Source organism: Citrobacter sp. L55 (assembly GCF_002850715.1).
GTDB lineage: Bacteria > Pseudomonadota > Gammaproteobacteria > Enterobacterales > Enterobacteriaceae > Citrobacter > Citrobacter braakii.
Map to the genome: position 1 here is coordinate 1 of NZ_KZ559406.1, position 57,671 is coordinate 57,671.

At 51.6% G+C, this 57,671-nt stretch carries 48 protein-coding genes and 6 pseudogenes (1 of these 54 running past the window's edge); 25 read left to right on the forward strand and 29 right to left on the reverse strand.

Annotated features, from left to right (window positions below; genetic code table 11):
- Positions 1–192 precede the first annotated feature (192 nt).
- Both B9P82_RS16575 and mddA read right to left on the reverse strand, forming a co-directional pair.
- Positions 193–642, reverse strand: a complete 450-nt coding sequence (locus B9P82_RS16575) for a DMT family transporter (RefSeq protein WP_016156572.1) — start codon at positions 640–642, stop codon at positions 193–195.
- The gene (gene mddA, locus B9P82_RS16580; protein WP_101700641.1) at positions 639–1,157 is read right to left on the reverse strand and encodes a GNAT family N-acetyltransferase; all 519 of its coding nucleotides are present in this window, start codon (positions 1,155–1,157) and stop codon (positions 639–641) included. Before mddA ends, B9P82_RS16575 begins: the two co-directional genes overlap by 4 nt.
- A gap of 37 nt (positions 1,158–1,194) precedes the next feature.
- Between mddA and B9P82_RS16585 the strand changes: the two genes are divergently transcribed.
- Positions 1,195–1,770, forward strand: a complete 576-nt coding sequence (locus B9P82_RS16585) for a helix-turn-helix domain-containing protein (RefSeq protein ID WP_046275593.1) — start codon at positions 1,195–1,197, stop codon at positions 1,768–1,770.
- 58 nt (positions 1,771–1,828) lie between these two features.
- A complete protein-coding gene (locus tag B9P82_RS16590; RefSeq protein ID WP_101700642.1) occupies positions 1,829–2,866 on the forward strand; it encodes an NADP-dependent oxidoreductase in 1,038 nt (345 codons plus the stop codon).
- A 30-nt stretch (positions 2,867–2,896) separates the two neighbouring features.
- Here B9P82_RS16590 and pqqU read toward each other — a convergent pair whose 3' ends face one another.
- Positions 2,897–5,017 carry a TonB-dependent receptor PqqU gene (pqqU, locus tag B9P82_RS16595; protein WP_101700643.1) on the reverse strand — a complete coding sequence of 707 codons (2,121 nt, stop codon included), beginning with the start codon at positions 5,015–5,017 and terminating at the stop codon, positions 2,897–2,899.
- 261 nt (positions 5,018–5,278) lie between these two features.
- Here pqqU and B9P82_RS16600 point away from each other — a divergent pair, with 261 nt between their 5' ends.
- Together B9P82_RS16600 and B9P82_RS16605 are read left to right on the forward strand one after the other, a co-directional pair.
- Entirely contained in the window at positions 5,279–6,340 is a 1,062-nt protein-coding gene (locus B9P82_RS16600; RefSeq protein ID WP_101700644.1) for a 7-bladed beta-propeller protein YncE, read from the forward strand.
- Positions 6,341–6,476: 136 nt separating this feature from the next.
- Positions 6,477–6,698, forward strand: a complete 222-nt coding sequence (locus B9P82_RS16605; protein ID WP_101700645.1) for a YgdI/YgdR family lipoprotein — start codon at positions 6,477–6,479, stop codon at positions 6,696–6,698.
- A 41-nt stretch (positions 6,699–6,739) separates the two neighbouring features.
- Here B9P82_RS16605 and ansP read toward each other — a convergent pair whose 3' ends face one another.
- Together ansP and B9P82_RS16615 are read right to left on the reverse strand one after the other, a co-directional pair.
- Positions 6,740–8,182 carry an L-asparagine permease gene (gene ansP / locus B9P82_RS16610; protein WP_101700646.1) on the reverse strand — a complete coding sequence of 481 codons (1,443 nt, stop codon included), beginning with the start codon at positions 8,180–8,182 and terminating at the stop codon, positions 6,740–6,742.
- Positions 8,183–8,406: 224 nt separating this feature from the next.
- Positions 8,407–9,041 (reverse strand): annotated as a pseudogene (locus B9P82_RS16615) (Tn3 family transposase); the annotation flags it as partial.
- Between the two features lie 69 nt (positions 9,042–9,110).
- Between B9P82_RS16615 and B9P82_RS16620 the strand changes: the two are divergent.
- From B9P82_RS16620 to B9P82_RS16635, 3 genes are all read left to right on the forward strand, one after another.
- On the forward strand, positions 9,111–9,803 hold the full coding sequence (locus B9P82_RS16620) for a hypothetical protein (RefSeq protein ID WP_101700647.1): 693 nt from the start codon (positions 9,111–9,113) through the stop codon (positions 9,801–9,803).
- A 239-nt stretch (positions 9,804–10,042) separates the two neighbouring features.
- Complete coding sequence (locus tag B9P82_RS16630; protein WP_101700648.1) at positions 10,043–10,522, forward strand: Hcp family type VI secretion system effector; 480 nt, start codon at positions 10,043–10,045, stop codon at positions 10,520–10,522.
- Positions 10,523–10,551: 29 nt separating this feature from the next.
- Entirely contained in the window at positions 10,552–10,785 is a 234-nt protein-coding gene (locus B9P82_RS16635; RefSeq protein WP_029139542.1) for a hypothetical protein, read from the forward strand.
- Positions 10,786–10,878: 93 nt separating this feature from the next.
- Here B9P82_RS16635 and B9P82_RS16640 read toward each other — a convergent pair whose 3' ends face one another.
- The gene (locus B9P82_RS16640; protein WP_053389793.1) at positions 10,879–12,420 is read right to left on the reverse strand and encodes a methyl-accepting chemotaxis protein; all 1,542 of its coding nucleotides are present in this window, start codon (positions 12,418–12,420) and stop codon (positions 10,879–10,881) included.
- Between the two features lie 516 nt (positions 12,421–12,936).
- On the opposite strand from B9P82_RS16640, the gene B9P82_RS16645 reads away from it, so the two are divergent.
- The 7 genes and pseudogenes from B9P82_RS16645 (at position 12,937) to B9P82_RS16680 (ending at position 20,254) form a co-directional block, all read left to right on the forward strand.
- Positions 12,937–13,935 carry an MsnO8 family LLM class oxidoreductase gene (locus B9P82_RS16645; protein ID WP_101700649.1) on the forward strand — a complete coding sequence of 333 codons (999 nt, stop codon included), beginning with the start codon at positions 12,937–12,939 and terminating at the stop codon, positions 13,933–13,935.
- Positions 13,935–15,056, forward strand: a complete 1,122-nt coding sequence (locus B9P82_RS16650) for an amidohydrolase (protein ID WP_047358136.1) — start codon at positions 13,935–13,937, stop codon at positions 15,054–15,056. Before B9P82_RS16645 ends, B9P82_RS16650 begins: the two co-directional genes overlap by 1 nt.
- Before the next feature lie 25 nt (positions 15,057–15,081).
- Positions 15,082–17,340 (forward strand): annotated as a pseudogene (locus B9P82_RS29025) (NtaA/DmoA family FMN-dependent monooxygenase).
- 10 nt (positions 17,341–17,350) lie between these two features.
- A complete protein-coding gene (locus B9P82_RS16665) occupies positions 17,351–17,860 on the forward strand; it encodes a GNAT family N-acetyltransferase (protein WP_016153131.1) in 510 nt (169 codons plus the stop codon).
- 9 nt (positions 17,861–17,869) lie between these two features.
- The gene (locus tag B9P82_RS16670; protein ID WP_016153130.1) at positions 17,870–18,796 is read left to right on the forward strand and encodes an amino acid ABC transporter permease; all 927 of its coding nucleotides are present in this window, start codon (positions 17,870–17,872) and stop codon (positions 18,794–18,796) included.
- Positions 18,780–19,553 carry an amino acid ABC transporter ATP-binding protein gene (locus tag B9P82_RS16675; RefSeq protein ID WP_016153129.1) on the forward strand — a complete coding sequence of 258 codons (774 nt, stop codon included), beginning with the start codon at positions 18,780–18,782 and terminating at the stop codon, positions 19,551–19,553. The genes B9P82_RS16670 and B9P82_RS16675 overlap by 17 nt, the downstream gene beginning before the upstream one ends.
- 83 nt (positions 19,554–19,636) lie before the next feature.
- A complete protein-coding gene (locus B9P82_RS16680) occupies positions 19,637–20,254 on the forward strand; it encodes a glutathione S-transferase family protein (protein ID WP_016153128.1) in 618 nt (205 codons plus the stop codon).
- 69 nt (positions 20,255–20,323) lie between these two features.
- On the opposite strand, the gene B9P82_RS16685 is transcribed toward B9P82_RS16680, so the two are convergent.
- Entirely contained in the window at positions 20,324–21,634 is a 1,311-nt protein-coding gene (locus B9P82_RS16685) for an MFS transporter (RefSeq protein WP_101700650.1), read from the reverse strand.
- A 73-nt stretch (positions 21,635–21,707) separates the two neighbouring features.
- On the reverse strand, positions 21,708–22,904 hold the full coding sequence (locus tag B9P82_RS16690; RefSeq protein WP_016153126.1) for an L-talarate/galactarate dehydratase: 1,197 nt from the start codon (positions 22,902–22,904) through the stop codon (positions 21,708–21,710).
- A gap of 271 nt (positions 22,905–23,175) precedes the next feature.
- Here B9P82_RS16690 and B9P82_RS16695 point away from each other — a divergent pair, with 271 nt between their 5' ends.
- Together B9P82_RS16695 and pptA are read left to right on the forward strand one after the other, a co-directional pair.
- Positions 23,176–24,228, forward strand: a complete 1,053-nt coding sequence (locus B9P82_RS16695; protein ID WP_233628821.1) for a LacI family DNA-binding transcriptional regulator — start codon at positions 23,176–23,178, stop codon at positions 24,226–24,228.
- Between the two features lie 34 nt (positions 24,229–24,262).
- Positions 24,263–24,490, forward strand: a complete 228-nt coding sequence (pptA, locus tag B9P82_RS16700; RefSeq protein ID WP_016156554.1) for a tautomerase PptA — start codon at positions 24,263–24,265, stop codon at positions 24,488–24,490.
- A 39-nt stretch (positions 24,491–24,529) separates the two neighbouring features.
- Here the strand turns inward: pptA and B9P82_RS16705 are convergent, their stop codons facing one another.
- Entirely contained in the window at positions 24,530–25,102 is a 573-nt protein-coding gene (locus B9P82_RS16705) for a flavin reductase family protein (protein WP_016156553.1), read from the reverse strand.
- A gap of 157 nt (positions 25,103–25,259) precedes the next feature.
- Here B9P82_RS16705 and nhoA point away from each other — a divergent pair, with 157 nt between their 5' ends.
- From nhoA to B9P82_RS16720, 3 genes and pseudogenes are all read left to right on the forward strand, one after another.
- Positions 25,260–26,105, forward strand: coding sequence for an N-hydroxyarylamine O-acetyltransferase (gene nhoA, locus B9P82_RS16710; RefSeq protein WP_016156552.1), 846 nt, complete (start codon positions 25,260–25,262; stop codon positions 26,103–26,105).
- 35 nt (positions 26,106–26,140) lie between these two features.
- A pseudogene (gene murP, locus B9P82_RS29030) lies at positions 26,141–26,308 on the forward strand (PTS N-acetylmuramic acid transporter subunit IIBC); the annotation flags it as partial.
- 79 nt (positions 26,309–26,387) lie between these two features.
- Positions 26,388–26,594 (forward strand): annotated as a pseudogene (locus tag B9P82_RS16720) (penicillin binding protein PBP4B); the annotation flags it as partial.
- Positions 26,595–26,628: 34 nt separating this feature from the next.
- On the opposite strand, the gene B9P82_RS16725 reads toward B9P82_RS16720, so the two are convergent.
- The 11 genes and pseudogenes from B9P82_RS16725 to B9P82_RS16775 form a co-directional block, all read right to left on the reverse strand.
- Entirely contained in the window at positions 26,629–27,033 is a 405-nt protein-coding gene (locus tag B9P82_RS16725) for a hypothetical protein (RefSeq protein ID WP_046275321.1), read from the reverse strand.
- Positions 27,008–28,483 (reverse strand): PAAR domain-containing protein, encoded by a 1,476-nt coding sequence (locus B9P82_RS16730; RefSeq protein ID WP_101700652.1) that lies wholly within the window; start codon positions 28,481–28,483, stop codon positions 27,008–27,010. Before B9P82_RS16730 ends, B9P82_RS16725 begins: the two co-directional genes overlap by 26 nt.
- 7 nt (positions 28,484–28,490) lie before the next feature.
- On the reverse strand, positions 28,491–29,183 hold the full coding sequence (locus B9P82_RS16735) for a hypothetical protein (RefSeq protein WP_101700653.1): 693 nt from the start codon (positions 29,181–29,183) through the stop codon (positions 28,491–28,493).
- A gap of 158 nt (positions 29,184–29,341) precedes the next feature.
- Entirely contained in the window at positions 29,342–29,584 is a 243-nt protein-coding gene (locus B9P82_RS16740; RefSeq protein ID WP_101700654.1) for a site-specific integrase, read from the reverse strand.
- 359 nt (positions 29,585–29,943) lie between these two features.
- A complete protein-coding gene (locus tag B9P82_RS16745; RefSeq protein ID WP_101700655.1) occupies positions 29,944–30,837 on the reverse strand; it encodes a PhzF family isomerase in 894 nt (297 codons plus the stop codon).
- Positions 30,838–30,972: 135 nt separating this feature from the next.
- Positions 30,973–31,653 carry a respiratory nitrate reductase subunit gamma gene (gene narI / locus B9P82_RS16750; protein ID WP_003833047.1) on the reverse strand — a complete coding sequence of 227 codons (681 nt, stop codon included), beginning with the start codon at positions 31,651–31,653 and terminating at the stop codon, positions 30,973–30,975.
- Positions 31,650–32,345: a nitrate reductase molybdenum cofactor assembly chaperone gene (gene narW / locus B9P82_RS16755; RefSeq protein ID WP_016153117.1), complete on the reverse strand. Its 696-nt coding sequence runs from the start codon at positions 32,343–32,345 to the stop codon at positions 31,650–31,652. Before narW ends, narI begins: the two co-directional genes overlap by 4 nt.
- Positions 32,345–33,888 (reverse strand): annotated as a pseudogene (narH, locus tag B9P82_RS16760) (nitrate reductase subunit beta). The gene narW and the pseudogene narH overlap by 1 nt, the downstream one beginning before the upstream one ends.
- Positions 33,885–37,625, reverse strand: a complete 3,741-nt coding sequence (locus tag B9P82_RS16765) for a nitrate reductase subunit alpha (protein ID WP_047358145.1) — start codon at positions 37,623–37,625, stop codon at positions 33,885–33,887. Before B9P82_RS16765 ends, narH begins: the two are co-directional and overlap by 4 nt.
- Before the next feature lie 113 nt (positions 37,626–37,738).
- Positions 37,739–39,124, reverse strand: a complete 1,386-nt coding sequence (locus B9P82_RS16770) for a NarK family nitrate/nitrite MFS transporter (protein WP_047358146.1) — start codon at positions 39,122–39,124, stop codon at positions 37,739–37,741.
- A 212-nt stretch (positions 39,125–39,336) separates the two neighbouring features.
- Complete coding sequence (locus B9P82_RS16775; protein WP_047358147.1) at positions 39,337–39,915, reverse strand: TetR family transcriptional regulator; 579 nt, start codon at positions 39,913–39,915, stop codon at positions 39,337–39,339.
- 117 nt (positions 39,916–40,032) lie between these two features.
- On the opposite strand from B9P82_RS16775, the gene B9P82_RS16780 reads away from it, so the two are divergent.
- Positions 40,033–41,520 (forward strand): MFS transporter, encoded by a 1,488-nt coding sequence (locus B9P82_RS16780; RefSeq protein WP_101700656.1) that lies wholly within the window; start codon positions 40,033–40,035, stop codon positions 41,518–41,520.
- On the opposite strand, the gene B9P82_RS16785 is transcribed toward B9P82_RS16780, so the two are convergent.
- The 3 genes from B9P82_RS16785 to yddG form a co-directional block, all read right to left on the reverse strand.
- The gene (locus B9P82_RS16785) at positions 41,521–41,901 is read right to left on the reverse strand and encodes a GFA family protein (RefSeq protein WP_087121860.1); all 381 of its coding nucleotides are present in this window, start codon (positions 41,899–41,901) and stop codon (positions 41,521–41,523) included.
- 143 nt (positions 41,902–42,044) lie between these two features.
- A complete protein-coding gene (gene ompD, locus B9P82_RS16790; protein ID WP_019076795.1) occupies positions 42,045–43,139 on the reverse strand; it encodes a porin OmpD in 1,095 nt (364 codons plus the stop codon).
- Positions 43,140–43,598: 459 nt separating this feature from the next.
- Positions 43,599–44,480 (reverse strand): aromatic amino acid efflux DMT transporter YddG, encoded by an 882-nt coding sequence (gene yddG / locus B9P82_RS16795; RefSeq protein ID WP_016156546.1) that lies wholly within the window; start codon positions 44,478–44,480, stop codon positions 43,599–43,601.
- A gap of 287 nt (positions 44,481–44,767) precedes the next feature.
- On the opposite strand from yddG, the gene fdnG reads away from it, so the two are divergent.
- The 4 genes and pseudogenes from fdnG to B9P82_RS16820 form a co-directional block, all read left to right on the forward strand.
- Positions 44,768–47,815 carry a formate dehydrogenase-N subunit alpha gene (gene fdnG, locus B9P82_RS16805; RefSeq protein WP_085951054.1) on the forward strand — a complete coding sequence of 1,016 codons (3,048 nt, stop codon included), beginning with the start codon at positions 44,768–44,770 and terminating at the stop codon, positions 47,813–47,815.
- 13 nt (positions 47,816–47,828) lie between these two features.
- On the forward strand, positions 47,829–48,713 hold the full coding sequence (gene fdnH, locus B9P82_RS16810) for a formate dehydrogenase N subunit beta (protein WP_016156544.1): 885 nt from the start codon (positions 47,829–47,831) through the stop codon (positions 48,711–48,713).
- Positions 48,706–49,362: a formate dehydrogenase-N subunit gamma gene (fdnI, locus tag B9P82_RS16815; protein WP_016153106.1), complete on the forward strand. Its 657-nt coding sequence runs from the start codon at positions 48,706–48,708 to the stop codon at positions 49,360–49,362. The genes fdnH and fdnI overlap by 8 nt, the downstream gene beginning before the upstream one ends.
- A 129-nt stretch (positions 49,363–49,491) precedes the next feature.
- Positions 49,492–50,092, forward strand: a pseudogene (locus B9P82_RS16820) (inorganic diphosphatase); the annotation flags it as partial.
- A gap of 69 nt (positions 50,093–50,161) precedes the next feature.
- Here the strand turns inward: B9P82_RS16820 and B9P82_RS16825 are convergent.
- The 3 genes from B9P82_RS16825 to sra form a co-directional block, all read right to left on the reverse strand.
- Complete coding sequence (locus B9P82_RS16825; protein WP_101700658.1) at positions 50,162–51,877, reverse strand: ABC-F family ATP-binding cassette domain-containing protein; 1,716 nt, start codon at positions 51,875–51,877, stop codon at positions 50,162–50,164.
- A gap of 309 nt (positions 51,878–52,186) precedes the next feature.
- Positions 52,187–53,884 carry a malate dehydrogenase gene (gene maeA / locus B9P82_RS16830; protein WP_016153104.1) on the reverse strand — a complete coding sequence of 566 codons (1,698 nt, stop codon included), beginning with the start codon at positions 53,882–53,884 and terminating at the stop codon, positions 52,187–52,189.
- A gap of 179 nt (positions 53,885–54,063) precedes the next feature.
- Entirely contained in the window at positions 54,064–54,204 is a 141-nt protein-coding gene (gene sra / locus B9P82_RS16835) for a stationary-phase-induced ribosome-associated protein (protein ID WP_016153103.1), read from the reverse strand.
- Between the two features lie 227 nt (positions 54,205–54,431).
- On the opposite strand from sra, the gene B9P82_RS16840 reads away from it, so the two are divergent.
- Positions 54,432–54,863, forward strand: a complete 432-nt coding sequence (locus tag B9P82_RS16840; RefSeq protein WP_019076792.1) for an OsmC family protein — start codon at positions 54,432–54,434, stop codon at positions 54,861–54,863.
- Positions 54,864–54,910: 47 nt separating this feature from the next.
- Here B9P82_RS16840 and B9P82_RS16845 read toward each other — a convergent pair whose 3' ends face one another.
- The 3 genes in view from B9P82_RS16845 to B9P82_RS16855 are tightly spaced (at most 44 nt apart) and all read right to left on the reverse strand, a layout consistent with a single transcriptional unit that may run on beyond the window.
- Complete coding sequence (locus B9P82_RS16845) at positions 54,911–55,681, reverse strand: 3-hydroxybutyrate dehydrogenase (protein WP_101700659.1); 771 nt, start codon at positions 55,679–55,681, stop codon at positions 54,911–54,913.
- Between the two features lie 11 nt (positions 55,682–55,692).
- Entirely contained in the window at positions 55,693–57,087 is a 1,395-nt protein-coding gene (locus B9P82_RS16850; RefSeq protein WP_196615732.1) for a GntP family permease, read from the reverse strand.
- 44 nt (positions 57,088–57,131) lie between these two features.
- Positions 57,132–57,671, reverse strand: the 3' portion of a protein-coding gene (locus B9P82_RS16855) for a 3-hydroxyacyl-CoA dehydrogenase family protein (protein ID WP_016153099.1). Its footprint extends 384 nt past the window's final position; only the last 540 of its 924 coding nucleotides appear in the window; its start codon lies off the right edge, out of view; its stop codon occupies positions 57,132–57,134.

Consider the following 57,671-nt stretch of genomic DNA (forward strand, 5'->3'; position numbering starts at 1 on the left):
CTCCGGTTTATCCGAAGGCTCCCTGCGAAAGCAAAGCCGGCAGGCCGAATGGAACCAGGTGTGCAGATAACATCATGGCCGGGTACGACGGTACCGAAAGAGAGGCCGGATATACGACAGCATCTTACCCCCGTCACACAAAATGCAGAATGGCTTGCATAACGGGAGGTGTCCATATACGGATAAGCGCAATTAAAACGAACGTCTCGCCACCAGCCAGGCCCCAACGACCAGCAGCACCGCGCCGCAGACCGGCCCCACCAACGCCCGCAGCGGCACGCCATGACTGCGCAGAATATCCAGCACCAGTCCGCCGATTAACTGGCTGGCCACCAGCACCGCGATAGTGGTTGCTGCACCCACATTTTGGTATCCACTGATGCTGGCAAAAACAAAGAACGATCCCAGCAAGCCAGGGATTAGCGTCCACCAGCGCACGCTGGAAACCAGTTCCCCAAACCCCGCCATACCTTGCTTAAACCACAGTATGCTGACAAACAGCACGATCCCGACCAGCGAGTTAAGTAACATGGCGATGAGGATCGTCGAGGACGTCTGCGTGATGCGTACCATCAAGGTATTTTGCACCACCAGACCAATACCTGCGGCAATCAGAAAGGAGAGGGTTAGCGTCTGGTTCATCTGCTGGTATCCGGTTCGCGGCGATCGTCTAACTGCAACTGCATAAAAGTCAGATCCAGCCAGCGCCCAAATTTCGTGCCAACCTGTGGCATTTGCGCGGTGGTTTTAAAACCCAGCGTGCTGTGCAGATGCAGCGACGCCTGATTCTGAGACTCAATGCCCGCAACCATCACATGCTTGCCGCACGCGCGGGCTTCTTCTATTAACCTGCTGAGCAGCGATCGTCCCAGGCCTTTACCCTGATGAGCAGGATGGACATATACCGAATGTTCAACGGTATGACGGAATCCATCAAAGTTACGCCAGTCGCCAAAGGAGGCGTACCCTGTAATCACGCCATTCTCTTCACTCACCAGCACCGGATAGCCCATCAACTGGCGGGCTTGATACCATGAGATACGGTTTTCGGCATCGACCGTTTGATCGTTCCAGATAGCCGCCGTATGCAGTACCGCGTGGTTGTAGATTTCTGCAATGGCGGCACAATCTTCTTTGCTGGCAAATCGAATGGACATGTTGAACCTCAGGGATTGTTCACTATAGTATTACAATATGAATACTATTGAAGACAGCATAAATCAACGGATCGGTGCAAGAATTCGCATTGAGCGGGAGTCTCGCGGCTGGTCTCTGACGGAACTCGCTGAACGCGCAGGCGTGTCGCGGGCGATGATCCATAAAATAGAGCGCGGTGAGAGCAGCCCAACGGCCACGCTGCTGGGCAGGCTCTCCGGTGCCTTTGGTATCAGCATGTCTATGCTGATGGCGCGGGCCGAAATGCAGGAGGGCAAGCTGCTGCGCTTCGCTGATCAGCCGGTCTGGCACGACCCGCAAAGCCACTATCTGCGCCGCCACGTTTCACCGCGCAGCGATCTGCCTATTGATCTGGTGCAGATAGAATTGCCCGCCGGAAGCGACATCCCGATGCCAGCCTCTTCCTATGTGCAGGCAAGACAACTTATCTGGCTACAGCAGGGGGAATTGGTCTTTGTGGAAGGGGACGTGCGTCATGAAATGCGGGCTGGCGATTGCCTGGAGCTTGGCCCGCCGAATGATTGTCGGTTTATCAATGAAACCGCACACCCCTGCGTTTACCTGGTTGTGCGGTTAAATCATGTCGTCAGCTAACTGGCGGACACAGGCTGCTACTATTGATGGAATCATGCCAAAAGCAGAGGAGCACATCATGGGTCAACAGACTAATCGCAATCGCCGCTGGGTACTGGCTTCCCGCCCGCATGGCGCGCCGGTCCCGGAAAACTTCCGTCTTGAAGACGATGAGGTGGCAACGCCGGGTGAAGGCCAGGTTTTGCTACGCACCATTTTTCTTTCCCTCGATCCCTACATGCGTGGACGCATGAGCGATGAGCCGTCTTACTCCCCGCCGGTAGAGATTGGCGGCGTGATGGTTGGCGGGACCGTGAGTCGCGTGGTGTCATCCAACCATCCTGATTACCAGCCAGGCGAGTGGGTGCTGAGCTACAGCGGCTGGCAGGACTATGACATCTCCGACGGTAACGGGCTGGTGAAGCTTGGCGATAATCCTGAACATCCCTCCTGGGCGCTGGGAGTGATGGGGATGCCAGGGTTTACTGCTTATATGGGGCTGCTGGATATTGGTCAGCCAAAAGCAGGGGAAACGCTGGTTGTGGCCGCCGCCACCGGCCCGGTTGGCGCAACGGTAGGGCAGATTGGTAAGCTCAAAGGCTGCCGGGTGATCGGGGTTGCAGGCGGGGCAGAGAAATGCCGACATGCCACCGAGGTATTAGGCTTTGATGTCTGCCTCGATCACCATGCACAAGATTTTGCGCAACAGCTGGCAAAAGCCTGTCCGCAGGGGATCGATATTTACTACGAAAACGTCGGCGGTAAGGTATTTGACGCCGTTCTGCCATTACTCAATACCTCTGCGCGCATTCCGCTGTGCGGACTGGTCAGCGGTTACAACGCCACATCGCTTCCAGGCGGACCCGATAGATTACCTTTGCTGATGGCAACGCTGCTGAAAAAGCGAATCCGGATGCAGGGCTTTATCATTGGTCAGGATTATGGTCACCGCATTCAGGAGTTTCAGCGGGAGATGGGGCGCTGGGTTAAAGAGGGCAAAATCCATTACCGCGAGCAAATCACCGACGGTCTGGAAAATGCGCCGCAGGCCTTTATCGGCCTGCTGACCGGCAAAAACTTCGGTAAAGTGGTGATTCGTCTTGCAGACGATGCGTAAAACGGATGGCGGGAGTCATTCCCGCCAGTGTTACTCAAAACGCCAGGCCAGATTAATTCCTACGCCATAGTTTCGTCCTGGCGCCGGTTCGTAATATCGACCATTTGCCTCATTCACTATCACCGAACCGACGTAGGACTTATCAAACAGATTATCCACCCGACCGAACAGGTCGAACATCAGACTGCGGTAATAAAATTTATAGCCGGTATTTAAACCCACTACGGTATAGGACGGGGCTTGCGCCGTATTTTCATCATTGGCCATAATGTTGCTCATATAACGAACATCAGTTCCCGCATACCAACCTTCATGAGGCACGTAGCCCAGCGAAGCAAATCCCATGTTTTGCGCAATGCCAGGCAGGCGGTTGCCGTTGCAGTTTTGATCGCCACAGACGTTGCTGCGGTAGGTCGCATCCAGCCAGGTCCATGCAGCTTTTACGCGCCAGCTTGCGGCAAAGCGTTGGTCCCAGGATAACTCACCTCCCTGACGGCGGGTTTTTCCAGCGTTTTTGTAGGTTGTCCGCCCGCCGCTACTGCTGTCAACCACGATCTCGTCATCGGTATCGGTCTGGAATAGCGCTGCGGTAAACAGCCCATCGCCGATACGCGTTTTACTGCCGATTTCCACGGTATCGTTTGTGGAAGGCTGTAGGTCAAAATTCATCCCACTTTGGCCGTCGGAGCGGTAAGACAACTCGTTGATGGTGGGCGTTTCGAACCCGCGTCCCGCGGCCAGGTAGACGTTCCAGGCATCGGTGATGGCGTATTTTAACGATCCGGCAGGTAACCACTGGTGATAGCTGGCGTCACCGCTGTCATCTGCGTTACCAGGCGTAATATAGCGATCGTTAGAATCAAACCACACCGAACTGTAGCGAACGCCGGCATCCAGCGAGAGTTTCTGCGTTAATTGCCACTGGGTTTGCAGATAGGGATCGACATTCCACATCAGGTTACGTTCGTTACGTCGTAAGTCGCCTTTCTGACCATATTCTGGCACGCCATCATCAAGGCGAAAATTGTTGTAGCCTTTACGGCTTTCGCTCATGTTTTCGTAATTCAGACCGGTGGTGAAGGTCACGGGTATGCCCAGTTCGCCACGGTGAGTCCAGCGGTTGTCTATCCCTTGATAATGACGTTGCAGGGTAATAACGCCTCCGGCATGAGAGGGTTTTAACTGCGGGGCCATCGGGATCGACTGATACTGAGTGGTTTCACGCTCGCCTGCATAAGTCATGATGCTGATATCATCCTTCGCGCTAAACTGGCGTTCATAGCGCAACCCCGCCTGGGTCTGCTTGATGGTTTTTCGCGTGTTGTATTGCTCAGCGCGGGGAGATTGCTGCGGATTGGCCTGCCACTCTGACTCGGTAAGACCACCAGGATCGTCAGCTTTACTCTCTACGCTATTGAAAATCAGGGTTAGTTTGCTCGTATCGTCCATGCGCACGCCCAGTTTGGCATTGGCCAGATTTTTTTGTGCGCTGCTGCGATCGCGATAACCATGGGTAGTAAACCGGGTTGTTGAAACGGTGTAATCCACATCCCCTTGCTGTGTGCCATCGCCCAATGCGCCCGTTGCTTTTAACCCGTAGCGCCAACTGCCAAAACTGCCGTAATAACTGCTGGCTTCAATGGTTGGCGGCTCATGTCCCGTTTCAGTGCTGACATTTATCACTCCACCAGACGCATTGCCATACAGAGCAGAGAAGGGGCCGCGTAAAACCTCAATATTTTGTACGCTGCTGATATCAATATTGGATGTTTGACCCTGCCCATCCGGCATGGTTGCCGGGATCCCGTCGACATACAAACGAATGCCGCGGATGCCATAAGTGGTTCGCGAACCAAATCCGCGAATCGACAACTGGAGATCCTGGGCGTAGTTCTGCCGATTTTGCACCTGTAGCCCAGGGACGCTGGTCAGGGATTCAGACAGGTTAATTCGCGGCGTTGCCAGACGCATATCTTCTCCGTCAATGACGCTGACGGCGGCAGGGGTGTCCAGTTCAGAAACGGACTGTGGTGTCGCGCTAACGATCAGCGTTTGATCGTTTATCTCACTTTCTGCCACGGCATAAGGCGAGAGGAAGACAGGCAGTAAAGAAACAGGAAGTGCAGTGTAGCGGGATGCAAAAATCGTCATGAACAAGGCCAGTTAATGATGCTTACGCCGTAACACCGGCGATAAGCGCGTGAATTTTTTTTATAAAAGATGAATTTTAGCGCTGCTGAATTGCGCTAATTTTTCGGGCAATGACAACGATTGTAGTCAATATGTGAAGAAGTGCTCCACTTTGAGATGAATAATGATTACTATTCTCATTCCTAAAAAAGGCAAAACCATGATTTTGCTCATTGAAGCTATGTGAAGCAGTAACAAACGAATTTATCAAAGGGAGTCGTCATGTCTTTACGTCATCTGTTTTCGCCGCGTCTGCGTGGTTCTTTACTGTTAGGTTCACTGCTCGTTGCATCATCTTTTACTACGCAGGCTGCAGAAGAACTGCTGCGCAAAGCCGTGGGCAAAGGCGCCTATGAAATGGCATACAGCCAGCAAGAGAACGCGCTGTGGCTGGCGACTTCGCAGAGCCGCAAACTGGATACCGGCGGGGTGGTTTACCGTCTTGACCCGGTCACCCTCGAAGTGACTCAGGTTATTCATAACGATCTCAAACCGTTTGGCGCCACCATCAACAACGCCACGCAAACGCTGTGGTTCGGCAACACGGTAAACAGCGCGGTGACGGCAATGGATGCCAAAACGGGCGCGGTGAAAGGACGTCTGGTGCTGGATGCGCGTAAGCGTTCTGAAGACGTTCGCCCACTGCAGCCGCGTGAGCTGGTCGCCGATGACGTCACCAACACGGTATACATTAGCGGTATTGGTAAAGAGAGCGTGATTTGGGTGGTGGACGGTGATGCCATTAAATTGAAGGACACCATTCAAAATACCGGCAAAATGAGCACCGCTCTGGCTGTCGACAGCAAGGCTAAACGCCTGTACACCGCCAATGCAGACGGTGAATTCATCACCATCGATACCACCACCAACAAAATTCTCAGCCGTAAAAAGCTGCTGGATGATGGAAAAGAGCATTTCTTCATCAACCTGAGCCTGGACACGGCGGGCAACCGCGCCTTTGTCACCGACTCTAAAGCGGCGGAAGTGCTGGTAATCGACACCCGTAATGGCAACGTCCTGGCAAAAGTCGCCGCGCCGGAATCCCTGGCCGTGCTGTTTAACCCGGCGCGTAACGAGGCCTACGTGACCCATCGTCAGGCCGGCAAAGTGAGCGTGATCGACGCGAAAAGCTATAAAGTCGTTAAAACGTTCGAGACCCCAACATTCCCGAATAGCCTGGCGCTCTCCGCCGACGGTAAAACCCTGTACGTGAGCGTGAAACAGAAGTCCACCCGCGAGCAGGAAGCCACCCAGCCGGACGATGTTATTCGTATTGCGCTGTAATTAACCGGAGGGGGAAACCCCTCCTGTCACTTCTCTAAATCCCCCGATACGCCTCGTTACACCCCGCCAGTAGCCTGACCTACTTCAGGGACTTACACTACGCCCTCAACGGCTAACTGAATAACACGGGAATACCATGAAAAAGCCATTTATCTGTCTTTGTGCAGGCCTAATGCTGTTTACATTGGCAGGATGCACCACCGATTACGTTATGACGACCAAAAGCGGACAAACCATCACCACCCAGGGTAAGCCAAAACTGGATAAAGACACGGGAATGACCAGCTATACCGATCAGGATGGGAATGCGCGGGAAATTAACAGCAACGACGTAGCGCAGTTGATTGAAGCGAACTAAAAAAGAAGGCCTGAAGGATTAACCTGTCAGGCCTTCTGCCGTTATGGCGCGGTGCGGTGGATCTCTGCAACGCGTTTACGCACGCCGAACCAGCCCGCGACCAGCAGGATGGCAATCAGCGGTAATGACGCGATGGTATAGGTGCCATTTGGATAGTCAAACGCCATCAATACCAGTACGCTCAGCAGGAACAGCAGCGTTAACCACGAGGTAAACGGTGCGCCCGGCAGTTTAAAGCTGACGTCTGCCGTTTTACCTTCTTTTATGGCCCGGCGCAGACGCATCTGACAGACCATGATAAACCCCCATGACGCAATAATGCCCAGTGACGCGAAGTTCAACACGATCTCAAACACCTGTGACGGCACCAGATAGTTCAGGAATACCCCGACGACATACACGACCATCGTGGCGAGGATCCCGGCCCAGGGCACCTGTTGACGGCTCATTTTAGCCATGAATTTCGGTGCCGAACCGCCCATCGACATGGAGCGTAAAATACGCCCGGTACAGTACAACCCTGAGTTAAGGCTGGAAAGCGCCGCGGTGAGCACCACAATATTCATGATACTGCCAATGTACGGCACGCCCAGTTTGGAAAAGAAGGTCACAAACGGGCTTTGCCCCGCCTGATAGGCGTTCCAGGGCAGTAGCAGAACCAGCAGCACGACAGAACCCACATAAAACAGACCAATACGCCAGATTACGCTATTGATTGCTTTTGGCACCATCGTTTGCGGATCTTTGCACTCACCGGCGGCGGTACCCACCAGTTCAATAGAGGCAAAGGCGAAAACCACACCCTGTACCAGTACCAGCGCAGGCAACAGGCCATGCGGGAAGAAGCCGCCGTTGTCGGTAATCAGGTGAAAACCCGTGGCGTTACCATCCAGCGGCTTTCCGGTACCTAAAAAAACGGTACCTACCACCAGGAAAATCACAATTGCCAGTACCTTAACCAGCGCAAACCAAAACTCCATCTCCGCGAACCACTTCACGCCGATCATGTTCATGGTGCCGACAATAGCCAGCGCGCCGAGGGCGAACACCCACTGCGGCACGTCGCCAAACGCGCCCCAGTAGTGCATATACAACGCCACCGCGGTGATATCGACAATGCCGGTCATCGCCCAGTTGATGAAGTACATCCAGCCAGCCACATAGGCGGCTTTCTCACCTAAAAATTCACGGGCGTAGGAAACGAAGCTACCGCTGGAAGGGCGATGTAAAACCAGTTCGCCGAGCGCGCGCAGTATAAAGAACGAAAAAATACCGCATACCAGATAGACCAGCGCCAAAGCAGGGCCGGCCATCTGCAGGCGTGCGCCTGCCCCTAAAAACAACCCGGTACCAATTGCGCCGCCAATGGCGATCATTTGTACCTGTCGATTGCCCATCGCTTTGTGATACCCCTCTTCGTGAGCATTCAACCAGCGTCGTTTCGCCGCATGTTGTTCCGCGGCTTGCGTGTTGTTTGTGTTCATTACGATTCCTGTTGACCTGACAAAAATACAACATCCTTTTTGCCGCACCTGCTGCGGCGAAAACAGCCTTACCCTTCATTGTGTTACGGGGGAAAACTGCCGGCCGAGCATCCTACATTCAATTGATTGGTTCCGCAAAGCCCCGGTAACAAGAATTCAGCATTTTTATGCAGCCGGTACTGGCGCGGTGTGGCCTCGATTCAGCCAATAAAGGAGAAGGGCGTTTATACCTGTAGAGGTTCTACGCCGGAACCGCCGAAACCCAGTTTAAGTCCGGCAACAAGAGTATCCAGATCGATAAGTTCATTGCTGCTCTGGAAGGTGTAATGCCCGTTCAGTGAAATGTGCTGCCAGGCCATCGGTGATATCCGGGTCAGCGCCTCGACGCCTTTGGTATTATCTTCGGCTTCCAGTCTCTCCAGCAAACGTGACAGGAACACGGAGTTGTAATAAATGATCGCATTGGAGATCAAGCGCCCACACTGGGTACTGATGTCCGTTTCAGTATCATTTTTCCCTGTTAACTCTTTCTTACCGCCGACTTTGGCGACTGATGCACGTAACTGGTGATAAGATTAAACGCGATTCTGGGAGCGACGGATATTGCGTTACAACTGCGGGTCACGCAGATACTTCAGCGTGTAAATACTGCGAACCAGCCGATCGTATTCAAATATCGCCTGTCTTGTCGGGTTGGCCGTTGTATATGTACATAACTTGCGGATCAGCGTTCCCTGCGTCATTTCCTTCAGCCCCGGCGTGGCGACGATGCGATCAAGATTGCTTTTTTCGCGTGTGATAAGGTCCAGAACAATGTGCCCGCAGGCTGGATCAGGCATTTTTTATATGCTGACGAATCCTTTTATCGGACGCTTTCCCGAGAAAAGTAATGAAAAACTGGATGTAATGAAATTAGCATGGAGCGGTTATGTACAACAACAATGAAGTCATCAGTTACCTACAGGCTAACAGGATCCTTGCATTAAAGCTCGATCATGCAGTTTCTGCCGTCGGTCAGCAGGTTACAAATCAAGTTGAAACCTTGGGAAAGGGCGCTACCCGTCTGCTGTATTACACGTCCTGCTTTACCGATGAATATAATGATGTTTGCCAGCAGCAAAAAACGGAGGATCTGCGCTTCAGGAATGCTGTTATTCGCATTATCCAGCATGGTGACGTTGTCTATGAAATGCTTCGTGTCTACTTTGAAGAAGTATTCAAATACAAAACTAATGCCCAATTAGAGCATATTAAAAAAGCACTTATGGCTGTAAATGTTCATATCGCGGCCAGCACCCTTACCGGTGCGGGGTACGCTTTAGCGGTCGCTACCAGCGTCCGTATCGGATTGCATCTAAGTATGCAACTCAGTGCTCTTACGGGACGTGCAGCGGGTACGGGTGCGGGGGTTGTGGCCACGTATGGCCTGGTTCAGAAAGCGGCGGATAGTGCTCGTCGTCTACACGTCCAATATCCAGCTTATTACTCTGCACTTTACATGCAACAACTGGAAATGATGTATTTCCTGATTGAACCAGTATTCGAGCGTGCGGGCGCACTTGAAGCACAATGGTCGTCTGATTCTGGTATAGCAAATATCATCACCCGGATGATCAGATAACCATGATTCGATCACTAAAGAAGTTTCTACTGTGGCAGCTCAGGTTTTTATCATCGCTGTACGGACCTGTAATTTTTACGATTATTTTCGCATTGCTCCAGGGATATTTTTTCCCTGATAGCCCTGTCTGGCCTACAGGCGTATTCGCCATAGTTATGATTGTTATTTTCACGCGTTACTGTAAATGGTGACAGCGTTAATATCACAGTTATTTAAATCATCACTGATAAGGAAATTACATGTCTACTCCCGCACACTTATGGCTTGAAGATGAAAATGGATCGCCGATTGTTGGCAGTTGTTTAATGCCCCTGCGTTTGGGTTCCATCGAATTAAAATCATTTTCGCACGGCGTAACCATTCCAGTAGATCCCAGTTGGGGCAAACTTACAGGAACGCGCGTTCATAGCCCGATCACGATAGTGAAAGAATTTGATCAGACAACGCCACTCCTGTACCGCGCTGTCTGCGAAGGCCGAACCATGAAAAAGGCGACAATCAAGATGTACCGTATTCTGGAATCAGGCATCGAGGCCGAGTATTTCAATATCATTCTGGAAAACGTCAAGTTCACAACGGTTGCGCCATATCTGGCTCCTAACGGTATGAGTAGCACTCACCTTGAAACGCTCGAATTGCGTTATGAGGCGATCACCTGGAAGTATACGGAGGGTAATATTATCTATCGAGACTCATGGAACGATCGTTGTTGTGCCTGATGACGAGGGGCACCAAAGGAGGAAAGAAAATGGTCGACTTAACAGCTGAACAACAGCAGTTAGCGAAGATAGTTCATGATAATGGTGATGCTCAATTATTGCAGGGCTGTTATGACTATATGGATGCCTTTAAACGGGTGATGGACAGCGCTTCAAAAGTCCAGATACCTGCAATACCCTGGATATTTCGCTTTGCAAAATGGATGGAAAGGCTGGCTCAGGGCATTGCTGATGGAGTCATTGAGGTACCGAAAGATCACTAAAAGCAACGGACCGGAAATTTCGGCGGTTCCGGCGTAGAACCCCATGTAGAGGAGTGCGCTTATCGAGACATTCACCCAATAAGCGCCGTAACGTTATGCCGATACGCCAAAGACCTGAACGGCCTGCTGTAAGCGTGATGAACGCTGGGTCAGATCGGCGGTGGCGTCGGTGACGCGCTCCACCATCTCGGCATTATTGTGTGTCATGGTGCCAACGCGTGAAATTGAATCGTTAATCAGATCCAAAGCCTGGGTTTGCTCACGCGTGGCCAGACTAATGTCTTTGATCATCATCGACATCTGCAGTACATCCCCAATCATCCCGGTGAGATGCGTTTCCGTTTGTTCCACCATTTTGACGCCGCTATTAACATTGGCGACGTTCTTCTCAATAAGCTGTTTGATCTCTTTTGCCGCAGACGCCGAGTGTTGGGCCAGATTGCGGACTTCTGCCGCGACAACGGCGAAGCCACGCCCGGATTCCCCGGCTCGCGCGGCTTCAACCGCGGCATTGAGCGCCAGAATATTGGTCTGAAAGGCAATGCTGTCGATCACGCCAATGATGTCAACGATCTGCCCGTTGTCACGCGATATCGCCTGCATCATGGCGATAGTTTGTTTCATGATATCGCCGCCTTCTGCAGCGTTGGCGCTGGTTTTATCGGCCATGGTCATGGTATGTGCTGCCGTCTCAGCGGTTTGTTGTACCGCGCTACCAATTTCTTCAATGGCCGCAGCGGTTTGTTGCAGGTCGGCAGAGGTTTCTTCTGAACGCTGATGCAGCGCCGTACCTTCTTTTGACACCCGCTGACTGATAGCGCGAATACCGGAAATTTGCGTACTGACGTCATCGACCAGAGAATTCAGATTAAGCCCGGACTGATTAACCAGTCGCATTAGCATTCCGATCTCATCCACCCGATTTAAATGACAGTTATCAGGTTTACGTCCGGACACCACTTTCTTCATTTGCGTCAGGAGCGTATTAACTGGCTGACAAATTTGATACTTAAGGTAAATAGCCAGCGCCAGAAATAACACCAGCAAGCCACCCGACTGAATAAATGGATTAAACGGGGCGAAGATAAATAACAAAGCGAGCAGGGCCGTCACCCCTAAAGAATAATTGACGCGCTGGCTGATATTCAGCCATTTAAACATGGAAGTCCATGCCAATAAGCCGCGACGAATGATAATCCCTTTAAAAAGTCGAAAGCCTTTAAACTGCTGACTATTCATTTTTTGGTATAAACTTTCGCTGTGAGTTATTTCATCACGCGAAGGAACGGTACGCACTGAGATGTAACCGGTGAGTTTTTCATTGTGCCAGACCGGCGTAACGTTGGCGCGAACCCAGTAATGGTCACCATTTTGGCGGCGGTTTTTCACCATACCCGTCCAGCTGTCTCCCTGCTGTAGCGTGTACCACATATCAGCGAATGCAGCGGGAGGCATGTCAGGATGGCGAATAATATTATGCGCTTCGCCCATTAATTGATCTTCGTTAAATCCGCTGGCATCGATAAAAGCAGAGTTAGCGTAGGTAATATGACTTTCTTTATCCGTCGTTGAAAGCAGCGTCGCTTTGTCGTTAAGTGCGTGCTCAATTTGTGTAACGGGCATGTTACTTTTCATAGAGGCCCCATAATGATATGTATAATCCATACAAAAATTCCCGCAATAAAATCGGGATGAATATTAAAAAGCCGTTTTAAACCGTTTTAATAAGAAACGCTGCATTCTCTACTAATCATCATTTCTGTGGAAGTATTTAAATTAAAAAATCTCTGTGGAATATTCATTCAGGGTCATAAAACTGAAACATTTTATACAACCGCATAACGTTTTAAGTCATTTAACCTGACTTAACGTAAATCGCGTTAAAAAACGTTTTCGCAAAAAGAAAACTGGCATGAAATGATTTGGATGTTATTCCCGTGAGACCAACGACCCTATTATATTTTGTAGGCCATACATTCCGCGTGTTTTCAGTTTCGTGTTCCGACCAGTACAAGGCGATCCGAATTTTATCCCTGACAGCGTCAGGGCTGGTTATCTACTTTTTAGCTGAGCAAATGTGAATTAAATGTTTCTGCATGGTTATCTGATAATTTAATAATAATGACATGTTAACAAGCATAGGCCCGTAACATGTCATATCGCCTGAGTATTCTGGATAAAAGCCCCCTCGGGGAAGGTGAAACCGCCGCGATGGCGCTTACCCGGACGTTACGTCTGGCGCAGCAGGCAGAAGAGTGGGGATACCATCGTTTCTGGATCGCGGAACACCATAATACGCCACAGCTGGCCAGCCCATCACCGGAGCTGGTGATTGCCTGGATCCTCGGGCAAACCCAGCGTATTCGCGTTGGCTCCGGTGGCGTGATGCTGCAACATTACAGCCCGTACAAAGTGGCGGAAAACTTCAATCTTCTGGCCTCGCTGGCACCCGGGCGTGTCGATCTCGGCGTAGGGAAAGCCCCTGGCGGCTTACCACTGTCGACTCGGGCACTACAGCAAGGAGTGCATCAGGATGAAAAAGGCAGTTTTGCCGACCAACTTTCCCAGCTTAACGACTGGCTGACGCTGAGCGGCACGGAAAGTGGGGAAACGGTATTTCCGACGCCAATCCCACCGATACCGCCGGAAGGATTTGTCCTGGGAGCCAGTGTGCAAAGCGCACAGTTAGCAGCGCAATTCAATTGGCATTTTATCTTCGCGGCACACCTCAACGGTGACCGCGCGTTATTGCGTGACGTTTTGTCCTTCTGGCAGACCCACAGCGCACGTCCGACGATAGTTGCTGTCCAGGTGATTGTGGCTGACAGTAGCGATACCGCCGCGCAGCTTGCGGAAAACGTGCAAATCTGGGGCGTGGAGCTGGAGAATGGTCAACGTGTCACGGTAGCCAGCGAAGAGCAGGCGCTGGCATTCGCCGCGCAGGCCGGCAGTCCGCCACGCAAAATCGCGCGTCGTGAGCAGGCGTTGTTACACGGCACGGCTCAGGAGGTGATGGCGAAGCTGAATGCCCTGCATACGCAATTTGGCATTGATGAGTTCATTATCGACACGCCAGTGGCGGAAGGTCACGCGCGTCTGACATCGCTGCGGTTGCTGGCGCAAGCCCATAACGCCGTGGAGGTGCTCTGATGACTCTGGCCTCAACGCTTATCAACTGGCGCCGTGAATTACACCAGCACCCGGAACTTTCCCTGCAAGAGGCGGCAACGACGGCGCGCATTCACGCCTGGCTGCACGCAGCGGACGTCGAGATTTTGCCGTTCGACCTGAAAACCGGTCTGGTCGCGGAAATCGGGCAGGGAGACGAGGTCATCGCGCTGCGAGCGGATATCGATGCGCTACCGATAGAAGAAAGCGCCGATGTGCCGTTTCGCTCCCTCACACCGGGAGTGATGCATGCCTGCGGGCATGACGTCCACACCAGCGTCATGCTGGGCGCCGCGCTGCTGCTTAAACAACAGGAAACACACTTACCGGGTCGAGTACGTATTTTGTTTCAGCCCGCTGAAGAGAGTTTCGGTGGCGCAAAAACGCTGATCCGCGCCGGTGCGCTGCACAACGTTGCGGCTATTTTTGGCATGCACAATGAGCCAGGTTTACCGGTGGGGGAATTTGCCACACGCGGCGGTGCGTTCTATGCCAACGTCGATCGCTTCGTGCTGCGTATTAATGGCAAGGGCGCACATGCGGCGCGTCCGCATGAAGGCAGAGATGCCATCCTGCTCGCCAGCCAACTGGTCACGGTGTTGCAAAGCGTTGCCAGTCGCGACGTTAACACACTGGATTCAGTGGTGCTTAGCGTGACCCGTATTCAGGGAGGAAATACATGGAATGTGTTGCCAGAATCTGTTGAGCTGGAAGGGACGCTCAGAACGCACCGGACTTCGGTGCAACAGCAGGTTAAAGCACGGGTTAATGACATCGCCGCCGGTTTTGCCCACGCCTTTGGCGCACAAATCGACGTTATCTGGCATGCGGGGCCGACCGCGTTGGTAAACGATGCTCGTTGGGCCGATATCGCAACCGCCGTGGCGAAACAATCAGGCTACACCACCCATCATGCCGACCTGCATATGGGAGGCGAGGATTTTGCCGTCTATTTGCAAAATACGCCTGGGGCATTTGTCAGTATTGGCAGCGCCAGTGAATACGGATTACATCACCCGGGCTTCAATCCGGACGAACGTTTAATTGAACCTGCCGCGCATTACTTTGCACAGCTAGCAAAAACGGCATTCGCACATCTTTAAGTTTACCTGTTGGGTAGGGGTTATTATGGCTGAAAATCGGCAACTACGGCTCGGCACTATTCTGCATGGCGCAGCGGGAAATATGTCCGCATGGCGTCATCCGGCGGCACAGGCCGATGCCAGTATTAATTTTGATTTTGTCAAAGAGACGGCGCTTATTGCGGAAAAAGGGAAGCTGGATTTTATTTTTGTCGCCGATGGTCTGTATATTAATGAAAAATCAATTCCACACTTTTTAAATCGCTTTGAGCCGCTGACGGTATTATCTGCTTTGGCCAGCATTACCCAAAATCTGGGATTGGTTGGCACGGTATCCACGTCATACAGCGAGCCGTTTACTACCGCACGGCAGTTCGCCAGCCTTGATCATCTCAGCCAGGGGCGAGCCGGATGGAACGTGGTCACGTCACCTCTGGAGGGTTCGGCAAAGAACTATTCCCGTGCCCAGCATCCAGAACATGCCCTGCGTTATCGTATCGCCGATGAATATTTACAGGTGGTGAAAGGACTGTGGGATTCCTGGGAAGATGATGCTTTTACCCGTAATAAGGCAAGTGGAGAATTTTTTAATCCGCAAAAACTGCACACGCTTAACCATCATGGAGATTATTTTCAGGTCGCAGGGCCGTTAAATATTGGGCGCACGCCACAAGGCCGTCCGATTATATTCCAGGCGGGCGCTTCACAGGATGGTAAGAAATTAGCGGCGCAGCATGCCGATGCTATTTTTACCCATCAGGAGTCGCTGGCGGAGGCCAAAGAGTTCTATCAGGATGTAAAAAGCCAGTTGGCCTACGCCGGGCGACATCCCGAACAACTGCATATATTCCAGGGCGTCAGCGTGATTGTTGGCGACAGCGCAGAGGATGTTGAGCAGCAGTATCAGACTACCGCTGCGCTGGTCTCTATTACCGACGCGCTGAACTACCTGGGCCGCTACTTTGAACATCATGATTTCGCCCAATATCCATTGGATGCACCGTTCCCGGATCTGGGTTCCCTTGGACAAAACAGCTTTCGCAGTACGACTGATGAGATCAAACGCAACGCGCGTGAGCGTGGCTTAACGCTACGCCAGGTTGCTCTGGAAGCGGCCAGTCCACGCCCACGTTTCAGCGGTACGCCGCAACAGGTTGCCGATGGTCTTCAGCAGTGGTTCGACGAAAAAGCCGCAGACGGTTTTATCATCCAGGGGGGAACGCCAGATACCTTCCCGCGTTTTGTCGAACAGGTTGTCCCCGTGCTTCAGGCGCGTGGCCTGTTCCGCCATGAATATCCCGGTACGACCCTGCGCGCAAGCCTGGGACTCGCGACACCTGCAAACCAATTCACACAATAAGAGAAAAACGCTATGCAGAAAAAATCAGTCTTCCTCGCGCTGTCACTGGCTTTCAGCGCTAACGTCTGGGCAAATGATGTGACTATTAACGGTACGGGCGTAAGCCTGGAAGCCAATAAAACGCCAATCAATACGGCAAAAAATCCGCAGGCGATTGCGCAGTTGCCCGCGAACCTGCACCTGGCCGTACCGGGTAAATTCACCGTGGCGATTGCCGGGTTAAGCCAGCCGCCGCTGACCGTCTTTGCCGATGACAATAAGACACTGATCGGCAGCGAGGCGGACATCGCTCGTCTGGTGGCTGATAGTCTGGGGCTGGAACTCAACGTCGTGCCCACGTCATGGGAAGACTGGCCGCTGGGCGTCACGTCCGGCAAATATGATGCCGCGATCAGCAATATTACCGTCACCAAAGCCCGCAAAGAGAAATTCGATTTCGCGACGTATCGTAAGGACTCCCTTGGCTTCTATGTCAAAACCGGCAGTAAGCTGAAGAAAATCGAGCAGGCAGAAGATATCGCCGGTCTGCGCATCATCGTAGGTTCGGGGACAAATCAGGAAGCCATCCTGCTCGCCTGGAACGATGAGAACGTGAAGAAAGGGTTGCAGCCGTTTACGCCGGTGTATACCAAAGATGATGCCGCGCAAACCCTGGCTCTGCAGTCAGGCCGCGCCGATGCTTACTTCGGTCCTAACGTTATCGGCGCGTGGAAAGCTGCACTCAACGGTAAAACGCAACGGGTGGGCAGCGTTGATGGCGGTTGGCCAAAAGCGGCACACATCGCTGTGACGCTGAAAAAGGACAGCGGTCTGGTTCTGCCGGTACAAACCGCCCTCAACGGCGTAATTGGCAACGGCGACTATGACAAGGTGCTGAACCGCTGGGGAGAAGGGGTGGAACGTATTCCGCAATCTGAAATCAACCCGGCCGGTTTAGGCGACTAAGGAGGTCATCGTGAGCGATCAATTTCGCGTGGTCTCACCTGAAGCCAGCGAGCTGCAGCCAATTTTGAACGGTCTGTTCGGTGAATATGCCGCCCGCTATGGCGATTATTTTTCTCGCGACGCTGAAGTGGAGCTGACCGAATGGTATCTGGCACCGCAGGGACTTTTCGTGGTACTGGAGCGCAGCGGCGAGATTATCGCCACCGGGGCCTACAAACCTTACGACAAAGACACCGCCGAGATTAAGCGCATCTGGACGAAAAGCAGCCTGCGCCAGCAGGGGCTGGCGGCGCGCGTGGTGCAGGAGCTGGAACGCAGGGCGCTGCTGGCGGGCTACAGCCGGATTTATCTGACCACGGGATTTCGCCAGCCTGAGGCCGTGCGACTTTATTTAAGCCAGGGCTACGATCCGCAATTTGATACAGCGCGCGATCCCGAAGAGTACAGCCTGCCACCGTTTGATGGCCGGCTGCGCTTTACCAAACTGTTGACCATCGCCGGTCAGGCCAGAATAGCCTGAGGAGAGAAGATGAAAACGACGGAGAGTATTAAAGTCGTACCGGCGCGCTATCCTATGCGCACCGCAGGAGCAGTTATTGCCTTGTTTGTCCTGGCGGTGATTATCCAGTCCGTGGCGTTTAATCCGCGCTGGGAATGGGGCGTGTTTGCCCGTTGGTTCTTTGATCCGGTTATCTTGTCCGGCCTTGGGCAAACTCTGCTACTGACGCTTATCGGTACGCTGTTGAGTATTATCATCGGTGGTCTGCTGGCGCTGGCACGGCTTTCATCTTCCTGGCTACTGAACGGTCTGGCATGGGGATACATCTGGCTGTTTCGTTCGTTACCGCTGATTGTGGTGCTCATCGTTTTGTACAACTTCTCCTATTTGTACGACACGCTGGCGATTGGTATTCCGTTTACTCCCATTCAATGGGGCAGTTTTGAGACCATCAATGTGCTCGGCCAGTTTTCCACCGCAGTGGTTGGCCTGACGCTGGTGCAAAGCGCCTATACCGCTGAAATTATTCGTGGTGGATTTTTAGGGGTTGACCACGGCCAGTACGAGGCAGCGGCAGCGCTGGGCTTACCCGCATGGCGACGTACGCTGCGGATTATTCTGCCGCAGGCACTGCGCACCATTTTGCCTGCTGGCTTCAATGAAATCATCAGTCTGGCGAAAGGGACGGCGATGGTATACGTGCTGGCAATGCCTGAGCTGTTCTACACCATCCAGATGATCTACAACCGCACGCAGGAAGTGATCCCGCTGCTGATGGTGGGTGCGGTGTGGTATCTGGTGATCACCAGCGTCCTGTCGTTAATTCAGCACCTGGTCGAACGCGCGCTGGCCCGCAGCGAGCGACGTTCAGCAATCAATACCGCCCGGGTGAGCCGTGCAGAAAAACGCAACCGTCAACGTCCGCAGCAGGAGGCCGTCCATGTCCCACTCGCCTGAAGGCCATATTTCCATTACCGGCGTCAGCAAATACTTCGGTCGCCACAAAGCGCTGGATAATGTGTCGCTGGAGATCCCTCCCGGAACGGTAACGGTTATTCTTGGCCCGTCCGGTTCAGGGAAATCCACACTCTTGCGGACGATCAACCATCTGGAGCGCGTCGATGAAGGGTTTATTCAAATCGATGGCGATTACATTGGTTATCGTCGGCAGGGAGACAAGCTGTATGAGCTGAAAGAGGCGGAAATTTTGCGCCAGCGCGTTAACGTCGGCTATGTGTTCCAGAATTTTAATCTGTTTCCGCACTTAACGGTGCTGGAGAATTTGATTGAAGCGCCCATTGCGCACGGTCTGGCATCGCGTAAAGCCGCCACCGAGCGGGCATTAACTCTGCTTGATGCCGTTGGCCTGCGTAATAAAGCCGATGCCTGGTCGCGTCATCTCTCCGGCGGTCAGCAGCAGCGTATCGCTATTGCCCGTGCGCTGGCGCTAAATCCACGCGTTATGCTGTTTGATGAACCCACTTCAGCGCTGGATCCTGAACTGGTAGGCGAAGTTCTGGATGTCATCAAAGCACTGGCGCAGTCGGGAACCACGCTGGTTGTGGTGACGCACGAGATTGGGTTCGCCCGGGAAGTGGCGGATCAGGTGGTGTTTATGGTCGATGGCAAAATCGTCGAACAGGGCAGCAGCGAGCAGGTGCTGAATCATCCACGCCACACGCGCACCCAGCAGTTCTTGTCGAAAGTGCTGTGAACTTCAAGGGAAAGATAGGCAGGTCTGCATAGACTGACGAATGCTGCTCTACACTTAGGGTTTTAACTTTGGGGGGTTGCAGCATGATTAAGGTCTATGGGGTGCCGGGCTGGGGATCGGCCATCAGTGAAGTGATGCTCACACTGGCGGAGATCCCTTACAGCTTTATTGATGTGGATGGTTTTGACCGCGACGGGCCTTCGCGGGAGTTGCTTAAAAAAATGAATCCGCTGTGCCAGGTGCCCACACTGATACTGGAAAATGGTAACGTGATGACGGAAACGGCGGCGATCGCCCTGATGATCCTCGATCGTTGTCCTGAACTTGCGCCACCCGTTGGGCACGCTGAGCGCCAGCAGTTTCAGCGTCTGTTGATATGGCTGGTGGCAAATGTCTATCCAACGTTTACCTATGCCGATTATCCACAACGCTGGGTACCAGACGCCGCGGCGCAGTTAAAAAAGAACTGTATTGAGTACCGCAAATCGCTTTATATGTGGCTGAACGACCAGCTAAGCGCTGAGCCGTACGCGTTTGGCGATCAGCTAACACTGCTGGACGTTTATATTGCCGTTATGCGCACCTGGGGGCCAGGGCATGACTGGTTTCAGGACAACACGCCCAATATCAGCGCCATCGCTGACGCGGTTTGCCAGCACCCGCGACTGCGTACTGTACTGAAAAATAATAAGATTATTTAAACAAAAAAACGCTGTTCCGCAGGAGTGCAAATCCCGGAACAGCGGGCGAACTATCGCCATAAGCTTACATTACGCGACGGACGGGCTCAGCGTAATACGATCCAGCGGCCCCACGATAAACAGATAAGAAATCAGGCCAATCAGCCCCATCGAACCGACGTACAGAATGGCGTAATCGAATGACTGGGTATTCGCCAGAATGACGCCGATCACCAGCGGCGTGATAATACTCGCCATATTGCCGCACATATTGAATACGCCGCCAGCAATGCCGAGCACTTCTTTTGGTGAAGTATCGCTAAGTACGCACCATCCCAGATTGCCAAAGCCTTTGGCGAAAAATGCCAGACTCATCGCCGCGATAACCACAAATTCTGACGAGGTGTAGTTAGCGATAACGATGACACAGGAAAGTAACATTCCGCAGATAACGGGTAGCTTACGAGCAACCGTCAGGCTGTAGCCGCGCTTTAATAGCCAATCTGAAAAAACGCCCCCTAACAATCCACCGATAAACCCGGCAATAGCAGGAATACTGGCGACAAACCCCACTTTAAGGATCGACATTCCTTTAGCCTGATACAGATAGGTAGGAAACCAGGTCAGGAAGAACCAGGTGATTGACGTCACGCAGAACTGCCCGATGTAAACGCCAATCATCATGCGGTTGACGCAGACGCTTTTTATTTGCGCAAAGGTAATCTTCTGTGGCTGTTTTTTATTTCCCAGCGACGGTTCGCCACCGCCTTCCCGGATATAGTCAATTTCCTGCTGGTTTACCTTCGGATGATGCATAGGATCTCTGACTTTTACCAGCCAGAAGATGCCAAGAATAACGCCAATCGCCCCGATGTAATAAAAAACAAAGTGCCAGCTGAGATTATGCAAAATAATCGTCATTAACGGTGTAATTACCCCTAACGAGATATATTGCGCGGCCTGGTAAACTGAGGTGACAAATCCTCGTTCGTTATTAGGAAACCACTGCACGCTTAATCGGCTGTTGGCAGGAAAGGCCGGAGCCTCAATGGCACCCATCAGTAAACGTAAGATTATCAATACCACAAGTGGACTGGCATACAGATAAATGGTGCCCTGAAACATGGTCACCAGCGACCAGCCAATCAGGGCGCAGCCGTATACCAGACGAGAACCGTAGCGATCAAGTAGCCAGCCGCCAGGCAATTGCATAATGACATAAGAAATACCGAAGGCAGAAAAGGCCAGTCCCATTGCTTCGGGATCAAAACCTAATTCTTTGCTCATAATCGGAGCCACGACGGATAACGTCGCGCGATCGGCGTAATTAAATACGGTGGCAAGAAACAGAAATATCAAAATACCGTAACGCACTTTTGTGCGCTTTATTATTGTGTTCATCACCCACTCCTTTCATAAGGTTGAGAGCGTTTCTGTAGGGAAGAGGGCGGGTATTACTTACCCGCCAAATAAATTAAGGACGTTTACCAAACTCGCAGGTTAATTGCGTCCAGCGGCGTGTCTGCTCGCTGATGCTGAACCCCAGACCGTGACGGTCGGAAACCCACATCCGACCATCGCGCAGCTCAAGCTGTTCATTAAATAACGGGTTCAGCCATTCGAAATGTTCCAACCATGGCTCAAGCGGGTAAGCGGCGGACAGATGCAGGTGAACTTCCATGGCAAAGTGCGGAGCCAGTTTGCGACCGTGTTTCGCCGCCAGGTCCATAATTTTCAGAAACGGTGAAATTCCCCCCACACGCGGTGCATCGGGCTGCACAAAATCACTGGCATTACCGAGGATCAGCTGTTCATGTTCGCGGAAGCTGGTCAGCATTTCACCGGTAGCAATCGGGGTATCAAGCGCGGCGGCCAGTTGGGCGTGACCTTCCACATCGTAGGCATCCAGCGGCTCTTCAATCCAGATCAGATTGAACTGCTCCATTTTTCGTCCCATACGAATGGCGGTTTCTCGATCCCACTGCTGATTGGCATCGACCATCAGCGGGAAGTCATCGCCCAGCGCTTCACGCACCGCGGTTAAGCGGCGAATATCCTCGGCGCAGTTTGGCTGACCAACCTTGAGTTTGATGCCGCCAATGCCGTTTTCACGGGAAATAACGACGTTTTTGAGCACCTGATCCAGCGGCGTATGCAGGAATCCGCCGGAGGTGTTGTAACACTGCACGGAGTCCCGGTGTGCACCCAATAGTTTTGCCAGCGGCAACCCTGCACGCTTGGCCTTCATATCCCACAAGGCGATATCGATAGGGGAGATAGCCTGAACCGCCATGCCGCTGCGCCCTACGGAAGCTCCAGCCCACAGCAGCTTGGTGTAGATCTTGTCGATATCGTTTGGATCTTCGCCTAACAGGTTATCGGCAATTTCTTTGGCATGAGCGTAGATTCCCTGGCCGCCAGCCCGTTTGGAGTAACTAAATCCAACGCCTTCAAACCCGTCGCGACTGCGGATCTCCGCGATAATGATAGCAACTTCGGTTAGGGGTTTCTGGCGACCGGTCAGCACTTTGGCATCGCTCACGGGTGTTGCCAGAGGAAGGAAAGCCAGGGACAGCTTAACCCACTCGATACGGTCGCCGGTTTCAGCCGCGGTTTTTGCATTGGCTGATTTGGCATACGTTACGGCATCGGAATTCGCACTTAATGACATTTTAATCTCTCCTGGTGATAACAAATGATTGCGCTAACATTTTTAGTGTTAGCGCAATCATTGCGCCAGCGAATTGAATGCGTTTTGAACAATCGCTCACAAATACTGAGACGAAAGGGCAGTAACTTGTAAACAGCATCACATTCCAATACTTTATGGGTAAATGCACAAGTCATTATGATGGCGCTATCATTTCAGATGGTGCTAATTAACTAAGCTGCTGTTTTCTCAGCGTTATCGTAGAGGGGCGCTGGCAATAGCCGAAATCATGATGAATAATGCCAGGATAAATCAGCGATTTTTGACAAGGGCATCGACAGTGAAAAATCCCAGACCTCCGCGCGCACCCACGCTGGAAGATGTTGCCCGTACCGCGGGATTGTCGCCCATGACGGTGAGCAGGGCGTTGAATACCCCGCAACTGGTGCGCCCGAGAACAGTAGAGAAAGTGATGCAGGCGGTACGCGCCACTGGCTATATTCCCAACGCGCTGGCCGGGGGGCTGGCGTCGCGTCGCAGTAAGCTTATTGCTGTGGTTGTCCCACAAATTAACAACAATATGTTTGTCGATACCATCCAGTCATTAAGCGATGAACTGGCTGAACGCGGATACCACATCTTGCTCTGCGTGTCGGGTTATACGCCGCAAACAGAGGCTGAGCTGGTGGCGACGCTGCTTTCTCGTCGCCCGGATGGTGTAGTGCTCACCGGTATCCATCATACCGCCGAGCTGAAAAAGGTGATTCTTAATGCGGCCATCCCGGTCGTGGAAATATGGGATTTAACGCCAACGCCCATCGATATGCTGGTGGGGTTTTCGCATGAAAAAGTCGGGCAGGCGGTAGCAGACTATTTGCTGGAAAAAGGGTATCGCCGTCCTGGTTTGCTATGGACCGCCGATCGCCGGGCTGGCCAGCGTAAACAAGGACTGTGCGATGCGCTGAGCCGTCATGGTATTGCGGCTGGCGCACAGGTGGATGTCCCGCTTCCTGCCTCTCTGGCATTGGGGCGTAGCGGGTTGGCACAGCTATTGGCTGAACGCGCGTTTGATGTCATCGTCTGTAGCTCAGATACGTTAGCCCAAGGGGCGATCATGGAAGCCGAAAGCCGTGGTCTACGCGTGCCGCAGGAATTAGCGGTAATCGGTTTTGGCGATCTCGACTTTGCCGCCAGTAACCGACCAGCCATCACCACCGTCAGCGTCGACAGACGGGCTATTGGACAACGCGCCGCCTCTCTGCTTGCCGATCGTATCGAACAAATTCCGCGTGAAGACGATATTATTGATGTTGGATTTCACCTGGTAGAACGAGAATCCGCATAAGTTACCTGCATCCCAAAACAATAAGGAATCTGCTATGCCGCACGTCGATATCAAATGTTTTCCTCGCGATCTTAACGACGAACAAAAATCCGCGCTGGCGGCGGATATTACCGACGTCATTATTCGTCATTTGCAAAGCAAAGACAGTTCAGTGAGTGTGGCGCTTAATGAAATTGAGCCCGAGGCGTGGCAGGGCGTGTGGGATGCGGAGATTGCGCCGCAGATGGCCAGGTTGATTAAAAAACCCGGCTACAGCATGTAAGAAAAAACGGGCGGATTTTCCGCCCGTTTTGTCGTGCCATTATTCAGCTGCTGTTATGAGTTTTCCGCTGGAGACAAACGTTCCGGCCCCAAGGTGATGCAGGGTATTGAGCTTGCCATCATCAAACTGCCAGCGTCCTTCCACGAAGGCTCGCTCATCAGCGGCAGCCGAGACCACTTCACCAAACAGCGTGTCATATTTTTCCTGTGCCGCAGTGGCAGGCAACAGGCGACACTCCATCCAGGCCAGACATTTTGCTTCAATCAGCGGTAAACCCAGTACCGGTCCCTGCACCACGGGAATGCCGTAGCAGTTGAATTTATCTTCCACACGACCGGAAACGCTGCCTACGGCCCAGGTCCAGTTGGCGGCGGCAACGCCCGGAATAACGATGCCGAATTTGCCGCTACGTTCAATGAGCTCACGTGACCAGGCGGTCTTGTCGACAACAATCGCGATCCGCGGTGGTTCAAACTCCACGGGCATTGACCACGCGGCAGCCATCACATTTCGCCGCTCGGTATGCTCATCCCGGCTGGTGATTAATATCGTTGGGCCGTGATTTAGCAACCGACTGGCATGTTTTAATTCGATCGGACGAAAATGGCTCATGGATGCTCCTTGGCTGAGAGATAACACACCACAATAAACATAGATATTAACGGTATTAGCGATTTTGTCGCCTCGTCTGGAGGAACAACGCACAAAATCGACGGCGCAAAATTAAAAATGCGCTATAAGTACTGCATTAATCGAACAGGAACTCCGTATGACGCCTTTTTTAACCGCTTATTTTGCCCGTATTGGCTGGTCAGATTTGGCCAGGGTCAACATTGAAACCTTACGGGCGCTGCATTTACTGCACAACGCCGCCATACCTTTTGAAAACCTGGATGTATTGCTTCCAAGAGAGATGCAGCTTGATGATTTGTCTTTGGAAGAGAAGCTGGTGACGGCGCGTCGCGGCGGCTATTGTTTTGAACAGAACGGAGTATTTGAGCGAGCGCTACGCGAAATCGGTTTTACCGTACGCAGTCTGCTCGGACGTGTGGTACTGGCGAACCCGTCAAGCCTGCCACCACGCACGCATCGTCTGTTGCTGGTTGAGTTGCAGGGAGAGCAGTGGATCGCCGACGTTGGCTTCGGCGGGCAGACGCTGACGGCGCCGATTCGTCTGCAGGCGAACATTGAGCAGAAGACACCACACGGCGAGTATCGGCTGATTCAGGAAGGTGAAGACTGGATCCTACAGTTCTGTCATCACGAACACTGGCAATCAATGTACCGTTTCGACCTGGTCGTCCAGCATCAGAGCGATTATCTGATAGGCAACTTCTGGTCCGCTCACTGGCCGCAATCACATTTTCGCCATCATTTGCTGATGTGTCGTCATCTGCCTGACGGCGGGAAATTAACGTTAACCAATTTTCATTTCACCCATTATCAGGATGGACACGCGGTAGAACAGATTAATCTGCCTGACGTCCCCAGCCTGTATGCCTTGTTACAGGAGCGGTTTGGCCTGGGCGTGGATGACGTGAAGCATGGCTTTACCCAGGATGAGCTGGCGACGGTAATGGCGGCGTTTGATACGCATCCGGACGCGGGGAAATAGGGGCATCGGGATTAGTGCCGGATTGACGTAATCGCCTTAACAGTGCCTTTGGCCCGTCAGGGCTTGTTGCGTTACCGCTCATGACATCTAACAACGGGATTCTTCCGGCGATTGCCGTTTATGGTGGTAGTGTTCTGATCTCTTACGTTTCAGGGTTTGTCATCACTGCATTGTTTGGCTGCAAAAACGTAGACCTGGATTGAGGGAATAACATGAAACTTGATATAGCTGCTGCTTTACTCGTTTTTTCATATCGGGCCACGCTGGATTGTTCTCTAACCCAGTTCAGAAACATACGGTCATACTGGATGGACCGGAACGCTGACGTCAATCGATCCGGTTAACCATATGGCTATTGTGATTTTAGGTAACAGGCCACACTCGCCAGTTGCAGATCCTAAAGTGAATCCAAATGTATTTGTGAGTGGGTTATTACCTGCTGCAACATATGGTTGGATTGTTGATCAGATATATGGTGCATTGAAATAAAAATAATAAAGGGACTCCAACGGAGTCCCTTTATTCAAAAGACAATAAACACACTTATCCATACAGGAATGCATAATATCCACAGCATTGCTTCAATTTTAAATCCTAGTGTCAATTTGCAAGGTAAACTTCTTATTAAATTATAACCATCTATGCTCATATCATAATTTGAGATTTTATTATATTTGAAGATTAAAGTTTCCATAATAAACGCAACTTTAGTGAGATATAATCCAGGTGTGGAAAATAGACTCGCGTTTTTGCATATTATTGCTGTAACAGGCAACGCTCCGATTTCCTTTTCATAGATTTCAACTATTTTTTTATATGCTATCTTATTGTAAAAGTAAAATACTATTATTAATAACATATTAAATGCAAGAACAAAGCTTATGATAACTTTTATAAGCTCCTCATTTTGAATAAAAAGAGTTTTCATATATAATATGATCTCCTGCATAATTACCTAATTTTTCACCAACGTCTTCGCCGTATTTTTCTGCAATTTTACCTGATGCAATAGTAACACCAACTCCTGTAACAAAACACAGAGTAGCACCGACACCGCCAGCTTCTATAGTGGAAAGTCCTAATACCCACGTACAAAGCGAAGTCGCGGCACGTCCGGCAGCGGCTCCGATCACCATACCACTTACCTGTTTAAATCCAAATTTACTATACTCTGTTATCGCCACTTTTTTGCAAGCACTTTCACGGCCTTTTGCACAGGCATCATAAATATTTGATGTGTATCCGGAAAAATCTAAAGCTATCCCAACAAAACCAACGGTTTTCATCAGTTTAACTAATTTAGCTGAATTTTCAATATATGTAGCATAGCCCTCAATATTATCCACTCCGGTTTTATCCCATTTGTGCATAATTGATCCTGTTGATAAACCTAAAGCTTTTTTTATGTTATTATATTCTTCTAAGTTAAGATGGGTTTTAGAATATTTGTTTAATAGAGAATTTAGTTTTCCAAATAGTCTTGCACGTTGACCGAAAAATTCCTCTCCCGATATAATACCTTTATTATGGGTATATGTGTTTTTGTATAACTCCTGAATTTCAATTAATATTTTATTTATTTCTTCATAATAACCTTTACCTGCCTCACTAATATAGCCAAAGCCGTCCCCAGCATTTCCTAAATAATTGCCAAAGAGTTGATATGAAAATGCATCCACGGCCCCTCTGTTGTCATGCAGTAATTTTGCTTCCTCTAAAGAAAGCGGTGCAAGAGCTTTATCTATTCTGTCACGCGCTTTTTGCAATGTCTGAATTTGTTCCTGATCTTGTTTTTCAGGATCAACAACAATCAAAATCGAACCAGGTTGTTTTTTCATATCAGGATTCAGTTTATGGTATAGCTCACGTGTACCATCGGGAGGATTAATGAAAAAAAACGGTTCATATGATGATGGTGTGGACCCGTAAGGTAATACGCAAAATCCCGCATCTACAGGTTCACGGGGCGGTTTTTCTTCTTCAACCGGGCCAGATGGCTCTGGAGCTATTGTAAGCGGTTTCGGTGCGTGCTGTAGAGTTCCAGATACCATTTTGTTTGTTGCTGGCCTGGCGGAATGGACTTTACTTTTACTCTCACTTTCATAGCCATACGTTACATTATAAATTGAATTAATAAATTTGCACTTACACGGACATGTACCGGTGCTATGTGCTGTTCCGGCAGCCTGTACACCCTGTATATAATAATCAGGCTGTCCCCCGGCTATAGAATAAATATTCTTATCTTTACCACATATATATTTATCACCATTACGAGCAGTAAACTGTCCATGAATTATATGATCAAATGCACCCGTTATGATGCTCCCGCCGCACGTTGTTTTATCGCCAACTCTTAAAAAATATGCAATGCCCATAATATCCTTACCTTATTAAATTTAAATCATCTGGATTACAAAAAATCCAGTCATTGTCGTATGTCGCTAAGTAAACACAATCAGATATTTCATCAATCTCTTTAAATTGAATATTGTTGAATGCTATTAAACTTTGTTCTTTTAAATAGTCACTGTGATAATTGCACTGTGATTTGGTATGGCTAATGAAGTCAGGGTATCTTCTTTTCCACATTTTGTTAAATTTTACCGCTACGTTTTCTGGTATTTTTAATATTGGATGTTCGCTGTCTTTTGTTATAACACCAGGCTTATACGTGACGGGGATCATGGCTTGAACTAAATGATAATTGCATGTGATAATTTTATTATCTTTATCGGCCCATAAACCTGCACTCAATAATAAATTATATTCGTAAGTTTTCTTGGCTGAATAATTATGTATTATCATTTCTTTAATGTTGAAATCATCCAGAGGATATACTGCCCATTTTTCATTAAATCTTTTTTCTAAATAAGTTGAATAGAACGCTGCTTCCATTTTTGAACAAAATAAAGAAATACCTTCTATGTCGCTATCGAATTTTCTCCATAAAGGCTCTAACATTTCCTCATTCTGATGGGTAACCTGATTATATATTTCAATAACACGACCTAAAACCCATAATTCATGTTCATAAATATACTGACAGATTTTTTTATTACTTTGATAGAAATACATTTTTGAATCTTACTCATCTGCTAAAAATATAATAACAACCGATTTTCACAGTAAATTTTGTGTTTCTGATCACATAATATGTAAAAAAGCCTGAATACAATCCTAGATAATTCAGGCTAAAAATAATAAATGCATAACTCATTTAACAAATGAATTAATTATAATGCTTTCACCTTTTCTATAATCAAATTTATCTCATTTAGCCCATTTTTTGATAGTAGAATATGTAACGCTTTTTCCCATTTCAACGTTACCTCTCTTTTTTCAATAATATAGTCGTATCTGTCGTAGTGTTTTTTACCGATATTACTATTAGCGTGTTGATTTACTATATCCTTTTCATTTTCTGTAAAATGAAACATCCCGGCTAATATTTTAAATGTTCTTGTTATATCGCGCATCGAAAAAATAGATTCCAAATATTTTTTCGCAAAAATATTAACAGGCTCAGACCAATAAGAAGAACTTAGCCCTATTGTTGGCTTTAAAGCGCTTTTGAGTTTATCAACTTTGATCTTAGCATTATAGATTTTGAGTTGTTTTTCACAGTTTTTATTAGGGAAATAAAAATAACTATCAGGATACCGTGTAGCTTGTTTGTCCAGTTTTTTTTAGCTGATTCACAAATGTAAATGACATTATCTCTGTTCAACTTTGTAAATTATTTTGATATCACGAATTTGTTATTTTTAGATTCATATAAAATTTTTATAGTCAATGATTTTGAACGTTGTAGGCCTTATCCGGCCTACGGGAACAATTAAAAATCTATCGCCCATTCTGCGTGAAACAGGATCACCGCCGAACCGGTAATGGTGACTTTTTCTGGCTGGTTATCACGGATAGTCACCGTCACATCAACAATACCGTCGCGCCCGAGCGCACGGCCCTGATGTCCCTGAACACGTAACGTTTTCCCATCATGCGCCATCAGCCCATGGTGAACCAACCACGCGCCCATTGGACCGTTGGCATTGCCGGTAACCGGGTCTTCCACAATCCCAATTGCAGGCGAAAACATGCGGCCATCGGTGGCGTTTTCGCCCGGGCGGATTTGAAAAGGAAAGAAGCCGTTACAGCCAATTTGTTGGCTGATGGCTGTCAAAGCCTGCAAATCAGGGGAAAGGGCGTCGAGGTCCACCTCGGGCTTAAGCGGAATCATCACTTTCGAATGCCCGGTGGTAGCAACCTGAATCGGCAAGCCTGCCAGCATATCGTCTTCGCTCAGGTGTAGGGCATCGATAATCGCACCACGAATAGCCCCTTCCAGCGGAGGTTCAAATCCGGGTACGCCTTGCTCAAGGCTAATACGATAGTCTTTCCCGGTAGCTTCGATATCCACCCGATGACGACCAGCCAGCGAGGTTTGCCAGACTGTACTGTTGCCCAAACCAAGCACGTTTGCCCGCACATAATGTGCAGCGACGGTAGCATGCCCACAGATAGGAACTTCGACCGTCGGCGTGAAATAGCGGATGCGAACATCGCTGTCGTCGCTGGTCAGCAGGAAAGCGGTTTCCGAATGACGCAGCTCGCGAGCAATGAGTTGCATCTGCGCTTTGCTCAGTCCGTCAGCATGCAAAACCACGCCTGCTGAATTGCCGCGAAAAGGTACCGAGGTAAAGGCATCGACGTGGTAAACCTGTGGTTTCATTAACGTTCTCCCTGGAATGGAGAAGCATCATAACGTGCAAAATGCCGGATGGCGACGATCGCTATCTTATCCGGCCTACGGTGCCTGGTTGTAGGCCGGATAAGGCGTGTCGTCACCCGACATTTCAATGCGAATTTATCGGCGTGAACGCACTATTTGATAGCGGCGGGTAAAGTACTCAAACGGCGCGCTCCACACGTGAACCAGGCGCGTGAACGGGAACAGCAGGAAGATAGTCATCCCCAAAACCAGATGCACACGGAAAATCAACGCCACGCCATCCAGATGCGCAGACGCGCCGCCCTGGAAGGTCACCACCGACTGCGCCCAACCTACCAGTTTCAGCATTTCACTGCCGTCAGGATGCTGCGCAGAGAATGGGATGGTGGTTAAGCCGAGGATACACTGAATCAGCAGAACGCAGAGGATCAGGATATCGGCAGTGGAGGAGGTTGCACGAATGCGCGGATTGGTCAAACGACGTACCAGCAAGCCAGCGCCACCGACCAGCGTCAGCACGCCACAGAGCCCACCGGCGATCATCGCCATCTGCTGCTTCACTGCAATCGGCAGGAACCAGGCATACATCCAGTGCGGGGTTAACATGCCAAACAGGTGCCCGAAAAAGATCCCCAGAATGCCGATGTGGAACAGGTTTGACCATAACACCATGCCGCGTTTGTCCAGCATCTGGCTGGAAGAGGCCCGCCAGGTGTATTGCCCGTAGTCATAGCGTAGCCAACTGCCGAGGATAAACACCGTGCCACAGAGGTACGGGTAGATATCGTAAAAAAAGACGTTCAGGTACTGTATCATTTCGGGCCTCCCGCGCTGACGTCGACATACTGAGGTGCCACGTCCTGGCTAAAGCGTCGTTGATAGTTTTGTAACGGTGAACTGTCACAGGCGGTGGCGTTATCCTCGATAAACTTCACCTGTTCCTCTTCCCAGACGGCATCCAGCGCCTGTCGGGTATCGTCGCGGGTTTCCGTGCCAACCTGTTTAGTGACACTGTCACTTGAAAGAGGGCTTCCGGCAAGCAGTAGCAGGGCGTCAAACAGTTGATACCACGGCGTATCACGCTGTTTCAAACGCCCACCCAGCAGCGCCAGAATCGGTGCGACGTTCTGCAATCCTTCTTTGGCCTCCGCTTCCGGCAACACGCTTAAGTACTCCAGATACAGCGGCAGATGATCCGGCAGTTCGCGGCAGTCGAGCTGCAGTCCGACCTTTTCGTACTGCGCCAACAGATCAACCATCGCCTGGCCCCGATCGCGAGACTCGGCGTGCACGTGCTCAAACAGCAGCAGAGAGGTGGCCCGGCCCCGGTCAAATATCTCACACCATTCGGCTTGTTTATCCAGTAATGGCGCATTGAGCAGCCCCTGGCTAAATTCGGTAAGCATTGGGGCATCGCTGGCCACAAGCGCCAGCGCCTCGTCTTTACACTCCCACAGCAACTCGTCGGGATATTCCATCAGTAGGCCGATAACCTTAAGGATTTGCATTATTCACCCTCCGCTTTATCGCGCACTTCGGTGATGTCGATGGCGTCAATACGACTGCTGTTAAACAGGTTGAATTTGGTATCTGAACCATGGCAGCCGTCGCCAAAGGTAAATCCGCAACCGTTTTTTTCCGGGAACGCATCACGCGCCATTTCACGGTGGCTGGTCGGGATCACGAAGCGGTCTTCATAGTTGGCGATGGCCAGATAGCGATACATCTCTTCAACCTGCTCAACGGTCAGACCCACTTCCTCAATCGCGCGGGTGTCCGTAACACCTTCTACGGTTTGCGAACGCATATAATGGCGCATGGCCATCATTCGTTTTAGCGCGCGCAGTACCGGACCGGTATCGCCCGCGCTAAGCATGTTGGCAAGGTACTGAACCGGAATTCGCAGTGATTCAACCGCTGGCGAATGTTGCCATTGTGCGGCAGTCCCCCCGCGTCAGCGACCGACTGAATCGGCGACAACGGCGGTACATACCAGACCATCGGCAGGGTGCGGTATTCCGGGTGCAGCGGCAGCGCCAGCTTCCAGTCCATCGCCATCTTGTAAACGGGCGAACGTTGGGCCGCTTCGATGACGTTGTGCGTAATACCTTGTTTTAACGCCTCTTCAATGACCGCCGGGTCGTGCGGATTGAGGAACACATCGCACTGACGCTCGTAGAGATCGGTCTCATGCTCGGTGCTGGCTGCTTCTTCGATGCGGTCGGCGTCATACAGCAATACGCCAAGATAGCGGATGCGTCCCACGCAGGTTTCCGAACATACCGTCGGCTGGCCGGACTCAATACGCGGGTAGCAGAAAATGCACTTCTCTGATTTACCGCTCTTCCAGTTAAAGTAGATTTTTTTGTACGGACAACCGCTGATGCACAAGCGCCAGCCGCGACATTTATCCTGGTCGATCAACACGATGCCGTCTTCTTCACGCTTATAGATGGCACCGCTCGGGCAGGTGGCGACACAGCTTGGGTTCAGGCAGTGTTCGCACAAGCGCGGTAAATACATCATGAAGGTGTTTTCGAATTGCCCGTACATCTCCTTTTGCATTTTCTCAAAGTTACGGTCGCGGGCACGTTTTGAGAACTCACCGCCGAGCAACTCTTCCCAGTTAGGACCCCAGATAATCTTGTCCATCCGTTTGCCATCTATCAGCGAGCGCGGACGTGCGGTGGGCTGATTCTTGCTTTCCGGCGCGCTATGCAGATGCTGATAATCGTAGGTAAAGGGTTCGTAATAATCATCGATTTGCGGGATCACCGGGTTAGCAAAAATTTTGGTGATAACGCCCATCTTGCCGCCCAGGCGCGGCCTTATCTTCCCGTTAACATCGCGAACCCAGCCGCCTTGCCACTCTTCCTGATCTTCCCAGTTTTTCGGATAGCCAATGCCTGGCTTGGTCTCAACGTTGTTAAACCACGCATATTCCATCCCTTCGCGCCCGGTCCAGACGTTTTTACAGGTGACGGAGCAGGTGTGGCAGCCGATGCACTTATCCAGATTAAGAACCATGCCTACCTGTGAGCGTATTTTCATTTTTTCGCCTCCTGTACCTGATCGCGACCTTCATCATCCAGCCAGTTAATATTTTTCATTTTTCTAATCATGATGAACTCATCGCGGTTAGAGCCGACCGTGCCGTAATAGTTGAAGCTGTATGCCAGTTGCGCATAGCCGCCGATCATGTGCGTGGGTTTCGGGCAGACGCGGGTGACTGAGTTATGGATCCCGCCGCGCATACCGGTGACTTCCGAGCCAGGGATATTCATGATTCGCTCCTGAGCGTGATACATCATGGTCATTCCCGGCGGCACGCGCTGACTCACCACAGCCCGCGCGGTGAGCGCGCCGTTGGCGTTAAAGGCTTCAATCCAGTCGTTATCCTCAATGCCCAGCTCTTTAGCATCGGTCTCACTGATCCAGACAATGGGGCCGCCGCGCGACAGCGTCAGCATCAGCAGGTTTTCGCTGTAGGTAGAATGGATCCCCCATTTCTGATGCGGAGTCAGGAAGTTGAGCGCTTTTTCCGGGAAGCCGTTAGGCGGAACTTCGCGCATATTGCTGACGCTTCGGGTATCGATAGGCGGACGATATGCCACCAGACTTTCACCAAAGGCTCGCATCCACGCGTGATCCTGGTACAACTGTTGGCGACCGGACAGGGTGCGCCACGGGATCAGCTCGTGGACGTTGGTATAGCCTGCGTTATAGGAGACATGTTCACTTTCCAGCCCGGACCAGGTGGGGCTGGAGATGATTTTGCGCGGCTGCGCCTGAATATCGCGAAAACGGATTTTCTCGTCTTCTTTGTTCAACGCCAGATGCGTATGGTCGCGTCCGGTCATCGCTCCCAGCGCTTCCCAGGCTTTCACCGCCACCTGACCGTTCGTTTCCGGTGCCAGGGCGAGGATCACCTCAGACGCATCCAGCGCGGTGTCTATCAGTGGTCGGCCTTTCGCCGGGCCTTCGCGTTTGGTGTAGTTCAGCTTGCCGAGGAAATCGACCTCCGCCTGGGTATTCCACGTAATACCTTTCCCGCCGTTACCGAGCTTGTCCATTAGCGGACCGAGCGAAGTGAAGCGTTCGTAGGTGGCGGGATAGTCACGTTCCACAACGGCAATATTGGGCGCCGTTTTCCCCGGGAGGAGATCGCATTCGCCTTTACGCCAGTCCTGAATGTCAAACGGCTGCGCCAGCTCTGCCGGGGAGTCGTGTTGCAGCGGTTGTAATACCACATCCGTTTCTTGCCCAAGGTGCCCGACGCAAACCTCAGAGAAGACTTTGGCGATGCCTTTATAAATTTCCCAGTCGCTCTTCGATTCCCACGCAGGATCGACCGCCGCCGACAGCGGGTGAATAAACGGATGCATATCCGAGGTGTTCATATCGTCTTTTTCATACCAGGTGGCGGTCGGCAAAACGACATCGGAGAACAGGCAGGTACTCGACATACGGAAATCGAGCGTTACCAGCAGATCAAGCTTGCCCTCTATCGCCGCGGACTGCCATTCCACCTCTTCAGGTTTAATACCTTCGCTTGAACCGAGCGCTTCCCCCTGGATCCCGCTTTCGGTACCCAGCAGATACTTGAGCATGTATTCATGCCCTTTACCGGAGGAGCCGAGCAGGTTAGAGCGCCAGACGAAGAGATTACGCGGATGGTTGTTACCACTATCCGGCTGCTCGCAGGCAAAACGAATTTCACCCGATTTCAGCGCCTGTGCAGTGTATTGTGCAGGCGACACTCCCGCTTGTTCTGCCTTTGCTTTGACGGTCAGAGGGTTGAGGTTGAGCTGCGGCGCGGACGGCAGCCAGCCCATTCTTTCTGCCCGCACGTTAAAGTCGATCAAATGTCCGCTAAACTTCGACGCGTCAGCCAGCGGAGAGAGGAGTTCCTGAGCGGTGAGTTTTTCATAACGCCACTGGCTGGAGTGATTGTAGAAAAACGAGGTGCTGTTCATCTGACGCGGTGGGCGGTTCCAGTCCAGCGCAAAGGCCAGCGGCAACCAACCAGTTTGCGGACGCAGTTTCTCCTGACCCACATAGTGCGCCCAGCCGCCGCCGCTTTGTCCCACACAACCGCAGAACACGAGGATGTTAATCATTCCACGGTAGTTCATATCCATGTGATACCAGTGGTTGACGCCAGCCCCGAGGATAATCATCGAACGGCCATGGGTTTTGTGCGCCGTATCGGCAAACTCACGGGCGATTTGTTCGATATGACGACGAGGGACACCGGTAATTTGCTCTCCCCAGGCCGGGGTGTAGGCTTTCACTTCGCTGTAATCTTGCGCGCTATGAGCGTCATCCAGACCACGGTCGAGGCCGTAATTCGCCAGCACCAGATCATAAACGCTTACCACCGGGCAACGGCTGCCATCGGCGAGGGTAAGATGTTTTACCGGCAGTTGACGAATCAGCACGGGTTCCTGTTTCACGCTGCGAAAATGTGGGTTTTCGTTACCGCCGAAGTAGGGGAATGCCACGCCAGTCACTTCATCATGCTGACCGAGCAGCGAGAGGGAAAGTTCTGTTTCAGCGCCAGCCGCCAGTGGCTCCAGGTTCCATTTACCTTTCTCGCCCCAGCGAAAACCGATAGACCCGTTCGGGACCACCAGTTCGCCAGCAGTGTTAAAGGCCACGGTTTTCCACTCCGGATTGTTACTTTCGCCCAGACCATCGACAAGGTCTGAGGCGCGCATCATGCGCCCTGGAACGTAGCTGCCATCTTCCCGGGCATCCAGCAAAACCAGCATCGGCATATCGGTATAGCGACGACAGTAATTGATGAAGTAATCGCTTGGATTGTCGAGGTGGAATTCTTTCAGAATCACGTGGCCCATCGCCATCGCCAACGCGCTGTCTGTCCCTTGCTTGGGGGCCAGCCACTGGTCGCACAGTTTGGCGACTTCCGAGTAATCCGGCGTAATGGCAATCGTCTTGGTGCCTTTGTAGCGTACTTCAGTAAAAAAGTGCGCATCCGGGGTACGGGTCTGCGGCACGTTTGACCCCCAGGCGATGATGTAGCTGGAGTTATACCAGTCGGCGGATTCTGGAACATCGGTCTGTTCGCCCCAGGTCATCGGTGATGCAGGCGGTAAGTCGCAGTACCAGTCATAGAAGCTCAGGCAGGTTCCGCCCAGTAGCGAAAGATAACGTGTGCCTGCGGCATAGGAGACCATCGACATAGCAGGGATCGGGGAGAACCCGGCCACGCGATCCGGGCCATAGGTTTTCACCGTCCAGACGTTGGCGGCAGCAATGAGCTGATTAAGCTCTTTCCAGTTGGAACGGATAAAACCACCGCGCCCGCGTACCTGCTTGTAGCTCTGGCATTTTTGCGGGTCGTTCATAATGGATTCCCAGGCCAGCACCGGATCGGGCTGGCGGGACAGGGCGTCGCGCCACAGTTCGATCAGACGTTTACGCACCAGGGGATACTTCAGACGGTTGGCGCTGTAAAGATACCAGGAGTAGCTGGCACCGCGCGGGCAGCCACGGGGTTCATGATTTGGCAGGTCAGGGCGGGTACGCGGGTAGTCGGTTTGCTGCGTTTCCCAGGTCACCAGTCCGTTTTTGACGTAGATTTTCCAACTGCATGAGCCGGTACAGTTAACGCCGTGGGTAGAACGCACAATTTTGTCGAACTGCCAGCGCTGACGATAGCTGTCTTCCCAGTCCCGGTTGGTGTGCATCACTTGCCCGTGCCCATCGGCAAACGTATCGCCCTTTTGTTTAAAGTAGCGAAAGCGATCGAACAGTTTACTCATGACATAACTCCTGCTTTGAGAATATTGCCGACGGTGAATCGAACGGTAGGCCGGATGGCGGTTAACGCCTTATCCGGCCTATCGAACTGTCCGATCCTGCGGTATCCATTTTGTTATTTTTTTTGTGATTTACGGCCATAGACCAGCCAGGTCACCAGCACGCAGACGATGTAAAACACGAGGAATATTTTCATTGCGCCCACCGGAGAGCCGGTCAGCGCCAGCGATGAACCAAACGCTTTGGGGATGAAAAAGCCCCCCACAGCGCCAATAGCAGAGATGAATCCCAGCGCGGCAGCGGTATCGGTTACCGCCTCACGTTGGGCCTGTTCTTCAGTACCACCGTGCAGCTTCACCCGGTATATGGTGATTTTGCGAAAGATCACCGCGATCATCTGGAAGGTTGAGCCGCTTCCCAGACCCGCAGTCAGGAACAAGCCCATAAACACCAGGTAGAAGGCGACAAAGTTTCCTTCGCCTGACCCAGGCAGGGTGAGGAACAGCAGGGCGCTAAACAACGCCATAAAGATGAAGTTAATTAACGTGACGCGCACACCGCCGAATTTGTCAGAGATCACGCCGCCTGCCGATCGCGCAAGAGCGCCGATGAAGGGGCCGAAGAACGCCAGTTGCAGGATATTCACGTCCGGGAACTGAGTTTTCGCCAGCATGGCAAAGCCTGCCGAAAAGCCGATAAATGAACCGAAGGTGGCGAGATACAGCAGGCTTAATAACCACAGATGAAAACGTTTGAGGACCGGCAACTGGGAAGCAATTGAGGCCTTCGAACTGGCAATATCGTTCATTCCCATGCCTGCTGCTAAGGTGGCTATCAGCAGTAACGGAACCCAAATCCATGCGGCATTGGCCAGCGACAATAACGAGCCGTCGGCTTGCGGTACGCCCTGTACGCCCAAAAAGGTAAAGATAGGCAGAAAAATCACCAGCGGCGCGATCAACTGCATCACGCTGACGCCAAGGTTGCCGAGACCACCGTTAACGCCTAATGCGCTGCCTTGTTTCGCTTTGGGGAAGAAAAAGCTGATATTACCCATGCTGGAGGCAAAGTTTGCGCCAGCAAAACCACACATCAGCGCAATGATAATAAATACGCCAAACGGAGTAGCGTTATTTTGCACGGCAAAACCGAGCCAGACGCAGGGAATAACCAGAATAATCGTGCTAAAAATGGTCCACCGGCGCCCACCAAATATAGGTACCATAAAGGAGTAGGGAACGCGCAATATTGCGCCAGAAAGAGAAGGCAATGCCGTTAATAAAAACAATTGGTCAGTAGTGAAATTAAAACCAATTTTATTCAGATTGACGGCCACGGCGCTAAACAACATCCAGACGCAGAACGCCAGCAACAGACAACTTACTGATATCCAGAGGTTTCTGCGTGCAATATGCTTACCTTTGTTTTCCCAAAAGGCGGGATTCTCCGGTTTCCAGTCAGTTAAAAGATAACGATTATTTTTCTCATTTGATGCTGACATATTATTCTCCATGCCCATGCCGTTCATGAAAAAGAAATAAACGCACACAGCGCCGCGCGAGTTCTTTTTAGAAACTATTGAAAAGTTTTGGGAATATTGACTGAAAGAATAGATAAAAAAGCGCAATAACGCGGCGTGATGAGGGAATTACATGTTGCTTAAGTGTTACCAATTGTAAAAATAAAAGATGTATTATTAATTCATCTATAACATCAATTAACTAACTCTAACGTAATCATACGATCCAAATGGCGCACGAATGCAGGGTCGGCCATTTCCTCAATGCCTAAGACATAGATGCCATCCAGGCCGCAAACCAATGCGATTAAGCGCCAGGCCACCTCGGCCGCATCCGGTATTGCTGAGAATTCACCTGCACTCTGTCCTTGAGTGATGATAGCGGCGGTTTCTTCATGCCACATCCGCATGGTTAGCAGGTAGGCGCTTTTGATTTCCGGATCTTTATCCGCCAGGACCTGCGCTTCACGCCACAGTTTAATGTAGGGTTCGAACCCGCCATCTTCACTGCCCAACATGGCATGCAGTCGTTCGCGGAAGCTAGCGTTATCACTGACCTGTTCGGCATCCAGAAGGGTCCGTATCAGTTGCACAAAAGCGAGGGATTTTAACTCACCCGCAGAGGTAAAGTGATGGTGTACCTGCCCGGTAGACACCTGCGCTTCCGTGGCAATACGCCGCACCGTCATCGCAGTAAATCCTTCCTCAAGCGCGACACGCATGGCCGCTTGCAGAATAACTTCCCGACGTTCGTCCCGATTCAGATAGCTCATCTTTCCTCCTGTACCCGTATAGCACGCAGTCTAACAAAAAGTTGGACATACGTTCAAATTTCCGTAGGATCGCTAAAGCTGGACACGTGTCCAGTTTCAGTTTCGTTAGGGAGTTTTATGTTTCGTCAGTGGTTAACGTTAGTCATTATTGTACTGGTCTACATCCCTGTTGCGATTGATGCAACGGTGCTGCACGTTGCCGCGCCCACGCTGAGTATGACGCTGGGCGCCAGTGGTAACGAGCTGCTGTGGATCATTGATATTTATTCTCTGGTAATGGCCGGAATGGTATTGCCAATGGGCGCGCTGGGCGATCGTATTGGCTTTAAACGTCTGCTGCTGTTAGGGGGCGGATTATTTGGCCTCGCATCGCTGGCCGCTGCCTTTGCCCACAGCGCGGGTTGGCTGATTGCCACCCGGGCCGTATTGGCGATTGGGGCGGCGATGATTGTTCCGGCAACGCTTGCGGGTATTCGCGCCACATTCGCTGAGCAACGGCATCGCAATATGGCGCTCGGTGTCTGGGCTGCCGTGGGTTCCGGCGGTGCGGCATTTGGCCCACTGGTTGGTGGAATGCTGCTGGAGCACTTCTACTGGGGATCCGTATTCTTAATTAATGTACCGATTGTCCTGGTGGTGATGGCCTTAACCGCACGTTTAGTGCCGCGCCAGGCCGGACGTCGCGATCAATCGTTAAATTTCGGTCATGCAATAATGCTGATTGTCGCCATTCTGCTGCTGGTTTACAGCGCTAAAACCGCGCTGAAAGGGCATACGGCGACCGTTGCCATTACGTTGACGCTGTTAACCGGCGCGTTACTGTTGTGGCAGTTTGTCCGCATCCAGCTTGCCGCTTCCCGCCCGATGATAGATATGCGGCTGTTCACGCATCGCATCATCTTAAGCGGCGTTGTGATGGCGATGACCGCCATGATAACTCTGGTGGGTTTCGAGTTACTGATGGCTCAGGAGCTACAGTTTGTTCATGGTTTAACACCGTATCAGGTGGGACTGTTTATGCTGCCGGTGATGCTGGCAAGCGGCTTCAGCGGACCCATTGCCGGTATGCTGGTGTCACGCCTGGGATTACGTTGTGTGGCAACGGCGGGTATGGCGCTTAGCGCCGTCAGTTTTTACGGCCTGGCGATGACAGATTTCAGTACTCAGCAGATTCAAGCCTGGATATTAATGGCTTTGCTCGGTTTCAGCGCCGCCAGTGCGCTGCTGGCCTCGACGGCGGCTATCATGGCGGCAGCCCCGGCAGAAAAAGCCGCAGCCGCGGGCGCCATTGAGACAATGGCTTATGAACTGGGGGCCGGGCTTGGGATCGCTATCTTTGGTTTGTTGTTGAGCCGCAGCTTTTCAGCCTCGATTCTGCCGCCTGTCGGACTTAATCCACAGGAGATAGAACGAGCCTCATCGTCAATGGGTGAGGCGGTGCAACTGGCGCACTCGCTCCCGTCGTCGCTGAGTGAGGCGTTGCTGTCGGCTGCTAAAGAAGCCTTTACCTGGTCGCACAGCGTGGCCTTAAGCAGCGCCGGCAGCATGCTTATCGTATTAGCGGTAGGAATGTGGTTCAGTCTGGCAAAGGTACAGCGTCAATAACTAATGGGCTAAATGACAGGGGTAATCCATCTCTTCGACTTCTTTCCCACTCAGTCGAGCGTATTGCCCCGTCAGCCTCCAGAACGCAGGCTGTGTTTCCGTATAGATCTCTGCCGCTAAAACCAGGCGGCGGCGATCCACCTCATTCAGTTCCAGCAGCGTCCACGGCACAAAATAACGATCGCTGCCCGTTAGGGTAAACCACAGCGGGCACCCGCAACCGGAACAGAAGAAACGTTCACCACGATTTGAAGATGGGAAGTGCGAAGGTTCTGCTGAATCCGGCGACATCAGCGGCTGAGCGCTGGCTTCCAGATACATAGCGATGCCACCTGACCACTTCTGGCACAGCGTACAATGACAGGCATAGACATCCAGCATTTCGACGTCGACGGTAAAATGACTCTGCCCGCAAAGACAACGACCAGTGAATGTCTGCACGGCATACTCCTTATGACCGAGTCTACATTAAGAGAAAAAGCCAGCCCTGGAAGGACTGGCTTTGTATTCAGACTACAACAAAATTAGAACTGGTAGTTCAGACCAACAGCAACGATGTTGTCAGTGCTTACACCGGCAGCTCTTGTGAAGTTGTTGGCATCCAGCAGGTTGATTTTGTAATCAACGAAGGTGGACATGTTTTTGTTGAAGTAGTAGGTAGCACCCAGGTCTACGTATTCAACCAGATCCTGGTCGCCGTAACCGTTGATGTCTTTACCTTTAGACTTCAGGTAAGCAACGGACGGACGCAGACCGAAGTCGAACTGGTACTGAGCAACAGCTTCAAAGTTCTGTGCTTTATTTGCAATACCGATGATCTCAGTACCTTTAACAGTACCACCAAAGGTAGTCATGTTACGGGTTTCGGAGTAGGTGGTTGCCAGGTAGATGTTGTTCGCATCATATTTCAGGCCAGCAGCCCAAACTTCAGCGTTCTTACCGTCAGCTTTGAACTGACCGCTGTGGTTGTTCTGGGAGTCAGTACGGTCAGATTTCGCATAGGCTGCACCTACGCCGAAGCCATCGTACTCATAGGTAGTTGACAGACCGAAGCCGTCGCCGTTAGCTTCTTTGTCGGCGCTACGATCGTTTTTACCCTGGTACTGCAGGGCAAAGTTCAGACCTTCGACCAGACCGAAGAAGTCGGTGTTACGGTAGGTTGCAACGCCAGTAGTACGACCAGTCATGAAGACGTCAGTCTGGGTCCAGGTATCGCCACCGAACTCTGGCAGAACGTCGGTCCATGCGCCGATGTCGTAAGCTACGCCGTAGTTACGACCGTAGTCGAAAGAACCGTATTCAGCGAATTTCAGGCCAGCGAATGCCAGACGGGTTTTATCTTTGTCGGAACCCTGATCTTCAGAACGGTTGCCTTTGAATTCATATTCCCACTGACCAAAACCAACCAGTTGGTCGTTGATCTGAGTTTCGCCTTTGAAGCCCAGACGCGCGTAAGTTTTGTCGCCATCGCTGCTGGTATCGTTAGAGAAGTAGTGTTGAGCGTGAACTTTACCGTACAGGTCCAGTTTGTTTGCGTCTTTGTTATATACCTCAGCTGCGTTTACCGCACCTGCCGCCAACAGGCTAGTCACTGCCACTGCAACTAATTTAAGTTTCATTCTAAATAATCCTTATAATTATTTCTTGGTGTGTTTCCTAAACCATTGCTAAACGAAGGAGTTCGTCAATGGCAAACCATTTTTAAATGACGCAGTGGTATAAGTTCAATAATAAGTTTCATAATATTGCGAAATATTTGAAGTTGTGTGATCCAGATCTACATAATATAGCTGATTGTATTAATCTTAATATGTGACAGATCGGAATGGGTATATTTACATGGGGGACTATTGTGCGGACTATGATTTAAATGGCGTTAGTTTCGCAGGTGTAATATATACATGTGAAGAGATATAGATGACCGAGTAATACTTTCTGGCGTTAATTAATTTCCATATATTTAACATTTAATTAAAAAAATATAAACATAAACCGCAGTGGAATGAACAATTATTATTCATTAAATTGTCTAAAGTATAGCCGGATTTTATTTGTTTGTGATAAAACCCGACTTTTTTTCAGGCACGGCGTGTTGCCAGCCAGCAAAGCAGAGACCCCGCGCAGACCATCAGCGCTCCTTGCCAGAAGGATAGTGACAGCGGGGCACTGAGCAACACCGCGGCCAGCGCAGAGGACAGCACTGGAGTAAAATAAGACCCGACGGCCATAACGGTCACGTTGCCATGCAAAATGCCAATATTCCACGCGGCATAGGCAAATCCTAACGTTAATGCTGCAGTGAACATTTTAATCGTCACCGAAGTGCTGAAAACCATTTCCGGTTGAGGCGTAATAAAATAGTAAACCCACAAACTTGCCGCCGTTAGTAAAACGAACACGGTGATGCCGTTAAAACCTTTCGCATATTTATTGGTCACCGTGCAATACGTTGCCCAGATAAAAGCACCGAGAAAGGCAAGGAAATAGCTAAGCGGACTGCTGGCAACATTACTGATAATTTCTCCAGGATTGAGGCCGTTTTCGCCCCCCAACACCCAACAAACCCCGGTCAATGCGATGATTAATCCGGGAATCACCAACCAGGTTGTTTTTTGGCCATTAAATAAGATGGCGAATAATATTGTCAGACTTGGCCAGAGATAATTGACCATACCCACTTCAATAGCCTGGTGACGAGTGGCGGCATAGCCGAGGGCCAGCGCTAAGCATATTTCATAGCTAACAAAAAGCACGCTACCGGCGATTAAATATCGCACAGGAATTTTTCTGATATTTGGGAATCCGACGGTAAATATCAGCAACAGGCCGCTTAATGTAAAAATCATCGCCGCGCCGCCTGCCGGCCCCAGTCCTTCGCTTACCCCACGAATAAGCCCGACCATCGTGCTCCAGAGCACGATGGCAATAAGCCCAATTAACGTTGCTTTTTGTTTTGTCATGCTGATTGTCTGTCCATGGTACTGGCAAAAATTAAGCTGAAATGTATAGCACCTTTACACCGTAGCGCGCTAATTAATTCCCTTTTGTCTACTCCCTTATGGGTACAAAGGTTAAGCGAAGTGCACTATTTAGTAGCGGAACCGTTTCGTTATTGATTTGACGCAAAAAAAATATGGATATAGCTGATAGTTTCGTCGCGAAGTTGTACATGTCATCTTTCAATCATGCCGCGCTGGCGCAATTTGAGAGATTTCCTGTACGAATCCCTGCAAAAAAGAGGAAAGCAATGGACGTCAGCCGCAGACAATTTTTTAAAATCTGCGCGGGCGGTATGGCGGGAACAACAGTAGCCGCTCTGGGTTTTGCACCCAAAATGGCACTGGCTCAGGCGCGAAACTATAAGCTGTTGCGCGCCAAAGAGATCCGAAACACCTGCACATACTGTTCCGTAGGTTGCGGGCTATTAATGTATAGCCTGGGAGATGGAGCAAAAAACGCCAAAGAGTCGATTTACCATATTGAAGGGGATCCGGATCATCCGGTGAGCCGTGGGGCATTATGCCCTAAGGGTGCAGGATTACTGGATTACGTGCACAGTGAAAACCGTCTGCGTTACCCGGAATATCGCGCTCCAGGCTCCGACAAATGGCAGCGTATCAGCTGGGATGAGGCTTTCACCCGTATCGCGAAGCTGATGAAAACTGACCGCGACGCCAACTTTATTGAGAAGAATGAGCAGGGCGTAACGGTAAACCGCTGGCTTTCTACCGGGATGCTGTGTGCATCTGCGGCAAGTAATGAAACCGGCATGCTGACGCAAAAATTTGTGCGCTCACTCGGCATGCTGGCAGTAGACAACCAGGCGCGCGTCTGACACGGACCAACGGTAGCAAGTCTTGCTCCAACATTTGGTCGCGGTGCGATGACCAACCACTGGGTTGATATTAAAAACGCCAACGTCGTGATGGTGATGGGCGGTAACGCCGCTGAAGCACATCCGGTGGGATTCCGCTGGGCGATGGAAGCTAAAAACAACAATGATGCCACGCTAATTGTTGTTGACCCCCGTTTTACACGTACAGCCTCGGTAGCGGATATTTACGCGCCAATTCGTTCCGGCACGGACATTACGTTCCTGTCCGGCGTCTTGCTGTATCTGATTGAAAACAACAAAATCAACGCTGAATACGTTAAGCATTACACCAACGCCAGCCTGCTGGTGCGTGATGATTTTGCTTTCGAAGACGGCCTGTTCAGCGGTTACGACGCGAAAAAACGCCAATACGATAAATCGTCCTGGAACTACCAGTTCGATGAAAACGGCTACGCGAAACGCGATGAAACGTTAAGCCATCCTCGCTGTGTCTGGAATCTGCTAAAACAGCACGTTTCCCGCTACACGCCGGATGTGGTGGAAAACATCTGCGGTACGCCAAAAGAAGACTTCCTGAAAGTCTGCGAAGTGCTGGCTTCCACCAGCGCAGCGGATCGCACCACCACGTTCCTGTATGCACTGGGCTGGACACAGCATACCGTCGGGGCGCAGAACATCCGTACCATGGCCATGATCCAGTTGCTGCTCGGCAACATGGGGATGGCAGGTGGCGGGGTCAACGCTTTACGCGGTCACTCCAACATTCAGGGTTTAACCGACTTAGGGCTGCTCTCTACCAGTCTGCCAGGCTACCTGACGCTGCCGTCAGAGAAACAGGCCGATCTGCAAACCTATCTGGCTGCTAACACGCCAAAAGCGACGTTGGCCGATCAGGTGAACTACTGGGGCAACTACCCGAAATTCTTCGTCAGCCTGATGAAATCTTTCTACGGCAATGCGGCGCAGAAAGAAAACGACTGGGGCTTTGAGTGGCTGCCGAAGTGGGATCAGTCCTACGACGTCATCAAATACTTCAACATGATGGATAGCGGGAAAGTGACCGGCTACATCTGTCAGGGCTTTAACCCGGTCGCGTCCTTCCCGGACAAAAACAAAGTGGTGCAGTGCCTGAGCAAACTGAAGTATCTGGTGGTTATCGATCCGCTGGTGACCGAAACCTCTACGTTCTGGCAGAACCACGGCGAATCAAACGACGTTGATCCGGCTTCTATTCAGACCGAAGTCTTCCGTTTGCCATCCACCTGCTTTGCGGAAGAGGACGGCTCCATCGCCAACTCCGGTCGCTGGCTGCAGTGGCACTGGAAAGGTCAGGATGCCCCGGGTGAAGCCCGCAACGACGGCGAAATTCTGGCCGGTATTTATCACCGTCTGCGCGACATGTATCGCACTGAAGGCGGTAAAGCCGTAGAACCCGTGCTGAAAATGAGCTGGAACTATAAGCAGCCGGACGAACCGCACTCCGAGGAAGTGGCAAAAGAGAACAACGGCTATGCGCTGGAAGATCTCTATGATGCCAACGGTGTGTTGGTTGCGAAAAAAGGCCAGTTACTCAGCAGCTTTGCGCTTCTGCGCGATGATGGGTCTACGTCATCGTCCTGCTGGATTTATACCGGTAGCTGGACCGAGCAGGGCAACCAGATGGCCAATCGCGATAACGCCGACCCTTCAGGTCTCGGTAATACGCTGGGCTGGGCCTGGGCATGGCCGTTAAACCGTCGCGTGTTGTATAACCGCGCTTCGGCGGACCCGCAAGGTAAGCCATGGGATCCAAAACGCATGCTGATCCAGTGGAACGGCACGAAGTGGACGGGGAACGATATCCCGGACTTCAACACCGCAGCACCGGGCAGTGGCACCAATCCGTTTATTATGCAGCCGGAAGGGCTGGGTCGTCTGTTCGCTATCGATAAGATGGCGGAAGGTCCGTTCCCGGAACACTACGAGCCGATGGAAACGCCGCTGGGTACGAACCCGCTGCATCCGAACGTGATCTCCAACCCGGCAGCGCGTCTGTACGAAGCGGATAAGTTACGCATGGGCACGAAACAGGACTTCCCGTATGTCGGAACGACCTATCGTCTGACCGAACATTTCCATACCTGGACCAAGCACGCATTGCTGAATGCGATTGCCCAGCCAGAGCAGTTTGTGGAAATCAGCGAAACGCTGGCGGCAGCGAAGGGGATCTCCAACGGCGATCACGTCAAAGTTAGCAGCAAGCGTGGATTTATTCGCGCAGTTGCCGTGGTTACCCGTCGTCTGCGTACTCTGCACGTCAACGGTCAGCAGGTTGAAACGGTTGGGATCCCGATCCACTGGGGCTTTGAAGGAGTCGCGCGTAAAGGCTATATCGCCAACACCCTGACGCCGAATGTCGGTGATGCAAACTCGCAAACGCCGGAATACAAAGCGTTTTTAGTTAACATCGAGAAGGCGTAAGGGAGGCGAACATATGTCTATGGAAACGCAGGACATCATCAAACGGTCCGCAACAAACGCCATCACGCCGCCGCCTCAGGCCCGTGATTACAAAGCTGAGGTCGCAAAGCTGATCGACGTTTCCACCTGCATAGGCTGTAAGGCCTGTCAGGTGGCATGCTCAGAGTGGAATGATATCCGCGATGAAGTCGGCCACTGCGTCGGGGTGTATGACAACCCTGCCGATCTTAGCGCCAAGTCCTGGACGGTGATGCGGTTTACCGAAACCGAACAGAACGGCAAGCTCGAGTGGTTGATTCGTAAAGACGGCTGTATGCACTGTGAAGATCCGGGCTGTCTGAAGGCATGCCCGTCTGCCGGGGCTATCATCCAGTACGCCAACGGGATTGTTGATTTTCAGTCAGAGCACTGCATTGGCTGCGGCTACTGTATTGCCGGGTGTCCATTTAATATTCCGCGCCTCAATAAAGAGGATAACCGCGTATATAAATGTACGCTGTGTGTGGACCGCGTCAGCGTCGGGCAGGAGCCTGCCTGCGTGAAGACCTGTCCGACCGGGGCAATCCATTTCGGTACCAAGCAGGAAATGCTGGAAATGGGCGAACAGCGTGTGGCAAAACTGAAAGCACGTGGTTATGAACATGCCGGTGTCTACAACCCGGAAGGTGTGGGTGGCACGCACGTGATGTACGTTCTGCATCATGCCAACCAGCCGGAGCTGTATCACGGCCTGCCGAAAGAACCGCAGATCGATACCTCTATCAATCTGTGGAAAGGGGCGCTGAAACCGCTGGCCGCTGCCGGATTTATCGCCACCTTCGCCGGACTGATTTATCACTACATTGGTATCGGTCCGAATAAGGAAGTGGACGACGACGAGGAGGATCATCATGAGTAAGTCGAAAATGATTGTGCGCACGAAGTTTATCGACCGCGCCTGTCACTGGACAGTGGTGATCTGCTTCTTCCTGGTGGCGTTGTCGGGGATTTCGTTTTTCTTCCCGACTCTGCAATGGCTGACGCAGACATTCGGTACGCCGCAGATGGGGCGCATTTTGCACCCGTTCTTCGGACTGCTGATCTTCGTGGCGCTGATGTTCATGTTTGTACGCTTTGTTCACCACAACATCCCGGATAAAAAAGATATCCCGTGGCTGAAAAACATTGTGGAAGTGCTGAAAGGCAATGAACACAAAGTGGCGGACGTGGGTAAGTACAATGCCGGGCAGAAAATGATGTTCTGGTCGATCATGAGCATGATTTTCGTGCTGCTGATCACCGGCATCATTATCTGGCGTCCATACTTTGCGCAGTTCTTCCCGATGCAGGTCGTGCGCTATAGCCTGCTTATCCATGCGGCTGCGGGGATTATCCTGATGCACGCCATCCTCATCCACATGTATATGGCATTCTGGGTGAAAGGATCGATTAAAGGCATGGTCGAAGGGAAAGTGAGCCGTCGCTGGGCGAAGAAACATCACCCACGCTGGTATCGCGAAGTTGAACGACAAGAAGCGAAAAAAGAGAGCGAGGAAGGGGTTAACTAACTCCTGACGTGCCCTGATCGTAATGGCGCTACACCTGTAGCGCCATTTTTTTGCCAAAAAAACGTCATGTTTCTGTCATCTGCTGAACGTAAGGTATTGTCTTTCCAATAATAGAAGAGTTAAAAGACAATGCATCTGGTGAAAAAATTACTCGCAGTCAGCGTGTTTCTTTGTGCGTCCGCTCAGGCGCAGAACATCCTCGAATTTCCTCAACCGGAAAATACCCCTGAAGAGTTTTATGCCGTAACCGAAATCCCGGCAGGTGGAATGATTAAATATGAAACTGACGCCAAAACCGGTTTTATCGTGGCCGATCGCTTCCAGTCAATGCCGGTTGCCTATCCCGCCAACTACGGTTCACTAACCCAGTCTTTAGCCGGTGACGGCGATCCGCTGGATGTTATCTTTTATACCCGTGCGCCGCTGGCCCCGGGAACGTTGATTAAGCTGCGGGCTATAGGCGTACTGAAGATGATTGACGGCGGTGAAAAGGACGATAAAATTGTCGCCGTTCCGGCCAGCAAAATTGACCCCACTTATGACAACATCAAAGAGTTGAGCGACCTGCCTAAGATTGAAGTTCAACGTCTGGAGTCTTTCTTCCGCGTGTACAAAGATCTGCCGGAAGGGCGCAAGAAGGTCGAATTAAACGGTTTCAATGACGCCGCTACGGCAAAGCAAGAGATCAAGCAGGCCTGGGATGCCTGGAAAGAGAAAAAACCGCAATAACAAAAGATAAGCCGGATGACGGGCCTACACGCGCATTTTGCTGACGTAGGCTGCCATCCGGCAATACGGTTTACTCCAGTTGTGAGTTCAGGCGCTCAATCTCCTCACGCCATTGCGCCTGTAACAGCGGCTTTTGATGTTTCGGCTTGCGGGCAAGATCGTCAGCCAGACGCTGCTCCAGCTCAAGAAGTTGTTCCAGCACTCCATCGCTGTCACCGCTTATTTCGACTCTCGCAACGACCACCGTTTTGGGAACGGTTATCTCCGAGGATGTTTCCCGAATACGCGCATTGACCGCGTCCAGATCGTGCCATTCACTGAGTTCGCCCTTGTCGATCAACCAAAACCGGTTACAGCTTTGGCTAATAAGCTGACGGTCGTGACTGACCAACAACACGCCGCCGTTATAGCTTTGCAGCGTTTCTGCCAACGCCTCTTTACCTTCCAGATCCAGATGGTTGGTCGGTTCATCGAGCATCAGCAGGCTGTAGCGCGCAAGCGTTAGCCCAACAAACAGCAGCCGGGAGCGCTCACCGCCGCTTAGGGAACTGATCCGCTGCGCGTGACGAACCCACGGAAAACCCGCGCTAATCAGCGCCATTTTGCAGATATCAGGCTGCGGAGCAAACGGCTCCAGCGCGTCAAATAACGAATCGTTATCTGCGAGTTGGTGCAGCGTCTGGTCGTAATACCCCAACGTAACACGCGGGTGCAACACCAGTGAAGGTGATGCCAGTTGTGAGTGAAACTGTTGCCAGATAAGCCTTAACAACGATGATTTCCCACAACCGTTGCGCCCGACAATCGCCACGCGATCGCCGCTTTTTAACCGGAGTCCGGCAATGGAAAACAGCGTATCGGCGTCGGGAGCAGGGGCCACGGACAGATTAGTCATCTCCAGCAAACGATCCGCACGCAGGGCATCTCCCTGCAATGTTAGTGTCCACTGACTTCCTGACGTCACTTCAGTCTGTACCTCTTTCAGGCGCTGTACCTGTTTTTCCATCTGCTTGGCCTTGCGGGAAAGATCTTCGTTGTCGTAGACCCGCCCCCAGGTAGCCAGCCGTTTGGCGCTGGCGGTCACCCGGTCTATCTCCTTTTGCTCAGCCTTATGGCGCAGAGCATCGCTGATGTCTCTTTCTGCCAGAGCCTGACGCGCCGCGCTACAAGGCAGATCGAAGGAATGGAGAGTTCGATCGCGCAGGATCCAGGTTCCGTGAGTCACCGCGTCTAACAGCTGCGGGTCGTGGGAAACCACCACAAAACTGCCAGACCAGTTTTGTAAGAACTGTTCCAGCCACAGTAATGTTGGCAAGTCCAGGTGGTTACCCGGCTCATCCAGCAGCAGCAGGTCAGGGTTTCGCATCAGCGCCCGCGCCAATAACAGACGCGTGTGTTGGCCGCCGCTCAGCGTGTGTGCTGTCAGAGATAAATTCTCCGGCGTGAACCCCATTTCGGCGAGCAGTGCTTCAACTCGCCACTGCTGACCTGCGCGTTCATGCTCGGGCAGTTGAGCCAGAACAGCTTCCTGCAGCGTGAGCGGCAATATTTCGTCAGGCAGATGTTGTTCTACACGGGCGAGATGGCAGTGATTTGCCTGCGCGATAACCCCACTGGTCGGCGAAATTGTGCCATCGAGCAGTTTTAACAGCGTGCTTTTGCCGCAGCCGTTGTAACCGATAAGCCCGATGCGGTCGCCTTTTTTCAGGGTAAAGGAAAGATCGTCGAATAGCGTGCCGAATGCCGTATCAACGTGTAAGGATTGTGCGGTTAGTAATGTGCTCATTGTTGCTTACTCAAGAGTTACAGGCGTAAAAACGCCTCGTCAAACATCGCTGACGATAACCCGGTAAGCCCGAGAGAAGGGGATTTAGAAGTTAGCTTCGCTCAAGCAGAAGTTATCGCAGCACGATACCGATAACGCTTGAGCACTGGCGATCGCCAAAAGCATGTGAAACGATAAAACGTTCACAGTACAGCATAAGTATCCTCCTTATTATTTTCCAAATGTTAATCGATGGTGAAAGTGTAATCGTAAGTCACGCAGTCGCGCAAGTTCTGAGCGCCCGGCAGCAGAGTGCCGCCGGGCAAACCGTCAAATAGAGGTACGACGGTAGTCGCGGTATTCTGCCTGCCAGAAATTATCGTCAATCGCCTGTTGCAGCGCTTCGGCGGAGGTTTTCACCGCCACGCCTTGCTGCTGGGCCATTTTACCGACGGCAAACGCGATGGCGCGGGAAACGGTCTGAATATCTTTCAGCTCAGGTAACACCAGTCCTTCGCCGTTGAGCACCAGCGGTGAATACTGCGCCAGCGTTTCACTGGCTGACATCAGCATTTCATCGGTGATACGCGATGCGCCAGAAGCAATTACCCCCAGACCAATTCCCGGGAAGATATAGGCATTGTTACATTGGGCAATGGGATAGATTTTCTCTTTCCACAGTACCGGTGCGAACGGGCTACCGGTCGCAACCAGCGCGTTACCCTCGGTCCAGGCGATAATATCCTGTGGCGTGGCTTCTACGCGGGAAGTCGGGTTAGACAGCGGCATGACGATCGGACGCGGGCAATGCTTATGCATTTCGCGAATGATCTCTTCGGTAAACAGGCCGGTCTGTCCGGAAACACCAATCAGGATGTCCGGCTTAACGTTGCGTACCACATCGAGTAACGACAGCACATCTTCTTGCGTATCCCAGTGCTGCAGATTTTCGCGTTTTTGCACCAGTTTGGTCTGGAAAGAGAGCAGGTTCGGCATCTTATCGGTTAACAGGCCGAAGCGATCGACCATAAACACGCGTTGACGCGCCGCTTCTTCGCTTAAACCTTCACGCTGGATTTGCGCGATGATCTGCTCGGCAATTCCGCAACCGGCGGAACCTGCCCCGAGGAAGACAATGTTCTGTTCGCTTAACTGGCTACCGGCAGCACGGCTGGCCGCAATCAGCGTGCCAACGGTCACCGCAGCGGTACCCTGAATATCGTCGTTAAACGAGCAAATTTCATCGCGATAGCGGGTCAACAGCGGCATGGCGTTTTTCTGTGCGAAGTCTTCAAACTGCAACAGCACGTCCGGCCAGCGATGCTTCACAGCCTGGATGAATTCATCGACAAATTCGTAGTATTCATCATCGGTGATACGCGGATTACGCCAGCCCATATACAGCGGATCGTTGAGCAGTTGCTGGTTGTTGGTTCCGACGTCCAGTACCACCGGCAGGGTGTAGGCCGGGCTGATCCCACCACACGCGGTATACAGCGACAGTTTACCGATTGGAATACCCATCCCGCCGATCCCCTGATCGCCAAGACCCAAAATACGCTCCCCATCGGTGACAACGATGACCTTGATATTGTGGTTAGGAACGTTTTGCAGGATATCGTCCATATTGTGGCGGTTCTGATAAGAGATAAACACGCCGCGCGCGCGACGATAAATCTCGGAGAAACGCTCACAGGCCGCGCCAACCGTTGGGGTATAGATAACCGGCATCATCTCATCAAGGTGATTATGCACCAGGCGGTAAAACAGGGTTTCGTTGGTGTCCTGGATGTTGCGCAGGTAAATATGTTTATCGATTTCGGTTTTGAATCCCTGATATTGGATCCAGGCGCGTTCAGCCTGTTCTTCAATCGTCTCGACCACTTCCGGCAGTAACCCCAGCAGGTTGAAGTTACGGCGTTCTTCCGCACTGAAAGCACTCCCTTTATTCAGTAAAGGGAATTCAAGCAGAACCGGGCCAGCGTAGGGGATGTAAAGGGAACGCAGTTTTTTAGTTTCGTTTTCCATGTCACTCACTCTTTTTTGAATAACCGTCCCTGGCACTCTTTATGATCGTATGTGGCCTGTCAGCCAGGGAAACGGCCGAAGTATAAAGCATTGTGAATGGGTTAAGGGGTTTTATAAGCAAAAACACCACTGCGGTTGCAATGGTGTTTATCTCGTTATTCAGTCAGACGTGCGAAAGGCTATTTGGCGTCAGCGCGGCGCTTTCTTCCGGTAGGATTATTGACCACGTTGGTTTTGTCACCTTCGGTCACGACTTTACGTTGGTTTGAGATTTTGTGGTCCAGTCCGAGAATATGACGGGCCTGACGGTTCGATTTCATTCTAACTCCTTAATCCTGTTACTGGTTTCAAGGGCGAGTCCGTATGAGAACGGACGAAATACAACCTGATAGAAAGCCGATGTTGAAAATAGCGGCTTTCTGGATGGTCGGTCATTTCAGCTGAAAGGTCAATGCTTAAGCGGCAAATGAGAACTATCCCGTATGTGCCATGCTTTTTCTCAGCCGTCCTATACTTGTAACTCCAACGACAACACAGGAGAGCGGTAATGACTATCCATAAGAAAGGTCAGGCACACTGGGAAGGCGACATTAAGCGCGGTAAAGGTACCGTATCGACCGAAAGTGGGGTGTTGAATCAGCAACCGTATGGGTTTAATACCCGATTTGAAGGGGCGAAAGGCACCAATCCTGAAGAGTTGATTGGCGCGGCGCATGCAGCCTGCTTCTCAATGGCGCTTTCGCTCATGCTGGGCGAAGCGGGTTTTACCCCAGATGCCATTGATACCACTGCCGATGTTTCTCTGGATAAAGTGGATGCCGGATTTGCTATCACCAAAGTCGCGCTACACAGTCAGGTGAGCGTCCCGGGGATAGATGCCGCCACGTTTGACGGCATCATCCAGAAAGCAAAAGCCGGCTGCCCGGTATCACAGGTACTGAACGCGGAAATCACGCTGGATTATCAGTTAAAATCGTAAAGATGGTGTGCCGGATGCGACGGGGTCTTATCCGGCACCAGATGTCTTTATTGCGCCACCCAGCCGCCATCCATATTCCACGCCACGCCACGCACCTGCGACGCCCCGTCTGAGCACAAAAATAGCGCAAGCTCACCCAACTGTTGCGGCGTGACGAATTCGCGCGACGGCTGTTTTTCCGCCAGCAGGGCGTCACGCGCAGCTTCAGGCTCAGCGCCTTCGGCAATACGTTTATCGATTTGCTGCTGGACCAACGGCGTAAGCACCCAACCGGGGCACAGCGCATTACAGGTAATACCCGTCTGCGCGGTTTCCAGCGCAATGGTTTTGGTTAATCCCACCACGCCGTGCTTCGCCGCCACATAGGCGGATTTCTCTTTTGAGGCCACCAGGCCATGAACAGAAGCGATATTGATGATGCGTCCCCAGTTACGCGTACGCATGCCGGGAAGCGCCAGGCGCGTGGTGTGAAAGACAGAAGAGAGGTTAATGGCGATAATCGCGTTCCATTCATCAACCGGGAAGGTCTCCACCGGTGAAACATGCTGGATCCCGGCATTGTTGACCAGAATATCCACACCGCCAAATTCGCTATCGGCATAGCGCATCATGTCGGCAATTTGCGCTTCATCGCTCAGGTCCGCGCCATGATAGCCTGGCGTTTTGCCATATTGTGCAATGGCATCTTTGGCGGCTTCCACATCACCAAATCCGTTAAGGATCAGGGTAGCGCCCGCTTGCGCCAGCACCTGTGCGATGCCTAATCCAATACCGCTGGTAGAGCCGGTAACCAGAGCGGTTTTTCCCGTTAAGTTCATGATGATTCTCCTTAAACAATTCCGGTGGTGTAGAAGACGCCGATAACAAACAGCACGGCCAGACTTTTAATTACGGTAATGGCGAATATCCCGCCGTACGCCTGACGATGGCTAAGACCGGTTATGGCCAGCAGGGTAATGACCGCACCGTTATGTGGCAGGGTATCCATACCACCACTGGCCATTGACGCCACGCGGTGGAAGACCTCGAGGGGAATATTGGCGGCATGGGCGGCGGCAATAAAAGTGTCAGACATGGCGGCGAGGGCAATACTCATCCCGCCAGACGCTGAACCGGTGATCCCGGCAAGCGTAGTGATACTGATAGCCTCATTGAGCAGCGGGTCGGGAATGGCCGCCAGCGCTTTTGACAGCACAAGGAAACCTGGCAGGGCGGCGATCACTGCGCCAAAACCGTATTCTGATGCGGTGTTCATGGCCGCGAGGATCGCGCCGCCAACCGCCGTTCGGCTCCCTTCCGCCAGGCGACCTTTAATGTTGCGATAGCCGAAGAGTACCACCAGCAGGATCCCAGAAATCAGCGCCGCTTCTACCGCCCAGATAGCGGTGATTTTACCGACTTCGGTGGTAATCGGTTTGGCAAGGCCCGGAAGTTCCAGTTGATGCGTAGCGCCATACCATTGCGGGATCCAGTGGGTAAATAGTAGGTTAAAAACGCCAACCAGGATCAGCGGAGAGATAGCAATTATCGGGTTCGGCAGGTTAATGTTATCCGGCGTTTCCGGCTCGTTTAACAGTTCAGTGCCATACCCTTCATTCTTTGCCTGCGCTTTACGACGCTGGCGCTCGAGATAAACCAGACCGACAACGATGATAAACAGAGAGCCGATCAAACCCAGCCAGGGCGCGGCCCAGGCGTTAGTTCCAAAGAAGCTGGTCGGAATAATGTTCTGGATCTGCGGCGTGCCTGGCAGAGCGTCCATGGTGAAAGAAAACGCGCCCAGCGCAACGGTGGCCGGGATCAGGCGCTTCGGAATATTACTCTGACGGAACAGCTCCGCCGCAAACGGATATACCGCAAATGCCACCACGAACAGCGATACGCCGCCGTAGGTCAACAGTGCACACACCAGCACAATCACAGGGATGGCGTGACGACGCCCGAGAATGTTGATGGCGGCGGCAACGATGGAGCGAGAAAAACCCGATAACTCGATTAACTTGCCAAACACAGCGCCCAGTAAGAACACCGGGAAGTAAAGCTTCACAAAACCGACCATTTTTTCCATAAACAGGCCGGTGAAGGCAGGGCCGACGGCGCTGGGTTCGGTGAGCAATACAGCACCTAATGCCGCGATGGGGGCAAACAGGATGACGCTATATCCGCGATAGGCTGCCAGCATCAGCAGGCCCAACGCTGCCAGGGCGATTAATACACTCATCATGACTCCTCAATATCATTGTTATAGTGGGGGTACAGAAAGAGAAGTTACGGTTTCAGGGCAAAGCGCAGCTGATGCTCTCTGCGTTGCTGGATATATTCCTTGCGCGAATCATCCCAGCGATAAAATCCCTGACCGCTGCGCAAACCGGTATCACCGTTAGCCACCTTGTCAGCGACCAGAGACATCATGTCGCTCCCGGTTGCCAGCTCCGGTAGCAGATGCCGACAAATGTCCTGTACCGTAGAAAGTCCGGTCATATCCGCCGCCTCCAGCGGACCGACCATCGCATAGCGACGACCGAGCGAGGCGCGCATTACCTGATCCACCACCTCTGCGCTGGCGATCCCGCTTTTTACGATATGCAACGCTTCACGCAGCAGAGCGAACTGCAGGCGATTACCGACAAACCCCGGCGCGGCGCGGTCGAGCACGACGGCTTCCAGCTGCATCGAAAGCAGCAGCTGTTGCAGTTCCTGCAGATATTCCGGCTTCGTGGCCGTGCCGGGTACAATCTCGACCAGTGGAATAAAATGCGGCGGGTGCCAGAAATGGGCGATTAACAACCGCTCAGGATGGGCGAGCTT

What these genes read in the sequence shown, in the direction of transcription:
- B9P82_RS16640 (WP_053389793.1), bottom strand. Translation starts at nt 12,420, where the DNA reads ATGAAAAGTAACATGCCCGTTACACAAATTGAGCACGCACTTAACGAC.
- B9P82_RS16635 (WP_029139542.1), top strand. Translation starts at nt 10,552, where the DNA reads ATGGTCGACTTAACAGCTGAACAACAGCAGTTAGCGAAGATAGTTCAT.
- yddG (WP_016156546.1), bottom strand. Translation starts at nt 44,480, where the DNA reads ATGACAAAACAAAAAGCAACGTTAATTGGGCTTATTGCCATCGTGCTC.
- B9P82_RS16650 (WP_047358136.1), top strand. Translation starts at nt 13,935, where the DNA reads ATGACTCTGGCCTCAACGCTTATCAACTGGCGCCGTGAATTACACCAG.
- B9P82_RS16770 (WP_047358146.1), bottom strand. Translation starts at nt 39,124, where the DNA reads ATGTCAGCATCAAATGAGAAAAATAATCGTTATCTTTTAACTGACTGG.
- B9P82_RS16735 (WP_101700653.1), bottom strand. Translation starts at nt 29,183, where the DNA reads ATGTATTTCTATCAAAGTAATAAAAAAATCTGTCAGTATATTTATGAA.
- B9P82_RS16600 (WP_101700644.1), top strand. Translation starts at nt 5,279, where the DNA reads ATGTCTTTACGTCATCTGTTTTCGCCGCGTCTGCGTGGTTCTTTACTG.
- B9P82_RS16590 (WP_101700642.1), top strand. Translation starts at nt 1,829, where the DNA reads ATGGGTCAACAGACTAATCGCAATCGCCGCTGGGTACTGGCTTCCCGC.
- nhoA (WP_016156552.1), top strand. Translation starts at nt 25,260, where the DNA reads ATGACGCCTTTTTTAACCGCTTATTTTGCCCGTATTGGCTGGTCAGAT.
- B9P82_RS16685 (WP_101700650.1), bottom strand. Translation starts at nt 21,634, where the DNA reads ATGAACACAATAATAAAGCGCACAAAAGTGCGTTACGGTATTTTGATA.
- narW (WP_016153117.1), bottom strand. Translation starts at nt 32,345, where the DNA reads ATGCAAATCCTTAAGGTTATCGGCCTACTGATGGAATATCCCGACGAG.
- fdnH (WP_016156544.1), top strand. Translation starts at nt 47,829, where the DNA reads ATGTCTATGGAAACGCAGGACATCATCAAACGGTCCGCAACAAACGCC.
- B9P82_RS16645 (WP_101700649.1), top strand. Translation starts at nt 12,937, where the DNA reads ATGTCATATCGCCTGAGTATTCTGGATAAAAGCCCCCTCGGGGAAGGT.
- B9P82_RS16605 (WP_101700645.1), top strand. Translation starts at nt 6,477, where the DNA reads ATGAAAAAGCCATTTATCTGTCTTTGTGCAGGCCTAATGCTGTTTACA.
- B9P82_RS16825 (WP_101700658.1), bottom strand. Translation starts at nt 51,877, where the DNA reads ATGAGCACATTACTAACCGCACAATCCTTACACGTTGATACGGCATTC.
- B9P82_RS16675 (WP_016153129.1), top strand. Translation starts at nt 18,780, where the DNA reads ATGTCCCACTCGCCTGAAGGCCATATTTCCATTACCGGCGTCAGCAAA.
- ompD (WP_019076795.1), bottom strand. Translation starts at nt 43,139, where the DNA reads ATGAAACTTAAATTAGTTGCAGTGGCAGTGACTAGCCTGTTGGCGGCA.
- ansP (WP_101700646.1), bottom strand. Translation starts at nt 8,182, where the DNA reads ATGAACACAAACAACACGCAAGCCGCGGAACAACATGCGGCGAAACGA.
- fdnI (WP_016153106.1), top strand. Translation starts at nt 48,706, where the DNA reads ATGAGTAAGTCGAAAATGATTGTGCGCACGAAGTTTATCGACCGCGCC.
- B9P82_RS16740 (WP_101700654.1), bottom strand. Translation starts at nt 29,584, where the DNA reads ATGCGCGATATAACAAGAACATTTAAAATATTAGCCGGGATGTTTCAT.
- B9P82_RS16765 (WP_047358145.1), bottom strand. Translation starts at nt 37,625, where the DNA reads ATGAGTAAACTGTTCGATCGCTTTCGCTACTTTAAACAAAAGGGCGAT.
- B9P82_RS16725 (WP_046275321.1), bottom strand. Translation starts at nt 27,033, where the DNA reads ATGAAAACTCTTTTTATTCAAAATGAGGAGCTTATAAAAGTTATCATA.
- B9P82_RS16780 (WP_101700656.1), top strand. Translation starts at nt 40,033, where the DNA reads ATGTTTCGTCAGTGGTTAACGTTAGTCATTATTGTACTGGTCTACATC.
- B9P82_RS16690 (WP_016153126.1), bottom strand. Translation starts at nt 22,904, where the DNA reads ATGTCATTAAGTGCGAATTCCGATGCCGTAACGTATGCCAAATCAGCC.
- mddA (WP_101700641.1), bottom strand. Translation starts at nt 1,157, where the DNA reads ATGTCCATTCGATTTGCCAGCAAAGAAGATTGTGCCGCCATTGCAGAA.
- B9P82_RS16850 (WP_196615732.1), bottom strand. Translation starts at nt 57,087, where the DNA reads ATGATGAGTGTATTAATCGCCCTGGCAGCGTTGGGCCTGCTGATGCTG.
- B9P82_RS16680 (WP_016153128.1), top strand. Translation starts at nt 19,637, where the DNA reads ATGATTAAGGTCTATGGGGTGCCGGGCTGGGGATCGGCCATCAGTGAA.
- B9P82_RS16585 (WP_046275593.1), top strand. Translation starts at nt 1,195, where the DNA reads ATGAATACTATTGAAGACAGCATAAATCAACGGATCGGTGCAAGAATT.
- B9P82_RS16575 (WP_016156572.1), bottom strand. Translation starts at nt 642, where the DNA reads ATGAACCAGACGCTAACCCTCTCCTTTCTGATTGCCGCAGGTATTGGT.
- B9P82_RS16745 (WP_101700655.1), bottom strand. Translation starts at nt 30,837, where the DNA reads ATGAAACCACAGGTTTACCACGTCGATGCCTTTACCTCGGTACCTTTT.
- sra (WP_016153103.1), bottom strand. Translation starts at nt 54,204, where the DNA reads ATGAAATCGAACCGTCAGGCCCGTCATATTCTCGGACTGGACCACAAA.
- B9P82_RS16705 (WP_016156553.1), bottom strand. Translation starts at nt 25,102, where the DNA reads ATGAGCCATTTTCGTCCGATCGAATTAAAACATGCCAGTCGGTTGCTA.
- B9P82_RS16775 (WP_047358147.1), bottom strand. Translation starts at nt 39,915, where the DNA reads ATGAGCTATCTGAATCGGGACGAACGTCGGGAAGTTATTCTGCAAGCG.
- B9P82_RS16785 (WP_087121860.1), bottom strand. Translation starts at nt 41,901, where the DNA reads ATGCTGGATGTCTATGCCTGTCATTGTACGCTGTGCCAGAAGTGGTCA.
- B9P82_RS16840 (WP_019076792.1), top strand. Translation starts at nt 54,432, where the DNA reads ATGACTATCCATAAGAAAGGTCAGGCACACTGGGAAGGCGACATTAAG.
- maeA (WP_016153104.1), bottom strand. Translation starts at nt 53,884, where the DNA reads ATGGAAAACGAAACTAAAAAACTGCGTTCCCTTTACATCCCCTACGCT.
- narI (WP_003833047.1), bottom strand. Translation starts at nt 31,653, where the DNA reads ATGATACAGTACCTGAACGTCTTTTTTTACGATATCTACCCGTACCTC.
- pqqU (WP_101700643.1), bottom strand. Translation starts at nt 5,017, where the DNA reads ATGACGATTTTTGCATCCCGCTACACTGCACTTCCTGTTTCTTTACTG.
- B9P82_RS16630 (WP_101700648.1), top strand. Translation starts at nt 10,043, where the DNA reads ATGTCTACTCCCGCACACTTATGGCTTGAAGATGAAAATGGATCGCCG.
- B9P82_RS16670 (WP_016153130.1), top strand. Translation starts at nt 17,870, where the DNA reads ATGAAAACGACGGAGAGTATTAAAGTCGTACCGGCGCGCTATCCTATG.
- B9P82_RS16730 (WP_101700652.1), bottom strand. Translation starts at nt 28,483, where the DNA reads ATGGGCATTGCATATTTTTTAAGAGTTGGCGATAAAACAACGTGCGGC.
- pptA (WP_016156554.1), top strand. Translation starts at nt 24,263, where the DNA reads ATGCCGCACGTCGATATCAAATGTTTTCCTCGCGATCTTAACGACGAA.
- B9P82_RS16620 (WP_101700647.1), top strand. Translation starts at nt 9,111, where the DNA reads ATGTACAACAACAATGAAGTCATCAGTTACCTACAGGCTAACAGGATC.
- B9P82_RS16845 (WP_101700659.1), bottom strand. Translation starts at nt 55,681, where the DNA reads ATGAACTTAACGGGAAAAACCGCTCTGGTTACCGGCTCTACCAGCGGT.
- B9P82_RS16695 (WP_233628821.1), top strand. Translation starts at nt 23,176, where the DNA reads ATGAATAATGCCAGGATAAATCAGCGATTTTTGACAAGGGCATCGACA.